Origin of the sequence: Streptomyces sp. NPDC048411 (genome assembly GCF_040704695.1) — a bacterium.
Taxonomy (GTDB): Bacteria; Actinomycetota; Actinomycetes; order Streptomycetales; family Streptomycetaceae; genus Streptomyces.
Genome location: NZ_JBEZKL010000043.1, coordinates 1 through 56,690, shown reverse-complemented (window position 1 = coordinate 56,690; position 56,690 = coordinate 1). Strand labels below are relative to the sequence as shown.

50 protein-coding genes, 4 tRNA genes and 6 pseudogenes (1 of these 60 running past the window's edge) are annotated in these 56,690 nt (G+C 69.6%); 34 read left to right on the top strand and 26 right to left on the bottom strand.

Going from position 1 to position 56,690, the window contains the following annotated elements; genetic code table 11:
• Positions 1–342, bottom strand: partial view of a MarR family winged helix-turn-helix transcriptional regulator gene (locus AB0915_RS17675; RefSeq protein ID WP_366691941.1) — the 5' portion only. 162 nt of this gene lie to the left of the window's left edge; only the first 342 of its 504 coding nucleotides appear in the window; its start codon is at positions 340–342; its stop codon lies beyond the left edge, outside the window.
• Positions 343–551: 209 nt separating this feature from the next.
• Between AB0915_RS17675 and AB0915_RS17670 the strand changes: the two are divergent.
• The 5 genes and pseudogenes from AB0915_RS17670 to AB0915_RS17650 form a co-directional block, all read left to right on the top strand.
• Positions 552–782: pseudogene (locus AB0915_RS17670) on the top strand (hypothetical protein); the annotation flags it as partial.
• A gap of 255 nt (positions 783–1,037) precedes the next feature.
• Positions 1,038–1,625 carry a hypothetical protein gene (locus tag AB0915_RS17665; protein WP_359109523.1) on the top strand — a complete coding sequence of 196 codons (588 nt, stop codon included), beginning with the start codon at positions 1,038–1,040 and terminating at the stop codon, positions 1,623–1,625.
• A gap of 2 nt (positions 1,626–1,627) precedes the next feature.
• A complete protein-coding gene (locus AB0915_RS17660) occupies positions 1,628–2,914 on the top strand; it encodes a peptidoglycan-binding domain-containing protein (RefSeq protein WP_366691940.1) in 1,287 nt (428 codons plus the stop codon).
• The gene (locus AB0915_RS17655; RefSeq protein WP_245766674.1) at positions 2,911–3,621 is read left to right on the top strand and encodes an ABC transporter ATP-binding protein; all 711 of its coding nucleotides are present in this window, start codon (positions 2,911–2,913) and stop codon (positions 3,619–3,621) included. The genes AB0915_RS17660 and AB0915_RS17655 overlap by 4 nt, the downstream gene beginning before the upstream one ends.
• A 164-nt stretch (positions 3,622–3,785) precedes the next feature.
• On the top strand, positions 3,786–4,967 hold the full coding sequence (locus tag AB0915_RS17650) for an ABC transporter permease (RefSeq protein ID WP_366691947.1): 1,182 nt from the start codon (positions 3,786–3,788) through the stop codon (positions 4,965–4,967).
• A 210-nt stretch (positions 4,968–5,177) separates the two neighbouring features.
• On the opposite strand, the gene AB0915_RS17645 is transcribed toward AB0915_RS17650, so the two are convergent.
• Positions 5,178–5,543 carry an SH3 domain-containing protein gene (locus AB0915_RS17645; protein ID WP_366691939.1) on the bottom strand — a complete coding sequence of 122 codons (366 nt, stop codon included), beginning with the start codon at positions 5,541–5,543 and terminating at the stop codon, positions 5,178–5,180.
• A 354-nt stretch (positions 5,544–5,897) separates the two neighbouring features.
• Between AB0915_RS17645 and AB0915_RS17640 the strand changes: the two genes are divergently transcribed.
• Positions 5,898–7,541, top strand: a complete 1,644-nt coding sequence (locus AB0915_RS17640) for an ATP-binding protein (RefSeq protein ID WP_366691938.1) — start codon at positions 5,898–5,900, stop codon at positions 7,539–7,541.
• Here the strand turns inward: AB0915_RS17640 and AB0915_RS17635 are convergent.
• A complete protein-coding gene (locus AB0915_RS17635) occupies positions 7,527–8,234 on the bottom strand; it encodes a response regulator transcription factor (RefSeq protein ID WP_366691937.1) in 708 nt (235 codons plus the stop codon). The two genes, AB0915_RS17640 and AB0915_RS17635, sit on opposite strands and share 15 nt — an antisense overlap.
• A gap of 318 nt (positions 8,235–8,552) precedes the next feature.
• Between AB0915_RS17635 and AB0915_RS17630 the strand changes: the two are divergent.
• Both AB0915_RS17630 and AB0915_RS17625 read left to right on the top strand, forming a co-directional pair.
• A pseudogene (locus tag AB0915_RS17630) lies at positions 8,553–8,696 on the top strand (Fe-S cluster assembly protein HesB); the annotation flags it as partial.
• 79 nt (positions 8,697–8,775) lie between these two features.
• A pseudogene (locus AB0915_RS17625) lies at positions 8,776–9,063 on the top strand (amidohydrolase); the annotation flags it as partial.
• Between the two features lie 26 nt (positions 9,064–9,089).
• Here AB0915_RS17625 and AB0915_RS17620 read toward each other — a convergent pair.
• A pseudogene (locus AB0915_RS17620) lies at positions 9,090–9,350 on the bottom strand (ATP-binding protein); the annotation flags it as partial.
• 178 nt (positions 9,351–9,528) lie between these two features.
• Here AB0915_RS17620 and AB0915_RS17615 point away from each other — a divergent pair.
• Both AB0915_RS17615 and AB0915_RS17610 read left to right on the top strand, forming a co-directional pair.
• Positions 9,529–9,825 (top strand): type II toxin-antitoxin system VapB family antitoxin, encoded by a 297-nt coding sequence (locus AB0915_RS17615; RefSeq protein WP_003955420.1) that lies wholly within the window; start codon positions 9,529–9,531, stop codon positions 9,823–9,825.
• Positions 9,826–9,985: 160 nt separating this feature from the next.
• A complete protein-coding gene (locus AB0915_RS17610) occupies positions 9,986–10,585 on the top strand; it encodes a LytR C-terminal domain-containing protein (protein ID WP_366691946.1) in 600 nt (199 codons plus the stop codon).
• 93 nt (positions 10,586–10,678) lie between these two features.
• Here AB0915_RS17610 and upp read toward each other — a convergent pair whose 3' ends face one another.
• A complete protein-coding gene (upp, locus tag AB0915_RS17605; protein WP_037695091.1) occupies positions 10,679–11,314 on the bottom strand; it encodes a uracil phosphoribosyltransferase in 636 nt (211 codons plus the stop codon).
• Positions 11,315–11,418: 104 nt separating this feature from the next.
• Between upp and AB0915_RS17600 the strand changes: the two genes are divergently transcribed.
• From AB0915_RS17600 to AB0915_RS17585, 4 genes are all read left to right on the top strand, one after another.
• Positions 11,419–11,634, top strand: coding sequence for a hypothetical protein (locus tag AB0915_RS17600; protein ID WP_366691936.1), 216 nt, complete (start codon positions 11,419–11,421; stop codon positions 11,632–11,634).
• Positions 11,635–11,821: 187 nt separating this feature from the next.
• Positions 11,822–12,382 (top strand): hypothetical protein, encoded by a 561-nt coding sequence (locus AB0915_RS17595; RefSeq protein WP_366691945.1) that lies wholly within the window; start codon positions 11,822–11,824, stop codon positions 12,380–12,382.
• A gap of 93 nt (positions 12,383–12,475) precedes the next feature.
• Positions 12,476–12,904 (top strand): tRNA adenosine(34) deaminase TadA, encoded by a 429-nt coding sequence (gene tadA, locus AB0915_RS17590; protein ID WP_366691944.1) that lies wholly within the window; start codon positions 12,476–12,478, stop codon positions 12,902–12,904.
• A 91-nt stretch (positions 12,905–12,995) separates the two neighbouring features.
• Positions 12,996–13,083: transfer RNA gene (locus tag AB0915_RS17585), tRNA-Ser, on the top strand.
• A gap of 161 nt (positions 13,084–13,244) precedes the next feature.
• Here AB0915_RS17585 and AB0915_RS17580 read toward each other — a convergent pair.
• Entirely contained in the window at positions 13,245–14,501 is a 1,257-nt protein-coding gene (locus tag AB0915_RS17580) for a bifunctional GNAT family N-acetyltransferase/ATP-binding protein (RefSeq protein ID WP_366691935.1), read from the bottom strand.
• Positions 14,502–14,969: 468 nt separating this feature from the next.
• Between AB0915_RS17580 and AB0915_RS17575 the strand changes: the two genes are divergently transcribed.
• From AB0915_RS17575 to AB0915_RS17555, 5 genes are all read left to right on the top strand, one after another.
• Positions 14,970–15,134: a hypothetical protein gene (locus AB0915_RS17575; RefSeq protein WP_366691934.1), complete on the top strand. Its 165-nt coding sequence runs from the start codon at positions 14,970–14,972 to the stop codon at positions 15,132–15,134.
• A gap of 9 nt (positions 15,135–15,143) precedes the next feature.
• Positions 15,144–15,437, top strand: a complete 294-nt coding sequence (locus AB0915_RS17570) for a Dabb family protein (RefSeq protein WP_366691933.1) — start codon at positions 15,144–15,146, stop codon at positions 15,435–15,437.
• A gap of 186 nt (positions 15,438–15,623) precedes the next feature.
• The gene (locus AB0915_RS17565; protein WP_366691932.1) at positions 15,624–16,553 is read left to right on the top strand and encodes an RNA polymerase sigma factor SigF; all 930 of its coding nucleotides are present in this window, start codon (positions 15,624–15,626) and stop codon (positions 16,551–16,553) included.
• A gap of 234 nt (positions 16,554–16,787) precedes the next feature.
• Positions 16,788–17,654 carry an RNA polymerase sigma factor SigF gene (locus tag AB0915_RS17560; RefSeq protein ID WP_366691931.1) on the top strand — a complete coding sequence of 289 codons (867 nt, stop codon included), beginning with the start codon at positions 16,788–16,790 and terminating at the stop codon, positions 17,652–17,654.
• 57 nt (positions 17,655–17,711) lie between these two features.
• Positions 17,712–18,563, top strand: coding sequence for a hypothetical protein (locus AB0915_RS17555; RefSeq protein ID WP_366691930.1), 852 nt, complete (start codon positions 17,712–17,714; stop codon positions 18,561–18,563).
• A 23-nt stretch (positions 18,564–18,586) separates the two neighbouring features.
• Here AB0915_RS17555 and AB0915_RS17550 read toward each other — a convergent pair whose 3' ends face one another.
• Entirely contained in the window at positions 18,587–18,805 is a 219-nt protein-coding gene (locus AB0915_RS17550) for a hypothetical protein (protein ID WP_366691929.1), read from the bottom strand.
• 562 nt (positions 18,806–19,367) lie between these two features.
• Here AB0915_RS17550 and AB0915_RS17545 point away from each other — a divergent pair.
• The 4 genes from AB0915_RS17545 (at position 19,368) to AB0915_RS17530 (ending at position 23,844) form a co-directional block, all read left to right on the top strand.
• Positions 19,368–19,886 (top strand): MarR family winged helix-turn-helix transcriptional regulator, encoded by a 519-nt coding sequence (locus tag AB0915_RS17545; protein ID WP_366691928.1) that lies wholly within the window; start codon positions 19,368–19,370, stop codon positions 19,884–19,886.
• Between the two features lie 23 nt (positions 19,887–19,909).
• On the top strand, positions 19,910–22,393 hold the full coding sequence (locus AB0915_RS17540; protein WP_366691927.1) for an MFS transporter: 2,484 nt from the start codon (positions 19,910–19,912) through the stop codon (positions 22,391–22,393).
• Positions 22,394–22,548: 155 nt separating this feature from the next.
• Positions 22,549–23,364, top strand: a complete 816-nt coding sequence (locus tag AB0915_RS17535; RefSeq protein WP_366691926.1) for a YceI family protein — start codon at positions 22,549–22,551, stop codon at positions 23,362–23,364.
• A 9-nt stretch (positions 23,365–23,373) separates the two neighbouring features.
• Positions 23,374–23,844 carry a PPOX class F420-dependent oxidoreductase gene (locus AB0915_RS17530; protein WP_366691925.1) on the top strand — a complete coding sequence of 157 codons (471 nt, stop codon included), beginning with the start codon at positions 23,374–23,376 and terminating at the stop codon, positions 23,842–23,844.
• A gap of 183 nt (positions 23,845–24,027) precedes the next feature.
• On the opposite strand, the gene AB0915_RS17525 is transcribed toward AB0915_RS17530, so the two are convergent.
• Entirely contained in the window at positions 24,028–24,786 is a 759-nt protein-coding gene (locus AB0915_RS17525; RefSeq protein WP_366691924.1) for a TetR/AcrR family transcriptional regulator, read from the bottom strand.
• A gap of 107 nt (positions 24,787–24,893) precedes the next feature.
• Positions 24,894–26,417 carry an MFS transporter gene (locus tag AB0915_RS17520; protein WP_366691923.1) on the bottom strand — a complete coding sequence of 508 codons (1,524 nt, stop codon included), beginning with the start codon at positions 26,415–26,417 and terminating at the stop codon, positions 24,894–24,896.
• 149 nt (positions 26,418–26,566) lie between these two features.
• Here AB0915_RS17520 and AB0915_RS17515 point away from each other — a divergent pair, with 149 nt between their 5' ends.
• Positions 26,567–27,409: an endonuclease/exonuclease/phosphatase family protein gene (locus AB0915_RS17515; RefSeq protein WP_366691922.1), complete on the top strand. Its 843-nt coding sequence runs from the start codon at positions 26,567–26,569 to the stop codon at positions 27,407–27,409.
• Between the two features lie 13 nt (positions 27,410–27,422).
• Here AB0915_RS17515 and AB0915_RS17510 read toward each other — a convergent pair.
• From AB0915_RS17510 to AB0915_RS17490, 5 genes and pseudogenes are all read right to left on the bottom strand, one after another.
• Positions 27,423–27,578, bottom strand: a pseudogene (locus tag AB0915_RS17510) (glycosyltransferase family 2 protein); the annotation flags it as partial.
• Positions 27,579–27,653: 75 nt separating this feature from the next.
• Positions 27,654–28,391: a response regulator transcription factor gene (locus AB0915_RS17505; RefSeq protein WP_366691921.1), complete on the bottom strand. Its 738-nt coding sequence runs from the start codon at positions 28,389–28,391 to the stop codon at positions 27,654–27,656.
• An 83-nt stretch (positions 28,392–28,474) separates the two neighbouring features.
• Positions 28,475–29,353 carry an amidohydrolase family protein gene (locus AB0915_RS17500; protein ID WP_366691920.1) on the bottom strand — a complete coding sequence of 293 codons (879 nt, stop codon included), beginning with the start codon at positions 29,351–29,353 and terminating at the stop codon, positions 28,475–28,477.
• A gap of 40 nt (positions 29,354–29,393) precedes the next feature.
• The gene (locus AB0915_RS17495) at positions 29,394–30,284 is read right to left on the bottom strand and encodes a DUF2797 domain-containing protein (protein WP_366691919.1); all 891 of its coding nucleotides are present in this window, start codon (positions 30,282–30,284) and stop codon (positions 29,394–29,396) included.
• Between the two features lie 533 nt (positions 30,285–30,817).
• Positions 30,818–31,681 (bottom strand): SDR family oxidoreductase, encoded by an 864-nt coding sequence (locus AB0915_RS17490; RefSeq protein WP_366691918.1) that lies wholly within the window; start codon positions 31,679–31,681, stop codon positions 30,818–30,820.
• A 565-nt stretch (positions 31,682–32,246) separates the two neighbouring features.
• Here AB0915_RS17490 and AB0915_RS17485 point away from each other — a divergent pair.
• The 4 genes and pseudogenes from AB0915_RS17485 to AB0915_RS17470 form a co-directional block, all read left to right on the top strand.
• Positions 32,247–32,606: pseudogene (locus tag AB0915_RS17485) on the top strand (transposase); the annotation flags it as partial.
• A 436-nt stretch (positions 32,607–33,042) separates the two neighbouring features.
• Complete coding sequence (locus tag AB0915_RS17480; RefSeq protein WP_366691917.1) at positions 33,043–33,828, top strand: alpha/beta hydrolase; 786 nt, start codon at positions 33,043–33,045, stop codon at positions 33,826–33,828.
• Positions 33,829–34,587: 759 nt separating this feature from the next.
• Entirely contained in the window at positions 34,588–35,058 is a 471-nt protein-coding gene (locus tag AB0915_RS17475; RefSeq protein ID WP_366691943.1) for a tyrosine-type recombinase/integrase, read from the top strand.
• Between the two features lie 74 nt (positions 35,059–35,132).
• On the top strand, positions 35,133–35,576 hold the full coding sequence (locus AB0915_RS17470; protein ID WP_366691916.1) for a DUF6174 domain-containing protein: 444 nt from the start codon (positions 35,133–35,135) through the stop codon (positions 35,574–35,576).
• Between the two features lie 227 nt (positions 35,577–35,803).
• On the opposite strand, the gene AB0915_RS17465 is transcribed toward AB0915_RS17470, so the two are convergent.
• Positions 35,804–35,876: transfer RNA gene (locus AB0915_RS17465), tRNA-Arg, on the bottom strand.
• Between the two features lie 205 nt (positions 35,877–36,081).
• Positions 36,082–36,172: transfer RNA gene (locus tag AB0915_RS17460), tRNA-Ser, on the bottom strand.
• 196 nt (positions 36,173–36,368) lie between these two features.
• On the opposite strand from AB0915_RS17460, the gene AB0915_RS17455 reads away from it, so the two are divergent.
• Together AB0915_RS17455 and AB0915_RS17450 are read left to right on the top strand one after the other, a co-directional pair.
• The gene (locus AB0915_RS17455) at positions 36,369–36,848 is read left to right on the top strand and encodes an SSI family serine proteinase inhibitor (RefSeq protein ID WP_366691915.1); all 480 of its coding nucleotides are present in this window, start codon (positions 36,369–36,371) and stop codon (positions 36,846–36,848) included.
• 206 nt (positions 36,849–37,054) lie between these two features.
• A complete protein-coding gene (locus AB0915_RS17450) occupies positions 37,055–41,119 on the top strand; it encodes a PAS domain-containing protein (RefSeq protein WP_366691914.1) in 4,065 nt (1,354 codons plus the stop codon).
• A gap of 74 nt (positions 41,120–41,193) precedes the next feature.
• Here AB0915_RS17450 and AB0915_RS17445 read toward each other — a convergent pair whose 3' ends face one another.
• The 8 genes from AB0915_RS17445 to AB0915_RS17410 form a co-directional block, all read right to left on the bottom strand.
• Complete coding sequence (locus tag AB0915_RS17445; RefSeq protein WP_366691913.1) at positions 41,194–42,843, bottom strand: long-chain fatty acid--CoA ligase; 1,650 nt, start codon at positions 42,841–42,843, stop codon at positions 41,194–41,196.
• Positions 42,844–43,234: 391 nt separating this feature from the next.
• The gene (locus tag AB0915_RS17440; protein WP_366691912.1) at positions 43,235–43,879 is read right to left on the bottom strand and encodes a SigE family RNA polymerase sigma factor; all 645 of its coding nucleotides are present in this window, start codon (positions 43,877–43,879) and stop codon (positions 43,235–43,237) included.
• 167 nt (positions 43,880–44,046) lie between these two features.
• Complete coding sequence (locus AB0915_RS17435; protein WP_366691911.1) at positions 44,047–45,213, bottom strand: lipid-transfer protein; 1,167 nt, start codon at positions 45,211–45,213, stop codon at positions 44,047–44,049.
• Entirely contained in the window at positions 45,210–45,605 is a 396-nt protein-coding gene (locus tag AB0915_RS17430) for a MaoC family dehydratase (RefSeq protein ID WP_366691910.1), read from the bottom strand. Before AB0915_RS17430 ends, AB0915_RS17435 begins: the two co-directional genes overlap by 4 nt.
• Positions 45,602–46,732 (bottom strand): acyl-CoA dehydrogenase family protein, encoded by a 1,131-nt coding sequence (locus AB0915_RS17425; protein WP_366691909.1) that lies wholly within the window; start codon positions 46,730–46,732, stop codon positions 45,602–45,604. The genes AB0915_RS17430 and AB0915_RS17425 overlap by 4 nt, the downstream gene beginning before the upstream one ends.
• A gap of 1 nt (position 46,733) precedes the next feature.
• A complete protein-coding gene (locus AB0915_RS17420) occupies positions 46,734–47,687 on the bottom strand; it encodes an OB-fold domain-containing protein (RefSeq protein ID WP_366691908.1) in 954 nt (317 codons plus the stop codon).
• Positions 47,684–48,955, bottom strand: coding sequence for an acyl-CoA dehydrogenase family protein (locus AB0915_RS17415; protein WP_366691907.1), 1,272 nt, complete (start codon positions 48,953–48,955; stop codon positions 47,684–47,686). Before AB0915_RS17415 ends, AB0915_RS17420 begins: the two co-directional genes overlap by 4 nt.
• A gap of 212 nt (positions 48,956–49,167) precedes the next feature.
• Entirely contained in the window at positions 49,168–49,479 is a 312-nt protein-coding gene (locus tag AB0915_RS17410) for a hypothetical protein (protein WP_366691906.1), read from the bottom strand.
• A 371-nt stretch (positions 49,480–49,850) separates the two neighbouring features.
• Here AB0915_RS17410 and AB0915_RS17405 point away from each other — a divergent pair, with 371 nt between their 5' ends.
• Positions 49,851–50,750 (top strand): bifunctional DNA primase/polymerase, encoded by a 900-nt coding sequence (locus AB0915_RS17405; protein ID WP_366691905.1) that lies wholly within the window; start codon positions 49,851–49,853, stop codon positions 50,748–50,750.
• A gap of 62 nt (positions 50,751–50,812) precedes the next feature.
• Here the strand turns inward: AB0915_RS17405 and AB0915_RS17400 are convergent.
• Both AB0915_RS17400 and AB0915_RS17395 read right to left on the bottom strand, forming a co-directional pair.
• A tRNA-Ser gene (locus AB0915_RS17400) sits at positions 50,813–50,899 on the bottom strand.
• A 566-nt stretch (positions 50,900–51,465) separates the two neighbouring features.
• On the bottom strand, positions 51,466–52,935 hold the full coding sequence (locus AB0915_RS17395; RefSeq protein WP_366691904.1) for a trypsin-like peptidase domain-containing protein: 1,470 nt from the start codon (positions 52,933–52,935) through the stop codon (positions 51,466–51,468).
• Positions 52,936–53,132: 197 nt separating this feature from the next.
• Here AB0915_RS17395 and AB0915_RS17390 point away from each other — a divergent pair, with 197 nt between their 5' ends.
• From AB0915_RS17390 to AB0915_RS17380, 3 genes are all read left to right on the top strand, one after another.
• Positions 53,133–53,960: a glycerophosphodiester phosphodiesterase gene (locus tag AB0915_RS17390; RefSeq protein WP_366691903.1), complete on the top strand. Its 828-nt coding sequence runs from the start codon at positions 53,133–53,135 to the stop codon at positions 53,958–53,960.
• A 32-nt stretch (positions 53,961–53,992) separates the two neighbouring features.
• On the top strand, positions 53,993–54,613 hold the full coding sequence (locus tag AB0915_RS17385) for an ATP-binding protein (RefSeq protein WP_366691942.1): 621 nt from the start codon (positions 53,993–53,995) through the stop codon (positions 54,611–54,613).
• A gap of 222 nt (positions 54,614–54,835) precedes the next feature.
• Positions 54,836–55,801, top strand: coding sequence for a DUF5926 family protein (locus AB0915_RS17380; RefSeq protein ID WP_366691902.1), 966 nt, complete (start codon positions 54,836–54,838; stop codon positions 55,799–55,801).
• The last annotated feature ends 889 nt before the right edge of the window (positions 55,802–56,690 follow it).

The window sequence follows — 56,690 nt, the reverse complement described above, 5'->3', positions numbered from 1 at the left end:
ATCCGTGAGGTGCAGGCGCTGCCCATCATCGATCCGGAGCCATTCGCGGTGGAGCAACTGGTCGACGACCCTGGCGATCTCGTGCGGCCCGTCGGCAAGGTGCGTCAGCTGCGCGACGACCTCCTCACGGCTCGGCGCCGTGGGGCCGCCGTTCACGCGGTTGAGTACCCAGTACTGCGGCTGCGTGACGTCGATCTTGGCCATGGCGTCACGCAGATGCTGGGTGACGGCCGTATGGGTCAGGCCGCACCAGTAGCCGACCGGCTGAGTGGCCAGCATGTCATCGGTGGCGGCCGGGTTTGCCGGCGCCTGGTCGGTGGTGGTTCCGATCAGTGATTCCATGATCGTGACGCTACATTCCCCCCGGCGCACTGAACCATCGGAATGTGGCATCCACTGCAACTCGTCCTGGGTACGCATCGGAACCGCCGACCACCGTCATTTTCGGGGCCGCCGCAGCCTCGCGCGCCGCCATGCCACGGCCCGACGCAGCGACTACCGACGACCGCTCGCCCGCGCAGCCAGCGGGTAGATCACGAAACTGCACTGGAGTACTAGTCAACCCACATGTCTGGGGCCAGCCAGCCAGCGCCAACGCTCTGCTCCATCTCAAAAGGGTTGATGCTGCAGGGTGGTTCGACAACTACGCTCAGCGACCTCTACCCGGGCTAGGCCAAGACCGACGCGAAGGACGCCGCGGTCATCGCGGACGCGAGCAGGCTTCAACGACAAGGCATACGCCGCCGATGAGACCTCACCGAGCATTCAACTCGTCGACCTGACAAGCCTCTACGGCCAGGCGTGAGCAAGCCGGCATGGCAGTCGGTACCGGAGCGAGCGGTACCGACGGTCGCGGGTATGACCGGCGCCCTGGTCTCAGTTCTGTTCCCGAACGCGGCGGCGCCCGGGGATCCGGAAGAGCTGCAGTGCGCATGATCGGCTGACAGGTTCTTCAAAGGTTCTTCATCATCTCCGGCTTACGGTCGGCCTGCCCGCCGTGTCCGCGGCCGGGCCCGACAGGAGGAGCGGGGAAAGCGATGAGGACGAACTGGGTACTGCTGGCCTCGGCGGCGTCGGTCATGGTCTTCGCGCTGACCGGCTGCGGGAGCGACGACGGCGGTTCGAAGCTCCCGACGGCCGGTGGTGGCGGCTCGGCCGCATCGGCTGGTAAAACGGGCGGTCAGGGTGGCGGGAACGATGTGGCGGCGTACGTCGAGAGCCAGCGCAAGTGGGTCGCGTGCATGCGGACGAACGGGGTCGACCTCCCCGACCCGGACTCCAAGGGACAGGTCGACATGTCCGGCCAGGGCCTTGCCCTGAAGAAGGACCCGAAGTTCATGAACGCGAGCAAGAAGTGTGCCAAGTTCAACGCTACGGTCCCCCAGGACCTGGAGCCCAGCGAGCCCAAACTCACTCCCGCGCAGATGAAGAAGCAGCGGGACTATGCCGCCTGCATGCAGAAGAACGGCGCCCCCGATTTCCCGGACCCGGATCCGAACGGGAGCCGCGACGACAACTCCGGTGAACCCGGATGGGATCAGAGCTCGGCCGGCGCCCGGCGAGCCACCCGCGTCTGCGCCCCGATCATCGGTGAACCGACCAACCCGCCGGCCGGCAAGGGCTGATCATGGCCGAGACGGTGACGCACATCGATGACGCGCACGGGACGGCCCCCCTGCCGCCTCCGCCGCGCCGCCGGCACCGCCGGCGTACGGCGCTGATCGCCTCGGCCGTGGTCGGCGTGGCGGCGGTCGCCGTGGTCGGCGCACTGGGGCTCGGCGGCGGCCAGGGCAAGGGCCCGAGCGCGCCGCCCCGCTCCGGTTCCGTCGTCCCGGTGACCCGGACCACACTGGCCGAACGGACCGCGGTGGACGGCAAGTTGAGCTACGGAACGGAGGTCCCGCTGCCGGTCAAGGCGACGGGTACCGTGACCTGGCTGCCCGAGCAGGGCGCGACGGTCGAGCGCGGCGGCACGCTGCTGCGCGTCGACGACCGGCCGGTCGTGCTCATGTACGGGACGCTGCCGATGTACCGGGACCTCGGCCTGACCGCCCAGGAGGGTGACCAGGGCTCGGACGCCCAGCAGCAGAAGGGCTCCGTCGACCAGCAGCAGAAGAACGCGGACGGCACGTCCCCGAGCCCCTCCGGGTCACCGGCGCCGGGGGGCGCCGGAACCGGCGGGGACACCGGCTCGACTCAGGCCCCGCGTGAGCTCAGAGGCATGGACGTCATGCAGTTCGAGTCCAACCTGGCGGCTCTGGGCTACACCGGCTTCACCGTGGACGAGAGGTTCACCGCCGCCACCGCCCGGGCGGTCAAGCGCTGGCAGAAGTCGCTCGGGCTGCCCCAGACCGGGACCGTCGGCCTCGGGGACGTCATCTCTTCCTCCGGCAAGGTGCGGATCGGCCATGCGGGGGCACGCCTGGGCTCCGCGGCCGGCGAGAACACCCTGGCCTACACCGGTACGTCGCGGAAGGTCGTCGTGAACGCCTCGGCCGCGGACGCCGCCTGGGCGGTGCGCGGCACGAACGTCCGGGTCAAGCTGCCCAATGGCAAGTCCGTGCAGGCCAAGGTGGCGTCGGTGGGGAAGCAAGCGAGCACGCCCGAGGGGGGTGGCAGCGAGGGCGGATCGGGAGAGGCCGACGCGACGATCCCCGTGACCATCACCGTCCAGGACCAGAAGGCCCTGGGGCGGCTGGAGAGCGGCCCTGTGACGGTCGAGTACGTGGGACGCGAGGCCAAGGACGTACTGAGCGTTCCGGTCTCCGCGCTGGTCGCCCTCGCCGAGGGCGGGTACGGTCTGGAAACCGAGGACGGCCGGTTCCTCGCCGTGAAGACGGGGCTGTTCGCGGACGGCAACGTGGAAGTGAGCGGCACAGCGATCCGCGAGGGCATGAAGGTGAGGATCGCGTGAGCGGTGTGTCCCCGGCGGTTCTGGAGTTCGACGCGGTCTGCAAGACGTATCCGGGCGGCGTTGCCGCGGTCCGCGACGTGAGTCTGCGGATCGGGCGCGGGGAACTCGTCGCCGTCGTCGGCCCGTCGGGCTCAGGAAAGTCCAGCATGCTGAACCTGATGGGCAGCCTCGACCGCCCCTCCTCGGGGCGGGTGCTGGTCGACGGCCACGACGTGGCGAAGCTGTCCGACCGGGAGGTGTCCGCGCTGCGGGCCACGCGGATCGGTTTCGTCTTCCAGCAGTTCCACCTGGCGGTCGGCGTGCCCGTGCTGGACGCGGTGGCAGACGGGCTGCTCTACGCGGGCGTCCCGATGCGCCGCCGCCGGGCCAGGGCGGCCGCCGCGCTGGCCCGGGTCGGGCTCAGCCACCGTGTCCACCACCTGCCGCAGCAGCTTTCCGGCGGCGAGCGGCAGCGGGTCGCGGTCGCTCGCGCGGTGGTCGGCGAACCGTCCGTCCTGCTGGCGGACGAGCCGACCGGCAACCTCGACTCCGCGTCGGGTGCCGCCGTACTGACCCTGCTACGCGAGTTGCACGCGGCCGGCACCACGGTCGTGATCATCACCCACGACCGCGAGATCGCGGCCGAACTCCCCCGCCGTATCGAGATGCGCGACGGACGCCTGGTCGCCGACACGGCCCGCAGCACGACGATCGGGGCACCCCGGTGAAGGACCGTACGACGAACTCCTCCTGGCAGACCCCGGACTCCCGTCCCACAGCGGCTGGCTCCCTGGACGCCCGGGGTCCGGCCCCGGAGACCCCGCCGTTCCGTTCCCCGGGCCCCGAGTCCTCGGACGCCGGGGCTCCGGTCCCGGAGCGGTCACGGTCACGGCTGCGCGCCGCACGCCTCGGGCCCGCCGACGTCGTACGCCTCGGCGGCACCGGACTGCGGACCCGGCCCCTGCGGGTCTTTCTCTCCGCGCTCGGCATCGCCATCGGCGTCGCCGCCATGATCGCGGTGGTCGGCATCTCCGGCTCCGGGCAGGCCGAGGTAAACCGCCGCCTCGACGCGCTCGGCACCAACCTCCTGCGGGTCGCACCGGGCCAGAGCCTGGCCGGCGAGAAAGCCAGACTCCCCTACGAGGCCGTGCCGATGATCCGCCGGATCCCGCCCGCGCAGCAGGTCGCCGCCACCGGCGCGACCGGCGCGCACATCTACCGCAACGACCACATCGCCATTGGCCGCACCGGCTCCCTCGACGTCCTCGCGGCCGACCAAGGCCTGCTCCCGGCCGTCGGCGGCAAGGTCCGCGAGGGCCGCTGGCTGGACGCGGCGACTCAGAAGTACCCGGCTGTCGTGCTCGGTGCCACGGCCGCCCAGCGGCTCGACGTGTACACCTCCGGAACCCGGGTCCTGATCGGCGGCCGCTGGTTCTCGCTGATCGGCGTCCTCGATCCCGTACCGCTCGCGCCGGAACTCGACAGCGCGGCACTGGTCGGCTGGTCGGCGGCCCGGACATACCTCCGCTTCGACGGCCACCCCTCCATGGTCTACGTCCGCACCGAGGACAGTGAGGTCGCGGCGGTACGGGCGGTGTTGCCGGCCACGGCATACCCCGAGAAGCCGAGCGAGGTCCGGGTCTCGCGGCCCTCCGACGCCCTCGCGGCCCGCGAGGCCACCGAGTCGGCGCTCACCGGCCTGCTGCTGGGCCTCGGCGCAGTGGCTCTGCTGGTCGGCGGGGTCGGTGTGGGCAACACGATGGTCATCTCGGTCCTGGAGCGCCGGCCGGAGATCGGTCTGCGCCGGGCCCTGGGGGCGACCCGGGGTCAGATCCGCACGCAGTTCGTGACGGAGTCACTGCTGCTGTCCCTCATCGGTGGGCTCGGCGGTACGGTGCTCGGGACCCTGATCACGGCGGGGTACGCCGTCGGCCGCGGCTGGCCGACGGTCGTCCCGGCCTGGGCGAGCGCGGCCGGCATCGGATCGACCCTGCTCATCGGCATGGCCGCCGGACTGTATCCGGCGGTGCGGGCCAGCAGGCTGTCGCCGACGGAGGCGCTGTCCAGCTCCTGAGCCGTACGGCCACGGGAACGCCGGCCACAGGCCCGGCCGCGGCGGGTGGGGAGAGAGGTGAGCGGGATGGGCGGGGCCACCACCGCGGGTGTGGGCGGAACGGCGGCGGGCCCGTGTCCGTTCCGGTGCCGGACGAGGCAGGGGCGGCCTCGCACGAGACCGCCCCTGGTGTGCTGTTGCTCCGGCTCGGCCGGCAGTTCCCCGGTGCTGCTAGAAGCCGCAGTAGACGTAGCTGCCGCCGTTGCTCAGCAGGTCGTCACGGACCCAGCCGTATACATCGGCGTTAGTGCCGTTCTCGTCGCGCAGGTACGTCCAGGTGTGGCCGTCATTGCCCACGGTGTAGCAGTGGTAGTCGAGCCTGTCGGTCCTGTAGGCGATGCCGTTGATCCCGCAGCCGGTGCTGGAGCCGCTGCGCTCGTTGGCACCGTCGGCGTAGTAGCCCCAGGCCGAACCGTCCTTGTCGCTGACCGTGGTACCGCAGGACGCGTTCGCGGAGGCCGAGGTGGCGGTGACCATCGGGACGGCCAGGGCAGCCACGGCGACGGCGGGAATGATCGCTGCGAGTCGGCGCTTCAAGTTGTACCCCCATGTGTCGTTTCGTCAGCAGTGCGACCCCGGTACCGGGAGGCACCAGAGCGAATGGTGCTGCCACCGCATCCATCGGGATGCGAGAGGTGTAAGTACCCTCACAGGCCGACAGTGCTGAAGTAAGCATTCCGCAGCCAACTGGCGACTTTCCTTCCATTGGGGACCAAAATTGATTTCAGGGCGGAATCGGCCATTCCTGCGGCGTACCGGCCAAATCGGCGCTCTTGCCGAGCAGGCCCCAGCCGCACGCCGAGATATCCCGTCATCCCGCACTTGGGGAAACCCGACCGAAGGAGCCCCGTTGAGCGCACGCGTCCCGACAGCCAGGACAAGGGGAACGCGATGAGCTTCCGGCTGCGGGTCCTGGGCCTGCTCATGCTGGTCGCCCTGACCGCCACCGCCGCCACCGCCTGGCTCACCCTGCGTCAGGCGAACCGTCAGGTCCAGGAGACCGTCAGCGCCGGACAGCGGGAGGTCTCCCTGATCACCGGTGAACTCCGCACGTACGGATTCGCGCACGGCACCTGGGACGGGCTCGCACCGACGGTGGGCGAACTCGCCAAGGCCACCGGGCAGCGCATCCGGGTCGTGACCGAGACCGGCGCCCCGCTCGCCGACTCCGACGCCCTCGCGGGCCGCGGGCCCCGCCCACTGAGCAGCCGGCCCCCGGTACTGGTCGACGCGCGGCCCGTCCTGCGGTTCCCCGACGGGCAGACACCCCGGCTCTCGGTCAAGCTGGCGGCCACCGCGATCGCCAACTACCGCTCCTCGGCCGCGTACGCTGCCTGCCTGACCCGGGTGGGCGCCGAGGTGACGGCCCGGCAGGACGACCTGGGCATTCCCCGGATCAGCACGGATGGCCGGCCCGCGCACTGCACAGAGCCGCCCCGCGGGGCCGACCCGCACACCCCGCAGGATCTCGACGCGCTCCGCGCCTGCGACTCCGCACAGCCCCTCACCCCCTGCCTCCAGCGGGTCTTCAACGAGCGGACCGCCTCCGTCGCCCCGCCCCGCCTGGAAATCCACCTCGGCTACCGGAACGAGTCCCCGCCCAGCCTCGCCGCCGCACCCACCGTCGCCGTCGCGATCGGAGTCGCCCTTGCAGCCGTCCTCGGCGCGTTGCTCCTGAGCCGGGCGGTCCTTCGCCCGGTCCGGGCCATGACGCACGCCGCCAAGGGGCTCGGTGAGGGCGATCTGGGGCGACGCGTCCCCGTCTCCGGGCGGGACGAGATCGCACAGCTCGGCCGCGCCTTCAACCGCATGGCCGACTCCATCCAGGCCGGCGAGGAGCGCCAGCGCCGCCTCACCGGGGACATCGCGCACGAGCTGCGCACCCCGCTGGCCAACCTGCGCGGCTATCTGGAAGCCCTGCGGGACGGGATCGTCGAACCGACGCCCGACCTGCTCGACTCCCTCCACGAGGAGGCGCTGCTCCAACAACGGATCGTGGACGACCTGCAGGACCTGGCCCTGGCCGAGGCCGGGGCGCTCACGTACCACCGCCGCGAGGTCGACCTGCGCGAGCTGCTCGACGCCGGCCGCACCGCCCATCGTGCCCAGGCCGAGACGGCGGGCGTCGCGGTGGAGCTGGAGGCGCCGTGCCAGGTGTACGTGACCGCCGACCCGGACCGGCTGCGCCAGGTCGTCGGCAACCTCATCGGAAACGCGCTGCACGCCACGGGGCCCGGTGGCACGGTGACCCTGGCTCTGATCCGGCGCGGCGAGCAGGCCGTCGTAGAAGTCCGGGACACCGGCAAAGGGATATCGGCACAGGACCTGCCGCATCTCTTCGACCGCTTCTGGCGGGCGGATCCGTCACGGGGGCGGGCGACCGGCGGCAGCGGGCTGGGGCTGTCCATCGCGCGTCAGATCGTCACCGACCACGACGGGGGGATCGACGTGCACAGCACGGTCGGGCTGGGTACGACGTTCACGATCACCCTGCCCGCGGCTTCGGTCCATGGCGGCAGGTCAGGAGGAGGCTGAGCCGCCACCGTCCGCGAGGCGGTAGCCCCGCCCGTACACCGTCTCCAGATGGCGGGGCCGCCTCGGGTCCGTCTCCAGCTTCCGTCGAAGGTTCATCACGTGCGCGTCGACGGTCCGCTCCAGGACATCCCGGTCGAAACCGAAGACGCGCTCGATGATCTGCGCCCGGGTGAAGACCCGGCCCGGTTCACGGGCCAGCGTCTCCAGGACGGCGAACTCCTTCGCGGTCAGTGCCACCGGCCGCCCCGCCACCCGGACTTCGAAGCGTGCCGTGTCCAGCTCCACCTCGCCCACCCGCAGCACAGCGGGCTCCACCGCGCCGCCGCCCCTCTGGGACCTGCGCAGCAACGCCCGTACCCGTGCGGTCAGTTCACGCGGACTGTACGGCTTGGTGAGATAGTCATCGGCGCCGAGGTCGAGGCCGAGAAGCATGTCCTCCTCGGTCGAGCGCGCGGTGAGCAGCAGAATCGGAACCTCCGATTCGGTACGTAGGATGCGGCACACATCCAGTCCGTCGACCAGGGGCAGCATCACATCGAGAACGATGAGATCCGGCTGCATCGAACGGGCCCGTTCCAGCGCCGCACGGCCGTCGGCCACGACCTGCACCGCGTGGCTTTCGCGCTCCAGATAGATCCGGATCAGTCGAGACTGCTTTTCGTCATCTTCCGCGACCAGAATTCGAGCGTTCAACAACTCTCCCCCAGCAAGGCCCACGCACTCCAGTACCGTAATACAGGAATGGACGAGGATCCGGGTCCGCGTCCAGGCGATGCGGGCCCGGACACCGCCTCTGGCCGGCGACTACACCTGGACGTACCTCAGGAACGCCAGCACGGCTACCTACGGGTGGGTCCGTGACGACCTCCTGAGCGACTACGGGAGCAGTGTGTACTGCGGCTTCTGAGCCTCCACCAGGGCCCGGGTACTCACCACCGGGAGCCAGGCCCCGAGTCAGCCGAAACAGTGGCACGTCAGGGGTGGTCCCGCCGAGGCCGCCCCTGACCGCTGCCGACCGGCTGGCGCGCCGCGGCGGGTCCGTACGGGAAGGCGGGCTCGCACCAGTCGGTCGCCGACATCACCGGCCCCGACTCGCTCGCCCTCGTCCGCGCGCACAAGCAGGAAGCGAAGGCGGCCGCGAAGAAGACGAGATGAAGGAGGATCCGCAACTGTTCACAGACGTCACTGCGATCGCTCGCTTTCCTGCACAACCGTTCGCACCGGAAGGACTCTTGTGCACGCAACCCGTCGCAGGGTCAAGGCTGTTGTGGCCGCCACCGTTCTGGCTGCACCCCTCCTCCTCGCCGCTTCCCCGAACCACGGGCACCCGTCCGGGCACGACCCCGCGAAGGACGCGGCCACGCTGTCGCGTCAGCTCGTGAGGGCGTCGTCCGCCAAGGACGCGTACCGCCACCTGCAGCAGTTCCAGGCAATAGCCGACTCCGCCGGCGGACATCGCGCGGCCGGTTCGCCGGGCCACGACGCCTCCGCCGCGTACGTCTACGAGCAGCTCCGGCGCGCCTTCCCGCCCTTCACCGCCGTATCCACCGCCGCAGCCTCCGCGGCGGCCCCCTGCTCGGCCCCCTGTTCGGCGGTGAGTTTCTCGTACACCGACTCCCGGTCCACCGCGTGTGCGTAACGCCCGTACAACGAGGACCCCTTCCCCGCCGCGTCCAGCTCCGTCGCGGGCAGCGGGATCCGGAGCTGCGCGCCGGGCAGGCACGCACCGTCCCAGAGCAGCGCACGCAGATCGAGCGCGGCCGCGCCGACGGCGTACCCGTCGGCGATCTCCTGGGCCTGCTGCGGCAGTACGCCGACGCCCTCGCCGACGCCTGCTCCCGCGCCCGCTTCGGTACCTCCGCCCGTGCTGTCGTTGCCACTCATCGCGGTCCGTGTTCCGAAATGCCTGCATTCATGACGTTTTGGCCAGCATCGCAGTACCGCTCCATGGCTGCGCCCGGAGGCTCTTGACCGGTAGGCTTTCCGTGTGATCTTCAAGCGCATCGGAAATGGGCGGCCATATCCCGACCACGGCCGGGAAAGCACCCGGCAGTGGGCGGATGTCGCGCCGCGCCCGGTCCGCCTCGACCAGCTGGTGACGACCAAGGGTCAGCTGGACCTCGAAACCCTCCTCGCCGAGGACTCGACGTTCTACGGCGACCTGTTCGCCCACGTCGTGAAGTGGCAGGGCGACCTCTACCTGGAGGACGGGCTGCACCGCGCGGTCCGCGCGGCGCTCCAGCAGCGCCAGGTGCTGCACGCCCGGGTACTCGAACTCGGCTGACAGTCCGGCAGCTCGGTGAGCAGACGGCCCGCGCACTTCGCCGCGCCGGGTGCTTTTGGGTGCATTCGCACTCGGACGGGTGCCATCCGTTGATCATTTAGTACGCATCTTCACCAGGTCGCACTACGCTGCGCCCATGAGCATGCTCACTCCCCCCGGTATGGGCGGAAAGTACCGCATCACGGGCGACAAGTACCCGCGTATGCGCCGCCCCCGGCACCGTCGCACACTGGTCCTCGCGTCCATTGCCTCCGTGGCGACCCTAGGGCTGGCCGGTTGGGGCACGTTGCAGCTCATCGACGTCTTCACGGGCGGCGACAAGGAGGCCAGCGCCGCGGACCGCAGGGCCGACTGCCCCACGCCCAAACCGTCCACGCCCGCCAGGGCACTGCCGGCACCAGCGAAGATCACCGTCAATGTCTACAACGCGACGCCACGCGGCGGGCTGGCGAAGGCCGCCGCCGACGAGCTGAAGAAGCGCGGCTTCCGTATCGGCAAGGTGGGCAATGCCTCGGCCGCGTATGACAAGAAGGTCCCCGGGCCCGGGGTACTGCTGGGGGCGCCGACGGCCACGAACGGCACGTTCCCGGTCCTCGGTACGCAGCTGACGGGCGCCACGCCGAAGACCGACGCGCGCAGGACGGCGGATGTCGATCTGATCCTCGGTACGGCGTTCAAGAAGCTGAACACCCCGAAGGAAGCCGCCGCGGCCCTCGCCGCCCTCAACAGGCCGGCCCCGGCGCCCTCCTCCTGCCGCTGAGGGCTGTCCCGTCGTCACGCAGCGCAGCAGGCGCCGGTTCGACGACAGGCACCTCGGGGCGCACGGGCCGAAAGCCCTGGCCGGAACCGGGACTCAGTCGACGGTTCCGTACATCCGGTCGCCCGCGTCGCCGAGCCCCGGCACGATGTAGCCGTTCTCGTTCAGCCGCTCGTCGACCGAGGCGGTGACCACGGTCACCGGCGTACCCGCCAGCTCGCGCTCCATCACCTCGACGCCCTCGGGCGCCGCGAGCAGCACGACGGCGGTGACATCGTCCGCACCGCGCTTGATCAGCTCCTGAATCGCCGCGACCAGCGTGCCGCCGGTGGCCAGCATCGGGTCCAGGACGTAGACCTGTCGGCCCGAGAGGTCCTCCGGCATGCGCGTCGCATACGTGGACGCCTGGAGCGTCTCCTCGTCGCGGATCATGCCCAGGAAGCCCACCTCGGCGGTCGGCAGCAGCCGCACCATGCCGTCGAGCATGCCGAGACCGGCTCGCAGGATCGGCACGACCAGGGGCCGCGGGTGCGACAGCTTGACCCCGGTCGTCGGTGTGACCGGCGTCTCGATGTCGACCTGCTCGGTGCGCACGTCCCGGGTGGCCTCGTACGCGAGCAGGGTGACCAGCTCGTCGGCGAGCCGCCGGAAGGTCGGGGAGTCGGTGCGCTTGTCGCGCAGGGTGGTGAGTTTGTGCGCGACCAGCGGGTGGTCGACGACGTGGATCCGCATGGGTTCAACAGTAACCGGGCTCCCTCGCACCTGTGCGCTGGCATCAATCACACGTTCGGAGGGAAGGTGGGGGCATACGGACCCGGGCTTGAGGTGAGGTGCGGATGGCGGACGGGAAGCAGCAGAAGCGGGACCAGCCGGTCCCGCGCGACGCGCAGGGCGCGCCGGAGGCCGAGACCGAAGCGGAGCGCCGCAGACGGCGCGCCCACTTCCTCCGCGAGCTTCATGAGGCGAAGGCGCTGCGCGACCGGGTCCAGCCGCGCCGCGCCCGGGCCGCCCGAATGCGCCAAGCCATGCGGATGCGAACCTTCCGCTGGTAGCGCTCCGATCAGCAGGACGGCCCCTTCGGAGCAGTGTCCGCGACAACTGATCCACGACGCAACGGTCGAACTACTCTCGCGAACGCTAGGTTTCTGCCACGATTCCGATGGGCGGGACGCAGGACAGCCGGATCACCGGATGCCCTCCCGCCGGACCGACACCCCTATGACCAGTGGGAGAGTCACGGTGTACTTCGCCGCACTGCTCGCGCGCACCGAAGACGGGTGGGAAGCGAGCGACACGGAGCTCGACGATGTGGAGACCCTGTCCGATCTGACGGATCTGGCCCGTGAGGCCTCGGTGGACGAGGACACAGTGCTCGTCTTCATCGAACAGGAGGACGCCTGGTTCGGCGTCATCCGGGTGGACGGTGAGGAGGACCCCCGTATCTACATCTCGGACGCGTCCGCCGCCGCCCGCTCCTCCTACGGGGAGATCCTGCTCACCGATGAACTGCTCGGCCGCGAACCCGAGGCCGAGGACTCGATTGCCGCCCTCGAAGAGCTCGTCGGCCTCGACGGTACGGAGGACGGCGAGCCGGATCACACCACCGACAATCAGACCGACCACGACGACAACGACGACGGACTCGACGCCGACGCCGTACCGACGGGTCCGCTCGGAGACACCGGGATCCTGTCCGATCTCGGACTTCCCGAGAAGGAACTGCTGATGCTGCGCACGGACGCCCTGGTGGAGATCGCGGACGCGCTGGGTGCGGCCGAGGTCCTGGAGACCGTCCGTTAAGGTCCGCGGGTGACCGCACCACCGGGCCCGCACGGACCGCAAGAACCCCACGACCCGACGAACGATCCCGTACGGGACCCATGGCGGGCGGCCATGCGCCGCGCCCTGGACGAGGCCGCACACGCGGCGCAGGCCGGTGATGTGCCGGTCGGCGCCGTCGTCCTCGGCCCGGACGGCACCTTGCTCGCCACGGGACACAACGAACGCGAGGCGACCGGCGACCCGACCGCGCACGCCGAGATCCTTGCCGTCCGCCGGGCCGCCGAGGCGCTCGGCGCATGGCGGCTGACCGGCTGCACGCTGGTGGTCACCCTGGAGCCGTGCACCATGTGCGCGGGCGCACTCGTGCAGTCCCGGGTGGCCCGGGTCGTCTACGGGGCACGGGACGAGAAGGCGGGCGCGGCCGGTTCGCTCTGGGACCTCGTACGGGACCGGCGGCTCAACCACCGCCCCGAAGTGATCCACGGAGTTCTGGAGGGCGCCTGTTCCGCCCAGCTGACGGCCTTCTTCCGCGACCGCTGACCCGGCGGCGCGCCCAGCCTCCGATCCGGCTTCCGCACACGCGGGAGAATCGGATTTCAACCCACGGCCTGAATGGTCTAAGCTCTCTCTCGGTAGCGTGTCCGAGCGGCCGAAGGAGCTCGCCTCGAAAGCGAGTGTGGGGAAACTCACCGAGGGTTCAAATCCCTCCGCTACCGCCATAAGAAACCGTCTCTGACCTGTGCGAACAGGTCAGAGACGGTTTTTTGTTCCTCTCACGTCCACATGGATGTCCGCTCAGAGCCTGCAAGCGGGTGGATGGACGCGTGACCTTCACCGCCATTCGGAGCGAGGGGGAACGCACGGGGAGGACGCTGCGGGTTCAGACCCGGGCGTGCGTGGTGATGTCGGCGGTGAACTCCGCGATGACGACAGGGGTCACCGTCGGACGACACTGGTGGAGCGCGGCGAGGTAGTCGTCGGTGTCTGCGCCTGCCTCGGCGAAGTCGCGTTCGAAGGCAGCCTGGGCGGCGATCCGGGCCGCGTGCTCGATGTCGGCCGGGGTGAACAGCTCGCTGGCCATGACGAGCGCGTCCAGGTCGACATCGTCGCGCCGGCCGGAGTAGCGCGACCAGATCGCCGCGCGGGCGGCCGGGTCCGGGGTCCCGATGGGGATCAGGTAGTCGAACCGGCCGGGACGCAGGAAGGCCGGGTCGAGGGAGCGGATGGAGTTGGTGGCACAGACCAGCAGCCGCTCGTCGCGCTCGCGGAAGCCTGGGATGAGTTTGAGGAGTTCATTGGTGACACCGTGCATGCCGGGCTCCGGGCGTGCGCCGCGTACGGGAGCGATCTCCTCGACCTCGTCGATGAAGACCAGCACCCGCTCCAGTTCCGCGATCCGGGCGAAGGCCGTGCGCAGAGCGGCGGCGAGATTTCCTTCGTCCGCCAGTCGGGACGGCAGCAGTTCCACGAAGGGCCAGCCGAGGCGGGAGGCGATGGCTCGGGCGAAGGTGGTCTTGCCCGTCCCGGGCGGACCGAACAGCGTGATGGCGCGCGGCGGTATGACCCCGTGCCGGGCAGCGCGCTCGGGTTCGGCCAGCGGCAGCACGATGCGACGCTCGATCAGCTTCTTCTCCGCCTCCATGCCGGCGACCTTGGCCCACAGATCACCGGACAGCACCCGGCCACCCAGCTCCTCCAGAAGGTTCGCCGCGGTGCCGGTGGCCGATTCGGTCTTCTCGAAGTAGGCGACGGCCGGCCTTCGCGTGTAACCAGCCTTCTGCAGCCCCTCGCCGAGCAGTTCCTCCTCCGGCAGCACGTAGGCGATGCGGCGCACCCTGGCCGCGATCAGCCGGCGTTCCAGTTCCATCAGCAGCGCGCTGGCCAGGCCCCGGCCGCGCCACGCCGGTGAAATGGCGATCCGCATCACCCAGGCCCGGCCCTCGGAAACCTGGGCGAGCGCCGCGCCGATGGGCTCGCCTCGGTGGACAGCGACCACCGCGGGCTGGCGGGACGTCAGGGCGCTGATGCACTCGGCCAGCGAGAAGACGGATTCCTGGCCGAGATCCGCAGTCGTGTCGATGAGATGCACGACCGCCGCCAGGTCGTCCTCACGGTAGTCATGGATGAGCCAGTTCACATGCCGCTCCTCGCCTCGGGTGGTTCGGGAGACGCTAGAGCGCCGACGGCGGACGGTCGCGCTCCATTACGGACAACGGAGCAGCCGTAACCGTACGAACAGGAAGCGGTGCGAAAAGCGGACTCCGGCTACGCCCGGCAGGCCGTCCGAGAGGCGTGGCAGCCCACTTGGTTCAGCGCTCGCCGGCAGGAGCTCCGCGCAGGAGGTGATGGTCCGACAGCCCGGTGGGGTCGGTGCCGCGGCATCGATCACCTGGTTGCGGACCGTCGGCGCCCTGACGCCCGAGGTGGTCCGTGCGCGCGTGGGCGCGGCCCGCCGGCAGCGCCATTCTTCGGTCGGGCCACACACATACCGAGGCATAGGGTCGGAGTGTGATCGAAGACCCCGCCGAAACCCCCCTCGGATACGGCCATTCGTGCGGATAGAATCGCGCGACTGCACTGGTGATCGAGGGGGAGGCAGGGGCTGATGGTGCAAGCGAAGAAGATCGCGCTCTACATGATTGTCGTCTTCGTGCTGTACACGATCATTCACTCCCCCAAACGGGCCGCGGATCTTGTCCAGGTAGGGTTCGAGGGCATTTCGAGTGCCGCACAGGGCGTCGGCGATTTCATGACCGAGCTCGTGAAGTAGGAGTACCCCATGATCCGTCATCTGGTCCTGTTCAAGCTGAACGACGGCGTGAAGCGTGACGATCCGCGTGTTGTCGCCGGGGCGAAGGCGTTCCAGGAGCTCGGAGGACAGATCCCGGAGCTGGAGTTCTGGGAGTGTGCCTGGAACATCACCGACCGGCCGATCGCGTACGACTTCGCCATCAACTCCGCGGTCGCCGACGAGGACGCCCTGGGGCGCTACGTCGCACACCCGGCCCATCAGGCCGCCGCCGAACAGTGGAAGGCTTTCGCCACCTGGGTGATTGCCGACTATCCCTTCTGACCTCCGCGGTCCCGGAACCCACAAGCCCCCCACCATTTCGGTGAGGGGCTTTTCCGTGGGTTTAAACCAATACGCCCTCAACACGACACCATGCGGTGCTTGCACACAGTGGACATGTCTTGTGATGCTATGACCGCTTTTGACGGATGAGTTGACCGAAGTTGACCGCAAAGGGGTGGCCTCACCGTGCCGGCCAGTACAGCGCCTCAAGTGCCTCCCCAGATCGTCCAGAACGACGATGCCCAAGCCACCCACACAGCCCAGTCCGATCAGTCCGCCCCGGCAACCCGGGCCGCCCCGGTGGCCGAGACCGTCCAGACCGAGACGCCCGACGGCACGACGCCCGCCAGGACCCGGGGCGCGGACACCAGGGCGCTCACCCGGGTCCTCTTCGACCAGCTCAAGGACCTGGAACCGGGAAGTGCGGAGCACAGCAGAGTGCGGGCCGCACTGATCGAGGCCAACCTCCCCCTCGTGCGGTACGCCGCGGCGCGCTTCCGGAGCCGCAACGAACCCATGGAGGACGTCGTCCAGGTCGGCACCATCGGGCTGATCAACGCCATCGACCGGTTCGACCCCGAACGCGGCGTCCAGTTCCCGACCTTCGCGATGCCCACCGTCGTCGGCGAGATCAAGCGGTACTTCCGGGACAACGTGCGGACCGTCCACGTGCCGCGGCGACTGCACGAGCTCTGGGTACAGGTCACCGGCGCCACCGAGGACCTGACGACCGCGCACGGCCGCTCACCCACCACCGCGGAGATCGCCGAGCGCCTGAAGATCTCCGAGGAGGAGGTGCTGGCCTGCATCGAGGCGGGACGCTCCTACCACGCGACCTCACTGGAAGCCGCCCAGGAGGGCGACGGGCTGCCCGGACTGCTCGACCGGCTCGGCTACGAGGACCCCGCTCTCGCGGGGGTCGAGCACCGTGATCTGGTCCGCCATCTCCTCGTCCAGCTGCCCGAGCGCGAGCAGCGGATCCTGCTGCTGCGCTACTACAGCAATCTGACGCAATCACAGATCAGCGCCGAATTGGGCGTTTCCCAGATGCATGTGTCAAGACTGCTGGCCAGAAGCTTCGCGCGACTTCGATCCGCAAACAGGATCGAGGCGTAACCGGATCGGGTAAATCGATCAAAGTTCCTCTCGGGCAGCCCGAATGCCGCACAACCCCCGTTAACTGCACATATGTCACCTTGACTTGTCGACATGTCACTACAGCGCGTTGCCGACATGTGACATTCTGCGTGAACCGCGTTTGCCGCAGCCCCGCCTCCGGTATTCAGGTGGAGGCTGCGTTCCTCCGATGGTCGTGGCTACCGCGACCGTCCGCGACCTCAAGGGGGTGGCATGTCCGCAGAACAGGGCAGCTCGAAGGTGCTCACGCTCACGAAGAGCGCACCCGCACCCGCTGTGCTCACCAGCTCGTCGGAAGCCATCGACACCCGCACTCTGTCCCGCTCCCTGTTCCTGCGGCTCGCCGCCCTGGGTCCCGCACCGGGGCCCGACGGACCGGACAGCCCGGAGCGTGCCTACGTGCGAGACACACTCATCGAGCTCAACCTCCCGCTGGTGCGGTACGCCGCGGCGCGGTTCCGGAGCCGTAACGAACCCATGGAGGACATCGTCCAGGTCGGCACGATCGGCCTGATCAAGGCCATCGACCGGTTCGACTGCGAACGGGGCGTGGAATTCCCGACGTTCGCCATGCCCACCGTCGTCGGCGAGATCAAGCGCTTCTTCCGCGACACCTCCTGGTCGGTGCGGGTGCCGCGCCGGCTCCAGGAGCTGCGGCTCGCGCTGACGAAAACGAGCGACGAGCTGGCCCAGAAGCTCGACCGTTCGCCGACCGTTCCGGAGCTCGCGGCGGCGCTCGGGGTCTCCGAGGAGGACGTGGTCGACGGCCTGGCCGTCGGCAACGCGTACACCGCCTCCTCACTGGACTCGCCCTCCCCGGAGGACGACGGCGGGGAGGGCTCGCTCGCGGACCGGCTCGGCTACGAGGACTCCGCACTGGAAGGCGTCGAGTACCGCGAATCGCTGAAGCCGCTGCTGGCCAAACTCCCGCCCCGGGAGCGGCAGATCATCATGCTGCGGTTCTTCGCCAACATGACCCAGTCGCAGATCGGCGAGGAGGTCGGCATCTCGCAGATGCACGTCTCACGTCTGCTGACCCGGACGCTCGCCCAGCTCAGGGAGGGGCTCATCGCCGACTGACTCACACACAGTCGTGCGAGGGTTCCGAATTGACGGTCCGTCAGCCACACTTGCGCGATGCGACGTCAGACATTCGGCTCGACCGGCCGCCGGGGCACCGTGATCGCCGCCTCGGTGGCCGTGCTGTGCCTGGGCGGCGCACTCGTCGCCTGCGGCGCCGGAGCGGGCGACGGAGACGGCTATGCGGCAGTCGGCGCGGCGGGCACCGGCCCGGAGAAGGCACCCAAGGGCGCGGTCGCACCTTCGGGCAGGGTGACGCTGATTCCGCTGGACGGGGAGGGCGGCGGCAGCGCGGGTACGGAGCCGAGGCCGGGCTCCTCCGCAGCGAGCGGCGGCACCGGTGGTACGGGCGGCACCGGCAGCGGTGCGGCCGGCGGCGCGGGCGGCGGCGCGGGCGACCGCACGAGCAGCGGTGCGCGGTCCTCCAGCGGATCCGGCGGCACCTCCGTCGACACCACCGGGGGCGCTGCGGGTTCCGCGGGCGGCACGGGCTCCGTCGGCAGCACAGATGGCAGCGGCACCGGTGGCACGGCCTCGGGCGGCGCGGGGGGCGGCTCCGCGACTCCCTCCCCGTCCGCACCGGGGCCCACCGCGCCCGCGGGACCTGCCGTGCTGGCCCTGGGCGCACCCGAGCGGGCGGCGGCCGATCACCGCTGGTGCGAGAAGGTGACTGTCGAGTTCCGCAATACCGGCGGTTCACCGGCCCGGTCGGGAACGGTCACCTTCGCCACGCACATCATCGGCGGGCTCGGGATCGACTGGGCGACCGTGGAAACGACCGCGCCGCTGCCCGCGCCGATCGACGCGGGAGCGGCGCGGGAGAAGACGTACACCGTCTGTGTGGACGCCTGGCGGGTGCCCCTGGGCATGCATGTCGAGACCCAGGGCATCACCGCCGTCTGGAAGTGACGGATGGGAAGGGCGGGGTCGGGTCAGCGGAGCGCGAGCCAGGCGACCGCGCCGAGGATGACGATCACCGCGACGACAGCGACGATCACTCCGGTCTTCGGTCCGGACGACGCGGCCGGCTGCTGCCGACGCTGCGGCTCGCCCTCGTCGACGAAGGCGCGGAACATCTGGGTGCTGCCCGCGGGGTCGTGGTTGCCCTGGGGGCCCTGGGGGTTGCCATTTACCGGCGGCTGATTACGCATGAATGCATTCCCACTCGATCGGGTGAAGTGCTCGTCGGATACTGCGATATGAAGCCTGTGGAACTGTAGCGTCGTCACGTGGGAGAGGGTCCTGCGGCCAACGCTCGACCCCTCTCGCACCAGGGACTCGGCCCGCCACGGACTGGATCACGCGCGTGGCGCGTGCCGCCACCGGGGTGCGAAAGCGGAGAACCAGGTCATCCAAGACCGTTCGGGATGGCCCGCCAGACGCACAGCACCTCGCGCCGGGCGCCAAGGAACGGTTGTGTGCCATGGGTCAGGACCCTAGCGGTCCGGCGGCACCTTAAGCCCCTACGGGGCGACGGCCGGGCCACGAGTAACGCTCGGGGCCTACTGCCGTTTCGGGGCCATCGTCCACACCTCCGGTGTGGAACGGGACACACCCGACCCGTCTCGGACACGCTGGGCGTTTGACCCAAGCGCTACGCAGCCTTTTGCTTTCCTTTACTTATGCAAGCTTCATTTCGTTTGCCTGCAGCAACCAACAGACATATGGTTGCCCTAAGCAACAAGATGAACCGGTGAGATGTCTGGGGGGCCCGTGGCCGTACGAGGTCAGTACGAAGAACTGGCCCGACAGCTCAGCGCCATCGGGGCCGTCAAGCGGGGTCTCGCCCGCATACTGCCCCCCGAATGCCCCAGCGGCTCCGCGGCCGTACTGGCACTTCTCTGTGAACACGGCGAAATGCGGATCAGCAGACTGGCCGAGCTGATGGCCGTCGACATGTCGGTGACCAGCCGTCATGTCGCCCATGTGGCAGAGCATGGCTGGATCGAACGGTCCTCGGACCCGGCGGACAAGCGGTCCCGCATCCTGCGGCTGACCCCCGCCGGACACGACGTGCTCAGTGATCTGAACCGCCGGACCACCGAAATGTTCATCCACAACCTCTCCGACTGGTCCGACGACGACGTCGGACAGCTCAACACGCTGTTGGCCAGGCTGCGCGACAGTTTTGCCTGTCGCGGCCCCGGAGGGTGCGCCCCCGGAAGGCACATCGGCGACTGCTCCCGGCATGCCGACAGCGACAACGACTCGCACACCCGTACACCTGTGTAACAGAAGCAAAGCAAAGGAACTCAATGGCTACGACCACACCAACCGGTGTACGGGGCGGCCACGCCAAGCACGGAGGACATCCTTCCTCCGACGGCACGCCGATGACACACCGGCAGATCATGGAAGCACTGACCGGGCTGCTGCTCGGCATGTTTGTCGCGATCCTGTCGTCGACCGTCGTCTCCAACGCTCTCCCCCAGATCATCTCGGACCTCGGCGGCGGCCAGTCCGCGTACACCTGGGTCGTCACGGCCTCGCTGCTCGCGATGACGGCCACCACTCCTCTGTGGGGCAAGCTCTCCGACCTGTTCAGCAAGAAGCTGCTGGTCCAGATAGCGCTCGTCATCTACGTCCTGGGCTCGGTCGTCGCGGGTATGTCGACCAGCAGCGGCATGCTCATCGCCTGCCGTGTCGTCCAGGGCATCGGCGTCGGCGGTCTCTCCGCCCTCGCCCAGATCGTGATGGCCGCGATGATCGCCCCGCGTGAGCGCGGTCGCTACAGCGGCTACCTCGGCGCGGTCTTCGCCGTCGCCACCGTCGGTGGTCCGCTGCTCGGCGGTGTCATCACCGACACCAGCTGGATGGGCTGGCGCTGGTGCTTCTATGTCGGTGTGCCGTTCGCGGTCATCGCGCTGATCGTGCTCCAGAAGACCCTGAAGCTCCCGGTCGTCAAGCGTGACGTCAAGGTCGACTGGACGGGCGCGTTCTTCATCAGCGCCGCCGTATCGCTGCTGCTGATCTGGGTGACCTTCGCGGGCGACAAGTACGACTGGCTGTCCTGGCAGACCGGCGTGATGCTGGCCGGCTCCCTGGTGCTCGCCCTGCTCTTCCTCTACACGGAGTCCCGGGCCAGCGAGCCGATCATCCCGCTGCGCCTCTTCCGCAACCGCACCATCACGCTGGCCTCGGCCGCCTCGCTGTTCGTCGGGATCGCGATGTTCGCGGGCACCGTCTTCTTCAGCCAGTACTTCCAGCTGGCGCGCGGCAAGTCGCCGACGATGTCCGGCGTCATGACGATCCCGATGATCACCGGCCTGTTCCTCTCGTCGACCATCTCCGGTCAGATCATCACCAAGACCGGCCGCTGGAAGGCCTGGCTGGTCAGCGGTGGCTTCCTGGTCACCGCCGGGCTCGGGATGCTCGGCACGATCCGGTACGACACGGAGTACTGGCACATCGCGATCTTCATGTTCGTGATGGGTCTCGGCACCGGCATGATGATGCAGAACCTGGTGCTCGCCGCGCAGAACCAGGTCGCACCGTCCGACCTCGGGGCGGCCAGCTCCGTCGTCACCTTCTTCCGTTCCCTCGGTGGTGCGATCGGCGTCTCGGCGCTGGGCGCCGTCATGGCGAACCGCGTCACCCACTACGTCAAGGACGGCCTCGCGGACCTCGGTCCGAAGGGCGCGGCCCTGGGCCACGGCGGCACCGGCGGCGGGGGCATCCCCGACCTGGACAAGCTGCCCGCACCGTTCCGCACGGTCATAGAGAGTGCCTACGGGCACGGTGTCGGCGACGTCTTCCTGTACGCCGCTCCGGCCGCGCTGATGGCCTTCCTCATCACGATCTTCATCAAGGAGGTCGCGCTGAAGACGAACGCGGCGAACGACGCCCCGGCGGAGGCCGAGGCTCCCGCCGCGGTGCTCGCCGAGGTCCCGTCCGGTGCAGCCGCGCCGGTCTCCGAGGGCGCGGCCGGGGTCACCTCGGTCGACACGCTCGAAGCTCCGGTGGCAACCGTGCAGGGCACCCCGGTGAGCGGTGTGGTGCGGGGCGCCGAGGGAGCACCCGTCGCCCGGGCCGCGGTGACACTGATCTCGCTGGGCGGCCGGCAGCTGGGGCGCTCCGTCGCCCAGGCCGACGGCAGCTACCGTCTGGACGCCCCGGGCGCCGGCAGCTACGTCCTGATCGCGTCCGCCGACGGCTTCCAGCCGCAGGCGTCCACCATGGTCATCGGCGACCAGCAGCTGTCGTACGACATCCTGCTCGCCGGTACGAGCGGCCTGGCCGGGACCGTGCGGGCCGCCGAGAGCGGTGATCCGGTCGACGGTGCCATGGTCATCGTGACCGATGTGCGCGGTGATGTGCTGGCCACCGGCACGTCCGCCGAGACCGGCGAGTTCACCTTCGCCGAACTGGTGCCCGGCGCGGTGACCGTCGCGGTGAACGCCATCGGCTTCCGTCCGCTGGCGCTGCCGGTGGAGATCGGCGGCCAGGGTGTCACCCGGGTCGACGCCGTACTGCAGTCCGGTGCGCTGGTCCAGGGTGTCGTGCGGGCCGGTTCGGCCCGACGGCCGCTGCCGGATGCCCGCGTCACGCTGGTCGACGCGGCGGGGAATGTGGTCGCCACCTCGACGACCGGGGAGGACGGGGCGTACGCCTTCGCCGACCTGGACGCGGGCGAGTACTCGGTCATCGCGACCGGCTACCCGCCGGTGGCCGGCGCGCTGACCGTGGCCGGTCGCGGGGTCGACGGCCACGACATCGAGCTCGCCCACCCCGGCGAGTGATCGAGTAACACAGACCCCTGGCGGGCAGCGCTTCGAGCGGAGAGGCTGCCGCCAGTGGAAATGGGCCCCGGTGGTGGAGACGGCAGGCAGGGGACGGCCTGCCGTACCCGCCCCGGGGCCGACTCATTGAGTCATGGAGCAAGGAGAGAAACGGGATGGGACTTCGTGCACAGGTACGGACGCGGGACGGCTGGGCCGTCCAGCACGCGGTCGTGACGGTGACCGACATGACCGGCACCCAGGTGCTGCGAGCCGCCGCCGACGAGGACGGGGCGGTACGGACCGACGCCCTGCTCCCGGCCGGCGCGTACACGGTGATCGTGACCGCGGTCGGGTACGCCCCCGCCGCGTCGACCGCCCTCGTCACGGCGAGCGGACGGGTCGAGGCCGGCACAGTGGTGCTGGCACGCCAGGGCGGCGTGGAACTGCCGCCGCCGGGCGCCTGGTCGCTGGACCCGGCGCACTGCTCGGTGGGCGCGGTCGCGCAGCACCTGGGGATCTCCAGCGTGCGCGGCCGGTTCACCGAGTTCGGCGGCCGGATCGAGATCGCGGAGGAGGTCCACCGCTCCCGCGTCGACGCCGTGATCAGCGCGGCCAGTATCGACACGGGCAACGGCATGCGCGACAAGCACCTGCGCTCGCCGGACTTCCTCGACGTGGACCGGTTCCCGGAGATCACGTACCGCTCGGACGGGCTCACCCCGGCCGGCCCCGACCGCTGGACCGTACACGGCCTGCTGGCGATGCGCGGCGTCGAGCGCCCGGTCGACCTGGACCTGACCTACCTCGGCACCGGCCCCGACCCGTGGGGCGGGGTGCGCGCTGCATTCAGCGCAACGGCGGAGCTGCGCCGCGACGATTTCGCCATGAACTACAACCAGGTGGTGCAGGCGGGTATCTCGGCGATCGGCACGACGCTGCGGGTGGAGCTGGACATCCAGGCCGTGCAGGGCGAGTCCCTGCCGTCGTAGTCTGCGGACATGGCACCCGACATCGCGACCAACACCGCCGTGGAACTCGATGATTTGCTGGCGTTCGTACGGCCCCGCCACCGGGCGATCCTGCTGACCACCCGGGCCGACGGCCGCCCTCAGGGATCCCCGCTGACGTGCGGCGTCGACGACGCCGGCCGGGTCGTCATCTCGACCTACCCCGAACGGGCGAAGACCCGGAACGCGAAGCGGGACGAGCGCGTGAGCGTGATCGTCCTGTCGGACGACTGGAACGGGCCGTGGGTGCAGATCGACGGGTCGGCCGAGGTGATCGACGCGCCCGACTCGGTCGAACCGCTCGTCGAGTACTTCCGGAACATCTCGGGAGAGCACCCGGACTGGGACGAGTACCGGGCGGCGATGGTGAAGCAGGGCAAGTCGATCATCCGGATCACCCCGGAGCGGTGGGGGCCCATTGCCACGGGCGGTTTCCCCGCCCACCTGGCGCCCGGCAGCTGACGGCTGTTCCGGGATGATTGAGAACGTCCTTCCGGCCCCGGGCCTGCTCACGCGGGCCCGGGGCCGGCCACGGCACTGGGCCGTGTTTCGAAAGTCCCGCCTGCCAGGCGGCGTCTGGCCCGCACGCTCGCTGCGTTGCCGGGCCCGCCCTACGGGCGGACGGCGCTGCTTTCGAAACACGCCCTAGCGGTCCCGCATCGCCTCGATCCCCGCGATCAGCAGGTCAAGGGCGAAGGTGAAGTCCCGCTCGCGCATCTCCTCGACCGTGTCGCCGCCGCGGGCGTCCATCAGATCCTGCGACGACTCGACGAACCGGCTGAGCTGCGGCTGGGACCGGATCGTGCCCAACGCCTGCTGGAAGAACTCATCCTGGCTGAGCCCCGCCTCCGCGGAACGCTGCACGATATGGCCCTCGATGGTGCCGAATCCGTACACGAACTGGAAGACCGCGGAGAGAGCGCCCGTCTGCTGGTGCAGCGGCAGCCCGGTCGCCCGGATCACGTCCTGGACGGCGTACGAGAACAGCATGGAGTGCGGGCCGATGTTGAGGAAATGTCCGGCGAGCGGCGACACCCAGACGTGCCGGAACAGGAGCTCCCGGTAGGCGGTGGCCAGTTCGCGGAGCCGGTCGTGCCAGTGCGCCTCCTCCCGGGGAGGCGCGATCTCGCTGTAGACCGAGTCGAGGGCCAGCTCCAGCAGGTCGTCCTTGGTGTCGACGTACCAGTAGAGGGACATCGCGGTGACGTCCAGTTCGGCGGCGAGCCGGCGCATGGAGAACTTGGCGAGACCCTCGGCGTCCAGCAGCCGGACCGTCGCCGCCGTGATCCTGTCTCGGTCGAGGCCGGTCGGCTGGTCCGATTTACGGGTGCGCGACGGTGCCCGCTGATCCAGCCACACACTGGTCCTGACAGGGTTCTTCGCACGGTCGGCCGCGGACACCATGGCGCACTCTCCTCGTCTTGCCGGCGGGACGGACGGGATGACCGAACCGGATCCGTGCCCTGTGCGCACGAACCGGATTCGTACAGTCCGGTACGCCCCGCCTGATGCTATGCCGCTGCCGCGGCCGAGTCTGCCTGAACAGATTCTGCCCGCTCCGCCCGTCGCAGGAGCACGGCAGCCAGCAGCCCGCCCGCCAGCACCGCCACCGCCCCGACCAGCTGGCTGGTCTCCAGTCCCGAGGCGAAGGCGTCGGTGATCCGCTGCCGCTCGCCGTCGTCGGTCGCCGCAGCGAGCGCCGCGGGAAGCGAGGCGGCCCCGACGGCCGCCGGCACGAGCGCCGCGAACCGCGAATTCAGCACCGCGCCGAGGACCGCGACCCCCAGACCGTTGCCGAACTCGGCGAGCGTGCCGTTGACTCCCGCGCCCACCCCCGCCTTCGCCGGCGGGATGGCGCTCATGATCGCGTTGGCCATGGCCGGCATGGCGAGTGCGATGCCCGCGCCCATGACGACCAAGCCGAGCAGCATGCCGCCGTAACCGTTGCCGCCCAGCAGGGCGATCGCGGCGAGACCCGCGGCCAGCAGGCTCATCCCGGCGGCGATCGTGGCAGGCGTGCCCAGCTTGGGCACCAGCCTGGCGCCCAGGCCCGTGAGGTTGAGCGCGACGACGCTCAGCGCCAGCGGAGCCGTGCGCAGACCCGCCTCCAGCGGCTCGTATCCGAGGACGAACTGGAGCTGCTGGGTGAGGAGGAAGAGCGAGCCGCCCATCCCGAAGGCGACTAGGATCGCGCCCGCGACCGCCCCGACGAACTTCTGGTTCCGGAAGAAGTGCATGTCCAGCATCGGGTACGGAATGTGCAGCTCCCACAGCACGAATCCGGTGAGGACCGAGACCCCGATGAACGCGGTCAGCAGCACCTGGCCCGAGGTCCAGCCGTGCTCCGGGCCGGAGATGATCGCGTACACGACGGAGGCCATGCCGATGGTGGACAGCAGCGCGCCGAGCAGGTCGGGGCGCTCGCCGCGCGGGTTCTTGGATTCCGGGACGAGACGGATCACCGCGGCCAGGCCGATGACGGCGACCGGGATGTTGATCAGGAAGATCGCACCCCACCAGAAGTGGTCGAGCATCACTCCGCCGATCAGCGGTCCCACGGCGAAGCCGAGCGAGCTGACGGTCGACCAGACGCCGATCGCCTTGACCCGTTCGGTGTCGTCGAAGATCTGGACGACGACAGCAAGGGTCGTGGTCATCAGCAGCGCACCGCCGATACCCATGCCGGCCCGGGCGGCGATCAACTGCACGGACGTCTGGGCCAGTCCGGCCACCAGCGAGCCGATTCCGAACAGCGCGAGGCCGGCGACCAGCATCTTCTTGCGGCCGTAGCGGTCGGCGGAACTGCCGGCCGTGAGCAGCAGACCCGACTGGACCAGCGAATAGGCGTTGATCATCCACTGCACGTCGGCGGTGGACGCGTCCAGCTCCCGGGTGAGGGAGGGGATCGCGACGTTGAGGACGGTGTTGTCGAGCAGCACGGTGAGCTGGGCGAGGCAGATGACGCCGAGGATCAGCCAGCGTTGCGGGTGGCTCGGTGACGAGAGGTGGTTCTGCTCGGCGGCGGTCGCCGTCATGCGGGCTCCTTGAGCTCCTGGGGTTGCTTTACGGTGTACAAGGCAATGCGTTGTACACCGTAAAGCAACCCTATACGGCGTACAAGCGACTTTCGCGCGGTACGGTGCTCGACGCTGATCAACAGGGAGCCGACTAGGGCTGGAGTGGCATGTCACTGCGTCGTCGTACGGTGGAAGTCCTGATTGCCGCGGGTCTGTTGGGGGCGGTCGCCGCCCCGCCCGCCGGAGCTGCCGGGCAGGGTCATCCAGTGCCTCTGCGCGTCGCCACGTACAACATCCATGCCGGCTCGGGCATGGACAACGTCTTCGATCTGGACCGGCAGGCGGCGGAACTCCGCTCGCTCGACGCCGATGTGATCGGGCTTCAGGAGGTCGACGTCCACTGGGGCACGCGCAGCGAGTGGCGCGATGTCGCGGGCGAGCTGGCAAAGCGGCTGGACATGCGGGTGTCGTTCGCCCCGATCTACAGCCTCGATCCGGAGACTTCCGGTGCGTCCCGGCGCGAGTTCGGCGTCGCGGTGCTGTCGAAGTACCGGATCGTCAGCGCCGAGAACCACGAGATCACCCGGCTCTCCACCCAGGTCCCCAACCCCGTGCCGGAGCCCGCACCCGGCTTCGGTGAAGTGGTCGTACGGGTGAAGGGGATGCCCGTGCATGTGTATGTGACGCACCTCGACTACCGCGGCGACCCGTCCGTCCGGATCGCGCAGGTCGCCGACACCCGGCGGATCATGGCGGAGGACGAGGGGCCGAAGGTGCTCCTCGGCGACTTCAACGCGGAACCGGGCGCCCCGGAACTGGCCCCGCTGTGGGAGGACCTGACCGATGCCGACCCGAATGCGCCGTCTTTCCCCGCACTGGACCCGGTGAAACGGATCGACTGTGTGGCGGTGTCGAAGGACGCCGTGCGGGTACGCGACGCGGCGGTGGCCGAGACACTTGCCTCGGACCACCGCCCGGTCGTCGCGGATCTGCTGCTGCTCCGGCGCTGAGGGACGGCGAAGTCAGCCGGTACGAGCGCACCCGCGGGAGTGTCCGCGCGAGCCGGGCCGCCACCTCAAGCGTTCAGTCGGCGCTCGCCCTGTCGGCGACGGTGATCCGGAAGGCGTACGGGAAGGTGCGCACCAGATGGCCGTGCAGGTGCAGCACACAGGGTTCGAGGTGCAGCCGGGTCCGCAGCGTCCACGGCCACCGCCCCCTCTCCGCTCTCCCCGCCGCGCCCGACCGCTCGGCGGGTCATTCACCGGGCTTGATGAGATATCCGGCCCCGCGCCGGGTGTGGATCATCGGCGTCCGTCCGGCGTCGATCTTCTTGCGCAGATACGAGATGTACAGCTCGACGACGTTCGCCTGCCCGCCGAAGTCGTAGTTCCACACGCGGTCGAGGATCTGCGCCTTGCTCAGCACCCTTCGCGGATTGCGCATCAGGAAGCGCAGCAGCTCGAACTCGGTCGCGGTGAGGTGGATGGACGTCGTGCCCCGGCTCACCTCATGGCTGTCCTCGTCGAGCACCAGGTCACCGACGACGAGCGTCGACTCGCTCCGTACCGCCGCCGTCCCGGACCGCCGGATCAGCCCGCGCAGCCGCGCCACGACCTCCTCCAGACTGAACGGCTTCGTCACGTAGTCGTCGCCGCCCGCCGTGAGCCCGGCGATCCGGTCCTCCACCGTGTCGCGCGCGGTCAGGAACAGCACAGGGACCTCGGTGAGCTCCCGGCGCAGCTCACCGAGGACCGAGAGCCCGTCCGTGTCGGGCAGCATCACATCGAGGATCACGGCGTCGGGCCGGAAATCGCGTGCCGCCCGGACGGCATTCGCACCGTCCCCGGCACTGCGCACCTCCCAGCCCTCGTAACGCAGGGCCATGGAGAGCAGCTCGGCAAGCGGAGCCTCGTCGTCAACGACCAGCACACGGACGGGGCTGCGGTCCGGCCTCAGCAGTTCGGTACGCCCCTGGGGCGAGGTCGTCGTCATGCCTCGACGATGCGGCACGCCTCTGAGAGGGTCCTTTCCCGATTCTGTGAATTCCCTGAGAAAGCGGAAGTGCCCGGGAGTGCTCAGCCCCGGCCGAACAGCGCGTGCGCGTTCCCGTAACAGACCGCGCGCAACCAGTCGTCCCCCAACTCCAGCCGCTCCAGCGCGTGCAGCTGATGCACGTACGGGTACGGAATGTTCGGGAAGTCCGTCCCCAGCAGGATCCGGTTCCCGAGACCCGCGAGCCGCCCCCGCTCCGCCACCGGGAACGGCGTGAACCCCTCCGAGAAGTCCGTGAACGCCATCGTCGTATCGAGCCGCACCTCGGGGTAGGTCTCCGCCAGCGCCAGGAACTCCGTGTACTCGGGCATCCCCAGGTGCGCCACCACGAGCCGCAGCCGCGGATGCCGGGCGAGCAGCCGGCCGACCGGCTCGGGCCCGGTGTACGCGCCGGGCGCGGGCCCGGACCCGCAGTGCATCACCACCGGGACCCCGGCGTCGGCGAGCAGCCCCCACACGGGCTCCAGCAGCGGATCGTTGGCGTCGTACGCCCCGACCTGGAGGTGCGACTTGAAGACGCGCGCCCCCGCCTCGACCGCCTCGCGGACATAACGCTCCACGCCCTCCTCGGGAAAGAGGGTCGCCGTGTGCAGGCAGTCGGGCACCCGGCGCGCGAAGTCGGCCGCCCAGCCGTTCAGCCAGGCCGCCATCCCCGCCTTGTGCGGGTAGAGCATCGAGGTGAACCGCCGCACCCCGAAGGACCGGAGCAGCGCGAGCCGTTCGTCCTCGTCGTGCCGGTAGGCGATCGGCCATTCCATGCCGGTCAGCGGTCCGGCGGAGTCGAAGTACGCCCACACCTTGCGGAGCACCTGCTCCGGCATGAAGTGCGTATGGACGTCGATCAGCCCCGGCAGCCCGAGGCGCTCCCAGAACCGCACCACGTCATTGTTCTCGCCACTCATCGCGCACTCCTCACCCGGCCCGCCCAGAGCACCGACGATCTCAGAACAGCCCGTCCTGCACGCCGCCGCCCCCGATGTCGACCACCGGCACGGTCACCCTCGACCGCGCATCGGCCCCCACCAGCTCCCAGCCGGTCATCAGCCGGGTGTCCAGCACGACCACCCCGTCCGCGGTCGCCAGATGCAGATCGGGCCCGGCGGCCGCGACCAGCCGCCCGCCGACCACCCCGCCGTCCACCAACTCGGTCACCGCCCGCCCCACCTCGACCGGCCCGTCCAGTCCGAACACCCCTGTGTGGTCGACGGGCTCGAACGGCAGCCGCTCCAGCGACTGCGGCCATCCCGCCCCCGTCTCCAGCGCCGCCGCCCGCCCGTACAGCTCCTCGACCTCCGCGACCCGCTCGGCGACACCCGGCAGCACGGCCCGCACGGCGCGCTTGCGTGCGTACGGGATCCGGTCCGGTACTCCCAGCGCCGCTCGGAGCAGCTCCTCGGTCCGCCGCGCCGCCATCAACGGGCCGCGCCCCAGCCAGCTGAAGACCACGGCCCCCTGCTCCCGCAGCCGCGCCGCGCCCCGCTCCTCCGCGGTGATACCGACCTTCACCATCCCGGGCCCGAACCAGGCGAGATAGACGCGGTACGTGCGAGGGTCGTCGGCGATCGTGTCGGCGGCCACCGAATGCGCCCGGTCCAGCCGCGCACACTCCGGGCACCGCGCCCCCGTACTCCGCCCGGACACCAGGGCGCCCAGTGGACACACGTTCCCCCGCGCCCCCACGCAGTGCCGCTCACCCGCTGCCCGGAACCCGAGCTCCTTCCCGTACCCGAGGACACTCACCCGCGCCGCGCCCCCCAGCCACCCGAGCACCGGCGCATCGGCCCCCTCGGGCCACCGCAGCCCACTGCACCGCCAGCCCCCCGTGGAACCCACAGACCCGGACACACCCGCCACGCCCCCTGGCCGCGTCTGCCCCGTATCCGGGTGCCGCCGGCCCTGCTGGTCCTGCGATCCCATGCGCAAACAACTCCCACCGAAGACTGACGCAGTTCGCTGCCGTACGGACTGCCGAACGGGCTCCTGTACGGACAACGCGAGAGGCCCCCGGGATTCCTCCCGGGGGCCTCTGGTTTGCTATGCACTCGGCAGGATTCGAACCTGCAACCTTCTGATCCGTAAGATCGGGCAGCTCGTAGTCAGCGGGCGACAACTCGTGACTTACCTCCGGTGGAGGGTAGTTGCCATCTCCCCTGGCCTAGCCCCCGTCAGGACAGCTCCTTGACGAGCTCTTTGGCGAGAGGCCCGAGGAAGCAGGGTTCTGCCCTGTGAAGAGTTTGCGGCGCGGCCGCCCGGGATGACCAGGCTGGTACCTCGGTAGCCGCCGTCTGCGATCACCGTCGTCCGGCTGTGATCGGCTCCAGCGCATCTCAGGCCCGACCGACTACTTACGGTCCGTTGGGAAGCGGTCAGCCAGCGACGGGAGTCTCAGGCTGCATCTCGTAGGAGTGCTGGATGGCCTGATGCCGGGTCCCGAGGCCATCCGTGACCTTGCGCTCCCAGGGAACCTGCTGGAGGTGCTTGGTCTCTTCGATCATCGATGTGGGCTCCAGATTACGGAAACTGTCGACCTCTCCGGCAGCGACCGACGTCAACGCCGCATAGACCGCTTCAGGGTCGAACTGTGCTCGGGGGAAGGCAAGCTTGGAGTAGTCAAAAAGCCGCTGAGACGGATCGTCCTCCCAGCTCTCCCAGGTCTGGAACATCCGGTCGTTGAAGCCGGTCAGAAATGGCCCGGGGTTGACCGTGGCGACTTCGATGTTGTGCTCCTGCAGCTCGTAGGCCATGGTTTCGGCGATCGCCTCGACCGCGTGCTTGGAAGCGGAGTAGATGCCGGTGAAGGGATTGACGTTCAGGCCCTCTCGGGATGAGACCCAAACGATTCTTCCGGCGCCGCGCTTGACCATCTGCTTGGCGATCCCCTGAGTGAGGAGCAGCGGTCCGGTGACGTTGACCTCGAACTGGTGCCGGATGTTCGGTGCGGGAATGTCAACTGTTGAGCCACCTTCGCCGACTCCTGCGTTGTTCACGAGGATCTCCACACCCCAGTTGAGAGCCTTGCGACGATCACCGTCGTCGGTGACATCGAGCTTCTCGACCTGCAGGCTTACCCCTCGCTCGGCCGCCTGCCGCTTCAGCGTCTGGACCTGGGCGTAGATCTCCACCGCGGCGATCACGACGAAGCCCTTTTCCGCCAAGCGCATGGCGGTTTCGTACCCGAAGCCGGTACCCGCCCCTGTGATGAGGACCTTCTTGAGTGCTGCACTCGCCATGTTGATGCGCTTCCTTTCGTATTGCTGGTTCAGCGGCCATCGAGGCTCTGGCCGCCGAGTGGGCTCCACGTGGAGCGGACTGGGGCATGCTGGCACGCCGTCCGTCATATGCGAGCGCGCCCTCTCCCAAAGGCGGCACGCTGGACCACTGAACTCGAAGATGTTGAGACTGCGACCGATCCTCGGCGCCGCATGCCACGGCGGTAGTCCAATTCTCCATTTCCATCGAGGTGGTCGCCGTAAGAACGGTGTAATGCTCAGCGCGGCAAACTCGCTGATATCAATCCAGGCTGTCTTCCAGGTTGGTGACAGTGAAGGAGAGGTGGCGAATGCCTGTGATCTTTGACCCAGTGCAATCAGCCATTGGATACTCACGGCGTCCCCTGCTCAGACTCAATCTGGGAGCTTCAATCTGCACCTCTGTTGCGTCCAGTCGAGTGGTCCGCGACGGCGTCGCTGCGGGCTGCGCGCGCCAGAAGGCGCCCCAAAGTCGGGCCTGAGGGGCGGCCGTCGGCGTGGCGGGTTCGGCTTCCTGCACCCACAGGTGGGCACGCGGCTAACAAGCGCCCGGGTGCCGGCCGAGAGTCGGTGACAACCGCCAACGCTTCGCAGACGCCCGCGGCCTGAAGGCCTACGCTGGTGCCTGACCCATCACCAGGGCCTCCGGCAAGAAGTCGAGCGTCGCCCGGCGATGGGTGGGGAACGACCGCCTCAACCATGCCGGCTACCTACGCGCCTTCTCCGCCATCATCACCTCACTCGGCGCCAAGGCCCACTACCGCAGGCATCATGACCATGGCGACCGGCATGCAGCGGCCCAGAGTTTCTTCCATCGCATGCTCGGACAGCTCCACCACTGGCTTCAGCGCCACAAGTTGTTCGACGAACACACGCGTTCCCCGCCGAACTCACAGCCGCGGCTTGACACGCTAAGCGCCTAAAGTGTCTTTCTCGGCCCGGCAGCTGCCATCTGCTGCTACATGCGACTCGTCCACCTCACCACGTAGGACACGGTCTTGAGATCATGTGAGACAGATCAACAAGTAATTCGATATGCGAGTGGGTTTCATTCACCAATCTCTGGGTGACCGCTCGGCTTGCCCGCCATCGATTCAAGACTAAGCTGATCTAGCACGTAACGCCGACTCTCCGCCTTTCCGCGCCGGAGGCTCCCGTCCGGGTTCGCGTCGCCGACCGGATACGGCAATCGCGGCGGTTATGGCCGACGCCTTCCACACGATCCTTACTGTGCTCAGTCGCCGAAAAGGCCGAGTTCACCTTGTACGCCGAGGAAATGGAAGCACATGACTGTCTCTGGGATCTTGACATCAGGCGGGGGAAGACTGGCCCTCGGAGTGGCGATGTTCTCCGCCCTGACCGTGGTGCCGGCTCACGCCGCAGACGACCTCGGCAGGGCCACGGGGGGCCAGAAGCCGACCGTGGTGCTCGTACACGGAGCATTCGCCGACGGGTCCAGCTGGAACGGAGTGGTGCAGCGCCTGCAGCGGGACGGCTACCCAGTCATCGCCCCGCCCAACACGCTGCGCGGCATACCCCAGGACTCGACGTACCTGAACAGCCTCCTGAAGACCATCAAGGGGCCGATCGTCCTCGTCGGACACTCCTACGGCGGCGGGGTGATCTCGCAGGCGGCCGCCGGGCTCGACCACGTCAAGGCGCTGGTGTACGTCAACGCGATCATGCCGGACAAGGGTGAGTCGTTCGCCAGCCTCTCCGGCAAGTTCCCGGCCGCCCCGCTCACCAAGGCGCTCAAGCAAGTGCCGTTCCGCAACGGCGACGGCACCACGGGCACGGACGTGTACATCCAGGCCGCCAAGCTCCACGCGACCTTCGCCCAGGACCTCCCGCAGCAGCAGGCGTCCGTCATGGCATCGACGCAGCGCCCGATCGCGCAGTCGGCGTTCGCCGACAAGCTCACCGCAGCGGCCTGGCGGGACAAGCCGGTCTACGTGCTCGTCGGCACGCAGGACCGGGCCATAGACCCGAGCCTCGAGCGGTACGAGGCCAAGCGCGCACACGCGCGCAAGACGGTGGAGATCAACTCCTCGCACGTGTCCCTGATCTCCCACCCCCAGGCGGTCACGGATCTCATCGTGAGCGCGGCCCGCGACTCCGGTCACCAGTAGGCGAACGGGCGCACCCCGAGCACAGGCGGCGAGGGGCCTCCCACACACACCGGAGGCCCACCTGCAGAGCACGTCCGCGGTCACGGCCCGGGATCACCCGGAGCCGGGGGGCATCAGGCGGCAGCTCGGTCATGGCCGGCACCGCCCCCGCGCCGCTTCCGACCTGCCGCGAGGGCCTCTGCTTCCGGGCGAAGGCCCTCGCTCTCGCCGGACCACATCCGCCGTCAGCGGCGGCGCACTGGGCCTACCCGGAGGAACGGACCTGTCGGGAGGTCGACGCCGACGTGCTGCGGGATCGTCGGCTGTCGGCGGTCAGGTCCGTCTGGGAAGCACTGCGTCCGCTGGGGGTGGGCCTGCACGAGGCCGAGCGGGTGGTCCACGCGCGATACGAGGCCCTCGACGATCGCGTGCAGCGCACGCTGCCCGACTTGCTCGACCTCCCTTCACTCGCAGCCCGCGCCGCCGCCCTCCCGGGCCGTGTGGCGGCGGTAGAGGCGATTTGGGAGGCGACACCGTGCATGACTGGTTCGTGGACCTGGTCGCGGTCCTGGACTCCCCAGACGGGGAGAGCCACCTGGCGACCGTCTACCACCACCCTGGCGGTTCTCCACCCGGCGTTGCTGCCGCCAAGGCAGGCCGGGCGCTGGCCGGCTATCTTGGCGTGCCGTTTCACTTCGCTTCCCCGGACGTCCCGGATGACCAGGCACCGCGCTGGCGGACAGTCCGGCGGCTGCTTGAAGACGTCGCAACCTCCAGCGAATCAAACGGGAGCTGCTGTTCGGAACACCTAAGACCGCACGGTCCACCCGAACCGTCTCTCTGCCGAAGCGCTGCGTAGACGCACTCCGCACCCACCAGGCGGTGCAAGCGCAGGAACAGAAGGTCGCCGGGGAGAAGTGGCAGCCGCCGGCGGGCCAACCCAAGGGGCTGGTCTTCACCACTGCCACCGACCGCGCCACCGACCCGCGCAGCCTGAACCGCATGCTGACGATCCTGTGCCGGAACGCCAAGGTGCGGCGCGTTCGGGTACACGACCTGCGGCACACATGCGCCTCATTGCTGCTCGCCCAGGGTGGAGACGCCCGCACGATCACGGAAACCCTCGGTCACAGCACGATCACTATGAGGCGGGACACTTACGCCCACGTGATGCAGACAACCCTGCACGCGGCTGCCGAGCGCATGGACGACGCACTGGGACTCGAGGACGCTAACGAGGAGACTGGCTAGGGGAACCGAATCAATCGCGATGCCGTCGAAGGGGCAATTTAGCTCTGAAAGGCCTCACCGTGACGAAATCCAGCATGTACCTGCTCGTCGCATCCGCTGCGCTTGCCCTCGCCGTGGTCGGCTGCGACGCAGGGTCCACACCGGCCACCACCGGAGGCGTCCAAGCAAAGGCAGCCCGATGGTCCGAACCCAATCGGTATTCCTTCCGGCTGCTCTCCGAGTCCGGAGAGCGGGGCGGCCTTGGGGAGTACCGGATCACCGTGGGAAACGGGAAGGTCGTCAAAGCGATCGGCCTCGACGAGCCGGCCCGGCGCACGGTCGAGGAGAATCCGCAGGATGTCCCGACGCTTGGCGGTCTCCTCACTGATGTCCAGAAGGCCCGTGCAGGCCAGGCTGAAGTCGCGGAGACGGTATTTGCCGCAGATGGACACCCCGCTGAGATTCACATCGACTGGCTGAAGAATGCCATCGATGACGAGGCCGACTACCTCATCACCGAATACCGCGAACTCCCCTGACTGGCGCGGCAAACTGCCGTCTACCGCGTGCCCGCCCTTCGGCCGGACGACAGCATCGCGATTGATTCGGTGCCTGTCCGATCTTCCCGCAGACACCCCGCTGACCACGCTGGTCCGGCTCGCCAAGCTGCGGTGGCGCATCGAGCACGACTTCCGCAAACGATGTTGATGTCACCCGTTGATGTCAGAAGCCCCTCGGGATGATCCCGAGGGGCTTCTGAGCTGTGTGCACTCGGCAGGATTCGAACCTGCAACCTTCTGATCCGTAGTCAGATGCTCTATCCGTTAAGCTACGAGTGCTTGGCGTTCCGGGCTTTTCTGCCTGGTCGGCGTTGCGGGAACAACATTACATGACCTGCGCCGTCACGCGAAATCCATTACCCAAACCGCCCCTGACCTGCGGAAACGTCATGTTGGGCCACCTCTGCACGCGCCGTCGCGGACGCGCGCCCCATCCGGATACGACTGAAGCCCCGGCCAGTGGCACGGGGCTTCAGTGATCAAGCGGAGGCGGAGGGATTTGAACCCTCGATGGGCTTTAAGACCCAAACCGCATTAGCAGTGCGGCGCCATAGACCGGACTAGGCGACGCCTCCAGCACACCCCGCGCGAACGCGAGTGGTGTGTGCAGATGATGACACAGCTGAGCACTGCCTCACCAATCGCCGCCTACGGTACTAGGCCTTCGGCCGCCAGGGCAAAGTCTTCGGGTTGCGCAACGCCGGGGCATGCGGAGCGTTAGTGATGACGGGGTGCCGCCTCTCCGTCATCCACACGTCCACAGGAGCCCACATGCTGCGCCGTCTCGCCCTCACCGCTGTCACATCCTTCGCCGCGCTGTCCGCCGCCGCACCGGCCGCGACCGCTGCCACCGGCCACCTTCCGCTGCCCCTCCCGCTGCCGGTACCGGCGCTCCAGGGCGACGACAGCGCCGGGGCGACCCAGCTGACGGTCACGGTCTCGGATTCCGGATACCGCGCCGCCGACGGCGTGTACGAACTGAAGTGCCTACCCGCCGGCGGCAGCCACCCGGTGGCGCAGCAGGCGTGCGACCGGCTCGCGGAGCTGGGGGAGCCCACGGGTGACGGCAGAAACCCCTTCCGCCCGGTGCCCGCCGACACCCTGTGCACCCAGCAGTTCGGCGGATCGGCCACGGCCCGGGTCACCGGAACCTGGCACGGGCAGCGTGTCGACGCCGCCTTCGACCGCAGCAACGGATGCGAGATCGCACGCTGGAACAACCTGCGGCCGGTGCTGCCGAATGTCCGGTGACCCGGGGTGGCCGGGGCCGTCACGGGACACGTCAGGGGCAGGGGTCGTACGCGGTATGCACAGAACCTTGGTGAGGGCTCCCCGCGCATCCGCCGCCGGATGCCCCTCCCCTGCCTTTAGACTCCTCCAGTGACAGCCTGCGGCCCGAGGGGCAAGATGGGGCCCGCTGTCCGGCAAGGTGCGGTAACCAGGGAGGAAGCGTCGTCGTGAGCAGCAGGCCATCCCGAGGCGCTGCTCGCCTCGCAGCCATACTCGACGCTCTCCCTGACGGGCTGCTGCTCGTCAATTGCAACGGCACGGTCGTCAACGCCAACACCATCGCCCTCGAAATGTTCGAGACGCCGGGCACCGCGCTCGTCGGTCGCGGACTTCTCGACCTGCTTCCGGAGTTCGACTCCAAGCTGATCCCGGGATCGATGCGCAGGCCCGAGGCGGCGGACGAGCGGGGCCGGACGAAGCCGACGCGGATGATCGCGCGGCGGACCGACGGCAACGAGTACCCGGTCGAGGTGACCAGCGCCAGCCTGGAGGACGGGCAGGCCGCGTACAACGACTTCCAGGCCGGCTACAACGGCAGCTACACGGGCGACGAGCTGCTGATGCTCGTCGTACGGGATCTGTCGGGCACCGTCGACACCGAGGCCGAGCTGGCCCGTTCGCAGCGGCAGACCGAGATGATCCTGCGGGCCGCGGCCGAGGGGGTCGTCGGCACGGACACCGACGGCCGGGTCGTCCTGGTCAACCCCGCCGCCGCGCAGATCCTCGGCTTCCGCGCCAGCGACCTGGGCGGCCAGAAGCTGCACCCGCTGATCCTGCACTCGCGTGCGGAGGGCGAGCCGTTCCCGTACGAGGAGTCACCGCTCGCCGACACGCTCAAGTCCGGTCGCAAGCACCGGGTACGCGGGCAGGTGCTGTGGTCCAAGAGCGGCGCGCAGGTGCCGGTCGATCTGACGACCGCGCCCGTCCGGGACGGGGACCAGCTGGTCGGTGCGGTGATGACGTTCACCGACCGCCGGCCGTACGAGGAACTCACCAACGAGCACACGGCACGGCTGACCGAGCTGACCGAGCAGCACACCGCCGAGGTCACCCGGCTGACCGAACGGCACACCGCCGAGGTCACCGGGCTGACCGAGCAGCACACCGCCGAGGTCACCGGGCTGACCGAACGGCATGCCGCCGAGCTGGCCGACCGGACCGAGCGGTCCGCGGCCGAGTCGGAGGAGCTGACCGAGCGGCTCGCACAACTGACCGCCCGGCACGCACAGCTGACCGCCGTCCTCGGCGAGTCGCTGCGCGGGCCGCTGGAGGAGCTGCGCGGCGAGCTCTCGACGCTCGCCGCCGACCCGGCGGGCCAACTGTGGCCCGAGGCCAACCAGATCCTGCACCACCTGGCCGCCGGCTACGCCCGGATGACGACGCTCGTCGACAACGTGCTCGGTTACCAGCGTCTCGACGGCGGGGCGGAGGCGCTGGTCAAGGAGAAGGTGCTGCTCGACTCGGTCGTGACGGCCGGTATCGACGGCGCTGTGGAACTGATCGGTCCGGGGCGCGCGCAGTTCGCGGTGCACGCGCCGCCGATCGAGGCCGAGGTGGACGCGGGGCGGCTGGTGACGGCGCTCGCCCACCTCGTCGCGGACGTCGCCGGGGTCGACTCGACCGGCAGGGCGCGGGTGGCGCCGGGCGGCGGCTACGTCGACTCGACAGTGGTCGTGGCGGCGGCTCAGCGCGGTGAGGTCGTACGGATCGAGGTGCGCGGACCGTTCGCCGGGGGCGACCCAGTGCACGAGCCGATCGTGCGCGGGATCGTACGGGCGCACGGCGGCGTACTGCAGACGCACGAGATGCCGGGGATGAGCGGCAGCGCGTACGTCCTCGAAGTGCCGCTGGGCGCGGGGGCGGGGACCGTACTGCCGCCGCAGACGCCTCCCGTTCCGGCTGCACCCGAGGAGACCGGGCAGCAGCAGGGGACGCCGGGCAGCGGACGGCGCAGGGCGCGACGCGCCTCGACGGACGCCTTCCTGGAGAGCCCGGTGGGCGGTGGGACGGCCGCTTCGGGGGCCGAGTCCGGTGACACCGCTGCGGCGGAGCCGACGGGGCGGCGCAGGGCGCGTCGTGAAGCGACGGCGCAGGACGAGCACGGCGGGCAGCAGCCCCAGCAGTCGCCCCACGAGCTCATCCCGGCCCAGCAGGGCGGGGGATCCGGTCGCAGGCGGGGACGGCCCAGCCCGGCCGAGACGGGCACCGGTCAGCCCGCGGAGCAGCCGGGGCAGGCGTTGGCGCTGCCCGCGGCCGTGGCGACGTCCGAGGGGTCGGTGGTGACGGCGGCCGAGGGCGTTCAGGGCGTGGGCAACCGTCCGCAGCGTGGGCAGACCGTTCCGCCGCAGGGCGTGCCCGCCGAGGCGCCCGTGCCGGTGCCCGTGGGCGGTGGACGGGCGCGCCAGGGCAACGAGAACCAGCTGGCCCTCCCGGCCCTCGCATCTGCCCCGGCGCAGGACCGGACGGCGTCCCGGACCGGCCGACCGCAGACACCACAGGGTCAGCAGACCGAGCAGAACCAGCCTCAGGTGCAGCAGCAGCCGACCGGGCGACGGGCCCGCCGGGCGCTGGCGGCCGCGCAGGACCGAGCCGCCGCGGCCGAACCGGTGGGGCCGCGTACCGCATTCGCCCTCCCGCCCGCCGATGCCGACCGGATCCCGCCCACGGCCCGTGAGGCGGACGCCTCACTGCCCGGACGCCATGACGCCGCGGGCGCGCCCCAGGACAACCCCCACACGCCGCCGCAGGAACACCCCGCACCGACCGGGCGCCGTCGAGCTCGTCACGCCCCGGACGCGGCCCAGCAACAGCCTGAACAGCCCGAACCCGCGCAGCAGCCCATGCAGCCCCAGCAGCCCTCCGGTCAACCGGAGAACGGCACCTCGGGAAAGGGCCTGGCCGCCCTGAACGCCCCCGGCGACGACCTGACCCGGCCTGGAACGGGGCACACCACCGGCGCCACGGCCACCACTGCTCCTGCCGGCCCGGCGGAGAGCCGTCCGGGTGCCATCGCGCCCGAGCCTGCTCCCGTGGCCGAGCCCGCGCCGGATCCCCGGCGACAGCCGCTGCCCGCCGAGGCACCGATGCCCGCGTCGGCGCCGGTGTCTGCTGCTGCACCCGCCTCCGCCGACTCGACGCAGGGGCGCGCGTTCAGCGTGCGGACCCTCGGACAGGGCGTGCCGTTCGCCGAGCACCTCGCGCACCAGCAAAACCAGACGCTCGGCGGCGCCGGGCGTCGGCGTAAGCTCGCCGCCCCGCCCGAGGACGAGCCCGCCGCGGACCCCGCCCTGCCGCAGCCGGGCACCGCATCGAACGCCGCCCCCCAGCCCGGCACCGCGCCCACCACCAATGCCTCCGGGCAGCTCCTCTCCGCCCCGGCCGCCGAGGGGCGTGCGTACGCCATAGGGGCACCCGACGAGGGCGCCGAGGGGCCTGAGCCGCTGGACGGCCCGGGCGGCGCGGTCGAGGTCGCCAACCGTCCGTCGCCGCAGCCGGTCGACGACGAGCTCCCCCCGGAACCGCTGGACAACCCGCGCCGACTGCTCGTCTGGCCCGCGCCCGACGTCTCCACCCAGCAGGCGCTGAGCGACCGCGGCTACCGGCCGGTGATCGTGCACTCCCGCGAGGAGGTGGACGCCCAGATCGCGGCGTTCCCCGCCGCGCTCTTCGTGGACCCGCTGACCGGGCCGATCACGCGTACGGCGCTGCAGTCGCTGCGCCAGGCGGCCGTGGCGGCCGAAGTTCCGGTGCTGGTGACGGCCGGTCTGGGACAGGCGTCGCGGGAAGCGGCGTACGGTGCCGACCCCGCGGTGCTCCTCAAGGCGCTCGCCCCTCGCGACAGCGAGCAGCACCCGCCGCGGGTGCTGCTGATCGAGGAGCACGAGGAAATCGCGGTGGCTCTGACGGCGACGCTGGAACGCCGCGGCATGCAGGTCGCGTGCGCCTCGACCGACAGCGAGGCGGTCTCCCTCGCCACCCGGATGCGGCCGAATCTGGTGGTGATGGACCTGCTGCAGGTACGCCGCCGCCGAGCCGGGATCGTCGACTGGCTGCGCGCGAACGGCCAGCTCAACCGGACCCCACTGGTCGTCTACACCTCGGCCGACATCAACCGGGCGGAGCTGCCGAGGCTCAGCTCCGGCGAGACCGTGCTCTTCCTGGCGGAACGCTCGACGAGCGAAGAGGTCCAGTCCCGCATCGTCGACCTGCTGGCGAAGATCGGCACGAACTGAGGCAGGTGTCGTCGCCGACGACGGGCGAGGGCGATACGGGACTTCCCGCACCGCCCTCGCCGTCAGCGCACCGCTCAGAGCTGCGTGATGTCCAGCTCGCCCGCCGCGTACTGCTTGCGGATCACCTTTTTATCGAACTTCCCGACACTGGTCTTCGGCACCGCCGGAATCATCGACCAGCGCTCCGGCAACTGCCACTTGGCTATGCCGGACTCGGCGAGGAACGCCTTCAGCGCCTCGTATTCCGCGACTGCGCCGTCCTTGAGAACGACGGTCGCCAGCGGACGCTCGCCCCACTTCTCGTCCGGGACCGCAACGACGGCGGCCTCGGCCACATCCGGGTGCGCCATCAGGGCATTTTCCAGCTCGACGCTGGAAATCCACTCGCCACCGGACTTGATGACGTCCTTGGCGCGGTCGGTGAGGGTGAGGAAGCCGTCCTCGCTGATGACGCCGACATCACCGGTCCTCAGCCAGCCGTCCTCGCTGAACTTGTCCTCGGGGCGCAGCGCCTCGCCGTCCGCGCCACCGTAGTACGCACCGGCGATCCAGGGACCGCGGACCTCCAGCTCACCGGCCGACTCCCCGTCCCAGGGCAGATGATCGCCGCCGGGGCCGACCAGTCGCGCCTCGACTCCGGCCGGGAAGCGTCCCTGGGTGATGCGGTACGGCCACTCCTGCTCCGCCGTCAGCCCGGCGGGCGGGTTGGCCATCGTGCCGAGCGGCGACGTCTCGGTCATGCCCCAGGCGTGGCAGAGACGGACACCCAGCTTGTCGTACGCCTCCATGAGGGAGGGCGGACAGGCGGCGCCGCCGATGGTGACGCGGGCCATCGAGGTCAGATCGCGCGGGTTGGCGGTGACCTCGGCGAGCAGACCCTGCCAGATGGTGGGAACGGCGGCGGCGTGGCTCGGCTTCTCGCGCTCGATCATGTCCGCGAGCGGGGCGGGCTGCAGGAACCGGTCCGGCATCAGCATGTTGACGCCGGACATGAACGTCGCGTGCGGCAGGCCCCACGCGTTGACGTGGAACTGGGGGACAACCACCAGCGTGGTGTCCTTGTCGGTCAGCCCCATCGACTCCGACATGTTGACCTGCATGGAGTGCAGGTAGACGGAGCGGTGCGAGTAGACGACGCCCTTGGGGTCGCCGGTGGTGCCGGAGGTGTAGCACATGGCGGCGGCCTGACGTTCGTCCAGCTCCGGCCAGTCGTAGCTGGACGGGCGGCCGGCGATCAGCTCCTCGTAGTCGTGCACCCGCGGCGCGGCGCCGTCGAGCACGGAACGGTCACCGGGCCCGGCGACGACGACGTGCTCGATCGACGTCAGCTGCGGGAGGAGCGGCGCGAGGAGCGGCAACAGCGAGCCGTTGACGAGGACGACCTTGTCGTCGGCGTGCTTGACGATCCAGATCAGCTGCTCGGCGGGGAGCCGCAGGTTGAGCGTGTGGAGCACGGCGCCCATGGAGGGGATCGCCAGGTACGCCTCGACATGCTCGGCGTTGTTCCACATGAGGGTCGCGACTCTCTGGTCGCCGACGACACCGAGCTCGTCGCGCAGGGCGTGGGCGAGCTGCGTGGCACGGCGCCCCACCTCGGCGAAGCTTCGCCGCTGCGGCTCGGGCTCGCCGGTCCAGGTCGTGACCTGCGACTTCCCGTGGATCGTCATCCCATGCGCCAGGATGCGGGTGACAGTCAGCGGTACGTCCTGCATGGTGCTCAGCACGGCGTCCTCCCGGTGGGCGCTACGCGGCAGTAAGGTTCCGCTGATTCTGCGCGCATACCAAGTGGTATGTCACTAGTCCCGGGCATACGAATCGGCGTCTGTCGACTTCTCCTGCACGCATCGGCGCAGCGCCCGGGGCACGGAATCCCGGGATTGAGGACGGGAATCCGCCGATGACCTGGACGTCTTCCATGCACTCATCAACTTCGGCGGGCCTGGTCGCCGACGAACTGGGTCACGAACTCACGTGCTCACGGACTGGCGGGCTCACCGGCGTGTGCGGGTCACGCGGGCTCACCGGCGTGTGCGGGGCTCAGAGGTACTCACAGGGGCTCACAGGCCGGCGGCCTCGCGGGCTTGAGCCGGATCGCAGACGGACGGGCTCGCGGGGTCAGCGGACGGGGGTCAGCTCCGGGTCTTCACGCAGCTTGCCGAGCGCCCGGGACACCGCGCTCTTGACCGTACCGATGGACACCCCGAGCACCTCGGCCGTCTGCGCCTCGCTGAGATCCTCGTAATAGCGCAGGACGACCATCGCCCGCTGCCGGTCCGGGAGCCTCAGCACGGCTCGCCACATCGCATCGCGCAACGACTGCTGCTCGGCCGGATCGGGCGCAGGAGCCGTCTCCTGCTCGGGCAGCTCGTCGCAGGCGAATTCGTCCACCTTCCGCTTGCGCCACTGCGAGGTGCGGGTGTTCACCAGGGCCCGGCGGACATAGCCGTCGAGCGCCCGGTGATCCTCGATCCGTTCCCACGCGACGTACGTCTTGGTGAGCGCGGTCTGCAGCAGATCCTCGGCATCGCTCGGGTTCGCGGTCAGCGAGCGCGCGGTACGCAGCAGCACGGGCCCCCGCGCCCGCACGAACGACGAGAACGACGGGTAGGGAACGTAGGGCGCCCGCCCTGCATACGAACCGTACGATCCCGGTGAACCATGCGACGCATGCTGCGTGTGCGACGCCGGCGAGGTGAGCGGCGCGTGTCCGGTGGCGGCAGTGGCTCCCCTGGAGGCGCCCGTGCAGACTGGCGTGGTCATAGGTCCACGCTAGGAGCGGGTGCTACCCGGGGGATCGGCCCCAGGTCCCGAAGCCGCGTCCGCCTCAGGTTGTAGGGGTAGGGCCGGCCCCACCTCCTGGAGGAGTAGAGCTCGTCATCAGGACTCAGGGTCGCCCCTGAGACAACGGGCCTGCTCCTGCGCCACGGTCAGTCGTCGGTGCCCAGAATCAGTCCGGAGGTAGGCACCCCTGTGCCCGCTGTGACCAGGGTTCTGGCCGCCCCGGATATCTGGTTCACCGACGTGCCCCGGATCTGCCGGACCGCCTCCGCGATGCCGTTCATCCCGTGCAGATATGCCTCCCCCAGCTGACCTCCATGCGTGTTCAGGGGCAGCGCGCCGTCCGCCACGAAGTCGGCGGCCTCGCCCGGCCCGCAGAAGCCGAACTCCTCCAGTTGCATCAGCACGAACGGGGTGAAGTGGTCGTAGAGAATGCCCACATCAATGTCGGACGGGGTGAGTCCGGAGGTACGCCAGAGCTGCCTGGCGACGACGTCCATCTCCGGCAGCCCGGTCAGCCCGTCACGGTAGAAGCTGGTCATCTGCTCCTGCGCCCGCCCTGCGCCCTGTGCGGCGGCGACGATCACCGCAGGCGGACGCGGAAGGTCCCTGGCCCGCTCGGCGCTGGTCACGACGATCGCCTGTCCGCCGTCGGTCTCCTGGCAGCAGTCGAGCAGCCGCAGAGGTTCGACGATCCAGCGCGACGCGGCGTGGTCGGCGAGGGTGATCGGCTTCTCGTAGAAGTACGCCGCCGGGTTGCGCGCCGCATGGCGCCGGTCGGTGACCGCGACATGGCCGAAGGCCTCCGGGGTCAGGTTGAAGGTGTGCAGATAACGTTGGGCTGCCATGGCCACCCAGGAGGCGGGGGTGAGGAGCCCGAAGGGGAGGTTCCAGCCGAGCGCCGTCCCCTCGGCGGAGGGTTCCCGGTGCTGCACCCCGGATCCGAAACGCCGCCCCGAGCGTTCGTTGAAGGCGCGGTAGCAGACCACAACATCGGCCACCCCGCTCGCCACAGCGAGCACCGCCTGCTGCACGGTCGCGCAGGCCGCCCCGCCGCCGTAGTGGATGCGGGAGAAGAACGACAGCTCTCCGATGCCGGCCGCCTGGGCCACCGTGATCTCGGGGCTGGTGTCCATGGTGAAAGTGACCAGACCGTCGACATCGGCGGGGGTCAGCCCCGCGTCGTCGAGGGCGGTTCGCACCGCCTCGACGGCCAGCTTGAGTTCACTGCGCCCGGAATCCTTGGAGAACTCGGTCGCCCCGATCCCGACGATCGCTGCCCGGCCGCCGAGCGAATCGGCCCTGCGCACGCTCATGCCGATCCCTCCGGAACGCTGACGGTCACCGTGCCGGTGACATGCCTGCCGAGCCCGTTGGCGCCGACGACCGTCACCTCGGCCGTTCCGGCGTCATCCAGGGCCGTGATGGCGCCGCTCAACACCATGGTGTCCCCGGGGTAGTTGGGTGCCCCCAGCCTGATGGCGACCTTACGGAGCACCGCAGACGGCCCGAAGTGGTCGGTGACGTACCGCCCCACCAGGCCATTGGTCGTCAGGATGTTCATGAAGATGTCCGGGGAACCCTTCTGCTGCGCGAGCTCCGCGTCGTGGTGCACGTCCTGATAGTCGCGGGAGGCGACGGCGCCCGCGACTATGAGGGTGCGGGTCACCAAGATCTCCAGCGGCGCCAGCTCCTCGCCGACCTTCATTGCGATCCCTCCTTCACCAGCACCTCACCCAGTTCCTCGAGCACTTCACTGCCGCATCCCAGGTAGGAGTCGAGCTGACGGCCCCAGAGGAAGTGACGGTGGACGGGGTGGTCGAGGTCGGCGCCCGTACCGCCGTGCAGATGCTGTCCGGCATGTACGACTCTCTTGCCGGCCTCCGAGGCCCACCAGGCCGCAGTGAGCGCCTGGGCGCCGTAGGCCAGACCCTGGTCGTGACGCCATGCCGCCTCGTACGCCGTGACCCGTATCGCCTCGGTGTCCATGTGCGCGTCGGCTGCGCGCAGCAGCACCCCCTGGTTGGTGGAGAGCGGGCGCCCGAACTGCTCCCGGGTGGTGGTGTGGGCGACCGCTCGGGCCAGCGACCCGGCGCACACCCCGGCCTGCAATCCCGCGAACGCCGTCCGGCTCGCGGCCAGCACTGCCCCGTACATCCCGGCTGCCGCTGCCTCTCCTGTCTCCGCGTCCGGCTCCCGCCCCGTTCCCCCTTCTGCTTCTGGTTCCGGGCTCGGCTCGGGGCTCAGCTCCGGCCCCGGACCGCCGAGCCGTTCGCCGGGAGCCCGGTCCAGGAGGAGCCGCGCCGCCGACCACGGCGCCGTCGTCTCCACCGGCACGACCACCACGCCCGGATCGGCAGTCCGCACGACCCACAGCACCCGGTCCGCATCCGCCACGAGCACCAGGGTGGCGTCCCGCAGCCAGGGCACATAGGGCACGACGCCGCTCAGCCGCCCTTCCCCGTCGGTCCGCAGACCGGAGCGTGCCGGAAACGCTCCGGTGGCCACGGCCGTGCCGTCCCGCAGGGGTGGCAGCAGTCGCTCCCGCTGTTCGTCCGTACCGTGGTCGGCGACGGCGAGCAGCCCGTACACACAGCTCGCGGCGAACGGCACCTGCGCTGTCGTCCTGCCCTGTTCCTCCAACAGCAGCACCAGGCCCAGCAGCCCGATCTCCTCGACGGCGGCTGTGAGCCCGGCTGCGCACAGCTCCTTCCACAGCTCGGCATCCGTCCCCGACCCTGCGGCCGCCAGTCGCTCGTGCGTAGCCAGGTCACCGAAGATCTGCGCGGCGAGCCCCTGTGCCGCGCCCTGCTCCTCCGTGGGCGTGAAGTCCATGTCAGCCCTCGCTCCCCCGGAAGACCGGCAGCTCCAACTCGGGGTCCGTACGCAGGAATTCCAGCCTCACTGACATTCCCGTCCGCACCTTGTCGTAGGGCACGCCGACCACATTGCTGACCATCCGCACGCCCTCCGCCAGCTCGATCAGCGCCACCGCGTACGGCCCGGCGTCGCCGGAGGAGCTGAAGGCAGGGAAGGGCGGGTGATGCATCACGACGTGACTGAAGACCGTGCCCTCGCCGCTCGCCTCGACCGTCTCCCACTCCTGGCAGCCGCACTCATTGCACCCGGGGAGCCAGGGAAAACGCAGGGTCTCGCACTCCCGGCACCGCTGGATGAGCAGCCTGTGCTCGGCGACGCCCTGCCAGAAACCGGCGTTGTCCCGGTTGATCACCGGTCTCGGCCGCAGGCTCCGGCTGCTCTGCCTCAACCCGCTTCCTCCACCCCGCTGTCCCCCTTTCCCCCCTGCCGGCGTGTACTTCAGGATCCGGAAGCGATGTGTCCCGGCCGGTTCACCGGCCGCTCGGACGTCCATCCGCGTCGTGATGAAATAGCCCGTCCCCAGCTTCGTCGTCTTCCGTTCCGACACCGACTCGATCACCGCATCGAAAGTGATCCGGTCTCCGGGCCGCAGCGGCCGCAGGTACTCCTGCTCGCAGTCGGTCGCGACCACCGAGGTGTACCCGGCACCGTCGAGCAGGCCGAACAGCTCGTCGTACGCCCCGGACCGGTCGGTGTGCCCCGACAGGCCACCCATCGTCCACGTCTGCAGCATCGTCGGCGGCGCGATCGCCCCCGGCCCCACGTATGCGGGATTCCCGTCCCCCATCGCCTCGCACCAGTGCCTGATCATCGCCTCGTTGACCAGGTCCTTGCCGACGCCGGCCGTGGCGGCCGCGTGCCCTTCGTACGCCTTCAGCCTCCCGTACAACTGGTCCCCTGCGTCCGTCACCGCTTCCCCCTCTTCATGCCGAGCCGCATCGTCGCGACGATCTCCCGCTGCACCTCGCTCACCCCGCCCCCGAAGGTGTTGATCTGCGCCGCCCTGTTCATCCGCTCCAGCTCCCCGTCCCCGAAGGAGCCGGGCGATCCGCCCCTGACCATCCCGGCCTCGCCGGTGATTTCCTGGCACATTCGATACACCTCGACGGCCGATTCGGTTCCCACGAATTTCACGCCGCTCGCGTCCCCGGGGGCCACCGAGCCCGCCCCGACGTCCCCCACCAGACGCCAGTTGAGCAGGCGGGTTGCCGCCAGCCGGGCATACGCCTCGGCCAGCCGGGACCGCACCCACGGCTCGTCAACCGGACGCCGCCGCGTCGCCGGATCGGGGGTACGGGCAAAGGCGAGCGCCGCCTCGTAGAAGTCCTCGGCCTGCATCCCGATCGCTGCGAGCGCCACCCGCTCGTGGTTCAGCTGGTTGGTGATCAGTCCCCAGCCGCCGTTCTCCTCGCCGACCAGGTTCGTGGCGGGCACCCGGATCCCGTCGTAATAGGTGGCCGTCGTGGTCAGTCCGCCCACGGTCTCGATCGGGGTCCAGGAAAAGCCCGGCGCGTCCGTCGGAACCAGGATGATCGAGATGCCTTTGTGTTTGGGCGCCTCCGGATCTGTACGGCAGGCGAGCCAGATCCAGTCCGCGTTCTGCGCATTGCTGGTAAAGATCTTCTGCCCGTCGATCACCCAGTCGCCCCCACTCCCGGCTTCGCTCGAGCGGGAGGCGCCCCCTCCGTCCCGCACCGCCCTGGTCCGCAGCGCGGCCAGGTCCGTGCCGGCCCCGGGTTCGCTGTAGCCGATCGCGAAAACGAGGTCCCCGCTCAGGATCCGCGGGAGGAAATACTCTTTCTGCGCCTCGGTCCCGTACCTCATCAGCGTCGGGCCGACGGTGTTGAGCGTGACCATGGACACGGGTGCGCCCGCCCGGTACGCCTCGTCGAAGAAGACGAACTGCTCGTCGGGTCCGCGGCCCTGCCCTCCGTACTCGACGGGCCAGCCGAGCCCGAGCATCCCGTCGGCACCAATACGCCGCAACAGCCGACGCTGCTCGACCGGGTCCTCTGGCGCCGTCCGGGGCCTGGGCTTCCCTGCCGCCCCAGGAGTTCCGTCCGTCCCGGGGGCCGCGTCGGCTCGAGCGGTCGGATCCGTCCTGGAGATCACATCGCGGAAATACGTGCGGAGTTCGGCGCGCAGCTGCTGCTGACGTTCCGTCGGGGCGAGGTGCACGGCGGCGGCCTCCTGAACGCGGCGTACGGATCAGTATTTCTGACTGTCCGTCAGATCGCTGATCGCTGTCAAGGCCGACGGCGCCCGAACACTCCCGCCCGCACCCTCCGGAACGCGAACAGCCTGCGCAAGGAGACCGAAGTGTCCTTGCGCAGGCCGCTGTTCACCCCGTCGCGCCCCGGCCCACCGACCGGCCCGCGGCGGCCCCCGGCTCACCAGAGATTGGTGAAGTTCACCGTGATACTCCTATTGGACTGGTCGATCATGGTGAAGGCCGAGCCGTTCACCTGCGCCGAGTTGCTCCGGTTCGACGCCCCGGAGCCGGTGGCCTGCTGCTGCGATGTGGACGAATTACCGACGTTGTCCCCACCGACTCCGCTGCCGCTGATCGTCGCAACACCCGCGTTCGATCCACCGTTCGCGAACGAGCCGTTGTCGGCCTGGGCCACGCCGCTGAAGAGTGCGGCGGCGAGGGGCAGTGCGGAAACAGCGGCGAGGGCGCGAGCGGTACGGATGCTTGCCATGTCAATTCCTCCAGGATCCGGAAGTGCAGCTTTTCCCAAGGCGGTTGGCCGACCGCCCCGGTGTGGGTCACGACGTCGCGAGACCAAAATTGCCCACCGAATCCTCCATGAACCACCCATGATCCACGATTCCCCCGCAAGCATGAGGAACACCTGATAAACCTCCCGCGCGCCCTCAAAAGCTCCGGTTCATTAGCCGCACGCATGGATCCGCCCCACGCGATCCCGCGCACCCCCGAAGGAGAAGCATTTCAAAACATTTCCTGACAATCGTCCCCATCGACCCCCAGATGTACCCAGGCCCACCCATCGACACGTCGATCCCACCCCCACCCTCTTCCTTTTCTCGAACAACTGTACGAAAATCGAGTATGGCCATCACCGACCGGCAGACTGCCACCCTGGCCCTCGCCCACGCGCTCTCCGCCGCCGAGCACGGGCTCCCCGTCATCCCGCTGTCCGCCACCAAGCTCCCCGCCCTGCGTTCCCCCCACCGCGGCGACGACCGCCCGGTCAGCTGCCGGGGCGCCTGCGGCCTTCCCGGACACGGGGTCCATGACGCCACCACGAACCCCGCCGCCGTACGAGCCCTGTTCGCCGCCGCTCCGTGGGCCACCGGCTACGGCATCGCCTGCGGACGCGCCCCGCACCACCTCATCGGCATCGACCTCGACATCGATGCCTCTGGCCGCAACGACTCCGCGGCGGCCCTCCAGCAGCTGGCTCTGCACCATCGGTTCAGCATCCCGCCGACCGTCACGGTCATCACACCGAGCGGCGGGCGCCACATCTGGCTCACCGGTCCGCCCGGGGTGCCCATACCGAACTCCGCCAGCCGCCTCGCCCCCGGCATCGACATCCGCGGCGCCGGCGGCTACCTGGTCGGCCCCGGCTCGGTCACCACCGGCGGCACCTACCGACTCGCCCCTGGCGCCGCCGATCTCTCCCCGGCCCCTTGCCCTCGCGCGCTCCTGCGGCTGCTCACACCCCCCGCACGCCCTCACCACCCCTCACCCCGCCCTCACCACGGCCGGGGCCTGGTCCAGTTCGTCCTCGCGGCACACGAAGGACAGCGCAACACCCGCCTGTTCTGGGCAGCTTGCCGTGCGTACGAACACGGCTTCGGCGACGCCCTCGCGAATGCCCTCACCAGGGCCGCCATCCGCACCGGCCTCACCGAACACGAAGCCCGCGCCACCATCGCCTCGGCCGCCCGCCTCACCTCCGGCCGCCCCGCCGGCCCGGAGGGCAGCCCCGACCGGCCGCCTTGACCCGACGTGCCGGGCAGGCACACAGAAGGGGCGCCCTCTCGGACGCCCCTTCACAGGTGATGCGGTGGGTGTGGGATTTGAACCCACGGTGACATCGCTGCCACGACGGTTTTCAAGACCGTTCCCTTAGGCCGCTCGGGCAACCCACCATCGCCCCGACCCACCAGGGTCGGAGCGGGTACAGCGTACCGGCCTCACGCGGTGCCCGGGCGTCGTGGTCCACACGGGGTCCATTGAGAATGACGCAACCTCACCGCGCCGGGCGCAGTCCTGCCCATACGTCAAGGTCTTCGGCTGGGTCCGGCCAGAGGTGAGGAGCGGGTGAGGCTCATTGCCGGGCGCCGGAGGGCCGAGGCGCTGCACCGCAGGCGCATGAAGCTGCCCGACTGAACGGTGCCGTAAGACCATATGGATGAAGCGATCCGCTGACCGGTGGAAGGAGTTCCCGTAGCCTCGCCTCGAAGGCCAGGGCTACGGTTCGCCTGTGCGGGGTCAACTGATCGCAGAACTCCCCGAGATGGCCCGGCACTCACTCCGAGGCCAACACCGACGCGGGCCCCAGAGCTTGCGTGGCGGTGTGGCACGCCCGGTCGAGCTTGCCTTGGTCCAGATGGGTACGCGCCGGCCGGAATGAAACGCGCGGCCGGCAGGGGGCGCCGAATCGCTCGGCACCCCCCTCGCCTGCATCTTTCCTGACCACGGACAGCCGGTCCGGTCAGTTGTCGCCCTTGCGCTGTCCCAGGGTGACTTCGGCGGTCGACACCTTGCCGTCGCGCTTGTACGTCAGCGTCACCTTGTCACCCGGCTTGTGGGTCCAGATCTCGCCGATCAGGGTCGGGCCGCTGTCGATCACCGAGTCGTTGAACTTCGTGATGACATCGCCCGCCTTGAGACCGGCCCTGGCCGCCGGACCGTCCGGCGAGACGGCCGGGGTGCCGCCCGAGCCCTGGTTCGAGATGACGGCTCCGCCGGTCTGCTCGTCCATCGTGACCGTGGCACCGATCACCGGGTAGACCGGCTGACCGGTCTTGATCAGCTGCTGGGCAACATTCCTCGCCTGGTTGATCGGGATCGCGAAGCCGAGGCCGATGGACCCCGCCTGCGACTGGGCGCTGCTGCCGGTGGACTGGATCGCCGAATTGATGCCGATGACCGCACCGCGCGCGTCGAGCAGCGGACCGCCGGAGTTGCCCGGGTTGATCGAGGCGTCGGTCTGCAGTGCGCTCATGTACGAGTTGCTGCCGCCGGAACCGTCGCCGGAGGCCACCGGGCGGTTCTTGGCGCTGATGATGCCCGTCGTGACCGTGTTGGACAGACCGAATGGCGCACCGATCGCGATCGTCGAATCACCGACCGCAACCTGGTCCGAGTTTCCGAGGGCGAGCGGCGTGAGACCCGACGGTGCGTTCTTCAGCTTCAGCACCGCGACGTCGTAACCCTGCGCGCGGCCGACCACCTCGGCGTCGTACTTCTTGCCGTTGGAGAACGTCGCCGTGAGTAGGCCGCTGTTCGCCGCGGAGGCCACCACGTGGTTGTTCGTGAGGATGTGGCCTTCCTTGTCGTACACGAAGCCGGTGCCCGTGCCGCCCTCGCCGTCGCCGCTCTGCGCGTTGATGGTGACCACACTCGGCAGCGCCTTGGCCGCGACACCCGCGACCGTACCGGGATCGCGCTTGAGGACCTGAGGGTTGGACGCCGTGACCGTGGTCGAATCGGAGGAGTTGTTGCCGTTCCGGTCGGCCGCCCAGTAGCCGAGGGCGCCGCCGATACCGCCCGCCACGAGCGCCGCCACCGCCACCGCCGCCACCAGGCCGCCACCTCGCCGCTTGCGCGGGGCTCCGGGCGTCTGCAACTGGCCGGGGGCGCCCCACACGGGACCACCGTCACCACCCGCACCGTGGGCGTACGCGGGAACAGCGGCCGGGGGCGGCGGCCAGGTACCCGCAGGCTGGGACTGCGGCGGCTGCGGCGGCGGCCAGTCATTCGAACGCTGGGGCTGCTGAGACGGCTGCTCCGGCTGCTGGAACTGCTCCGTTGCCGTTGCCTCCGACGATTCCGGGCTCGCGGGCGCCGGCGGGGACGCAGGCGTGCCCTCAGGAGCAGCGGCCGGCACGGGAGGTGCGGACGGAACGGACGGAGCGGCTTGAGCCGCGGTGCCCTCGTTGCCCTCGTTCTCTGTGCTCACAGCTCTTTACTCCTCGGTTCCTCATCGGTTTCGGCAAGAGATCCGCTGTACACGTGCCTGGATCCAGCTTTTCCCATGGCCTGTCAGGCCACTGTAAGCAGGACCTGTGCATCCGCACACCAATCTTTATATCCGGCAAAACGGTCCCTCGTCGCGAGGTGCACGCGCCCGTCGCCCCACGGTGACACGATGACGTGGTGACCCACGCACGGCAGCACACCCCGCACCACCCCATTCAGGTCATCGCACACCGCGGAGCGTCCGACGACGCGCCCGAGCACACCCTGGCCGCATACCGGAAGGCGATCGAGGACGGCGCCGACGCCCTGGAGTGCGATGTACGTCTCACCGCCGACGGCCACCTCGTCTGCGTCCACGACCGCCGGGTGAACCGCACGTCCAACGGGCGGGGTGCCGTCTCCGCCCTGGAGCTCTCCGCACTCGCCACACTCGACTTCGGCTCCTGGAAGGACCGCGAGGAGTCTCCGGACTGGGACCCGGTGCCGGGCGAGCTCACCTCCGTACTCACTCTGGAGCGGCTGCTCGAACTGGTCGTCGAGACGCGCGCCGCCGGGCGCCCCCTGCAACTGGCGATCGAGACCAAGCACCCCACGCGCTGGGCCGGACAGGTGGAAGAACGGCTGCTGCACCTCCTGAAGCGGTACGGGCTCGACACGCCACCGGCGGACGGCCCCTCACCGGTACGGATCATGAGTTTCTCGGCGCGCTCCCTGCACCGCATCCAGGCCGCCTCACCCACCCTGCCCACCGTCTATCTGATGCAGTTCGTCTCGCCGCGGCTGCGCGACGGCCGGCTGCCCGCCGGCGCCCGGATCGCCGGTCCGGGCCTGCGGATCGTACGCAGTAACCCCGGCTACATCGAGCGCCTGCACCGCGCGGGCCACCGCGTGCACGTCTGGACGGTCAATGAACCGGAGGACGTCGAGCTCTGCACCCGCCTGGGCGTCGAGGCAATCATCACGAATCGCCCAAAGCAGGTCCTGTCGCAACTGGGTCATCTTTAACATCAGTTACAGGGAGTACACCGGCGCATTCGATCCGTATTCGATCGTTACGAGTGCGTCACTGGCAGGCCAATGGCCGGTTTCCGGCCCAGTCCAGGAGGGCATTCACTCCGTGGCGTGGGGCAAAGGAGGTCTCGGGGGTGGCGTTGGTGGTGGCACAGGAAGTGCCCACGTCGTCGAGCATGGCCGTACCCCATGGCCCTGCGGGCGTGGGCCAGGCGCGGCACCGGATGCGCGAGCAATTGCGCAGCTACGGGGTGTCGGATTCGGTCGTCGACGATGCTGTATTGATCCTTTCCGAACTTCTCAGCAATGCCTGTCGACACGGCAGGCCGCTGGGGCGACACACGGATGTGGGTGACGGTGACGTCCGCGCCGCATGGCGCGTCGACAGAACAGGCGGACTGACCGTCGAAGTGACCGACGGAGGCGGTCCCACCAGACCGATTCCGGCCACTCCTTCGGTGACGGCGCGCGGCGGACGCGGACTCAACATCATCAGCGCCCTCGCCGAGGAGTGGGGCGTACGCGACGGCTCGTCCGGTGAGGTCACCGTCTGGGTGGTGGTCAGCGAGGGTCATGGGGCCAGGAACGGACACGTGCCGGGGCTCGACGGGCTGGACTTCGCCGACGCCTTCGACGACGCGGGCTGACGCCGACGCACCCGTTGCATGCCGTCCGGACGCACGGCAGAGGCGCCACCCGGCGGACAGAGGCCCGTACGGACCGGCAGGCGGACCACGTGCCGACCGGTGTCCCGGCCGACCTTCCGGCGTATGTACACGCAGGCGCCCGGGCGTCTGTGCCCCGTACCCGACACGGGCCGCTAGGCTCGCGGCCCAGACCGCACTGTCGCAATCGGGAGAAAGCCCACCATGGCCAAGAAGCGCCCTCAGACCAAGGCCGGGAAGCAGCAACTCAAGGACGGAGAGATCCCGGTGGTCGGGGCTCGTGAGCCCTGCCCGTGCGGTTCGGGCCGCCGCTACAAGGCGTGTCACGGCCGCGCCGCCGCCCAGGCCGTGACCGAGCTGGTCCACCGCCCCTTCGAGGGCCTGGCGGGCGAGTGCGACTGGGTCGCCCTGCGCGAGCTGGTGCCCGCCGCCACCGTCGAACTGACACTCAAGGGCGGGCTGCCCGAGGGTGTGCCGTCCGTGACGCTCGCGACCGTGCTGCCGATGGCCTGGCCGGCACTGCGCCGCGACGACGGTTCCGTCCTCGTCGCCCTGCAGAACGACACCCCCTCCGGCGACCTCAGCCGAGACCTCGCGGACACCCTGCAGCGTGCACTGACCGCCGAGCCCGGCTCGCCCGTCGCCGCCCGCCGCGTGCCGGCCGACGGTCCGCGCCTGCAGGACCTGCTCGACCCGGAAGCGGTATTCGAGCCGGTCGTCCACTCCGGTTTCGAGTTCTGGGTCCCGGACGCGGAGAACGCCACGCCCGAGGTGTCCGCGTCCCTGGAACGCGCGAACGAAGCGGCGATCCCGACCGTCCTGCTCTCCGGGGTGGACGCCGCGTACTGGTGCGAAACCCCGGAAAAGAACCACCTGCGCTGGGTCATGCCGCACCCGGAGGAGCAGCTGCTCGACGCGCTCGCCCGGCTGCACGCCGCCGGCACCTCCTCGCTCGGCGAAGGGACCCGGCTGGTCGGCTCCTTCCGCGCGCACGGGCTGATGGTTCCGGTCTGGGACCTGCCGAGCGCGATGGGGGCAAAGGAGTGCGAGAAGCCCGCAGCCGAGTTCGTGGAGCGGCTGACGACGGCACTCGCCTCGGACGCCCCGCTCACCGCCGAGGAGCGCCGGGCCCGTGGCGGGCTCACCAACCGCCAGGTGACGCTCAGCTGACCGTGCGGACGTGACGACTCCTGCGGGCCGCCAGGTGACTCGCGTCACATCTGTCATACCCGCAGGTAAATCGCTGTGCGAATACGTGAGATCGAATTTGCGAACGGCAGATCTCTTGTTACCGTTCTAGAAGCCCGGTCGCTGGTGCATCCCCCGTCGCCAGCGACCGGGCATTCTCATGCCCGGACTCGGCGCGCGACGCGGTCCACGGGGCGGGCGACGCACAGCACCTGCGGACCGGCGTCAACCCGCCACAGGGGACGCCGGATTGGAACCGGCCCTCAGCAGAAGCGGCGTCTCCTCGGCCGCCCCCTCACCCGCGTACTCAGCCACTGCCGTGTACGCGTCGGGGCCTCCGTGCGACGAGTGGCGAGGCGTTTCACAGACCCCCGGCTCATCCTGAGCGTCCACTGTGCAGCGCACTTCGACGGTCCAGCCGCCGGGCCCCATCAGGGTGAGTACGGACCGGAGTTCGCCACCCGTCGTATTGCGGCAGGAGCTGCGCGCCCAGATGCCCCTCCTTCGGTTATGTCGCAGGTCCGCGCCTCGACCCCCTCGGGGGACATCAGCTCGGGGCCGCAGCGGGCAACGGTCCGCGGAGCGGAACCGGCAGTGCCGGGGCCGGTGGCGACGCCGATTCCGGGGACCACCCTGGCCTAACCGACCTCACGAGAGCGGTCGGTATCCGACAGAAGCCCCATACCGAAACTCCCGTCCGAAGATCCTTTTGCGACAGTGCCTCTCATGCCCTCCAAACCTTTTCCGGAAGGTGCATCAGAAAGCCCGTCGACATCAGCCTCGATCCTTCAGAGGTGATCGTTGCCGCATAGGGTGATCACTTCGCCCCGTTTGTCCCCGCTGTTCGCGGTCAGGGTCATCGCGTGTCGCT

What these genes read in the sequence shown, in the direction of transcription:
- AB0915_RS17665 (WP_359109523.1), top strand. Translation starts at nt 1,038, where the DNA reads ATGAGGACGAACTGGGTACTGCTGGCCTCGGCGGCGTCGGTCATGGTC.
- AB0915_RS17660 (WP_366691940.1), top strand. Translation starts at nt 1,628, where the DNA reads ATGGCCGAGACGGTGACGCACATCGATGACGCGCACGGGACGGCCCCC.
- AB0915_RS17640 (WP_366691938.1), top strand. Translation starts at nt 5,898, where the DNA reads ATGAGCTTCCGGCTGCGGGTCCTGGGCCTGCTCATGCTGGTCGCCCTG.
- AB0915_RS17610 (WP_366691946.1), top strand. Translation starts at nt 9,986, where the DNA reads ATGGGCGGAAAGTACCGCATCACGGGCGACAAGTACCCGCGTATGCGC.
- upp (WP_037695091.1), bottom strand. Translation starts at nt 11,314, where the DNA reads ATGCGGATCCACGTCGTCGACCACCCGCTGGTCGCGCACAAACTCACC.
- AB0915_RS17600 (WP_366691936.1), top strand. Translation starts at nt 11,419, where the DNA reads ATGGCGGACGGGAAGCAGCAGAAGCGGGACCAGCCGGTCCCGCGCGAC.
- tadA (WP_366691944.1), top strand. Translation starts at nt 12,476, where the DNA reads ATGCGCCGCGCCCTGGACGAGGCCGCACACGCGGCGCAGGCCGGTGAT.
- AB0915_RS17575 (WP_366691934.1), top strand. Translation starts at nt 14,970, where the DNA reads ATGGTGCAAGCGAAGAAGATCGCGCTCTACATGATTGTCGTCTTCGTG.
- AB0915_RS17570 (WP_366691933.1), top strand. Translation starts at nt 15,144, where the DNA reads ATGATCCGTCATCTGGTCCTGTTCAAGCTGAACGACGGCGTGAAGCGT.
- AB0915_RS17560 (WP_366691931.1), top strand. Translation starts at nt 16,788, where the DNA reads ATGTCCGCAGAACAGGGCAGCTCGAAGGTGCTCACGCTCACGAAGAGC.
- AB0915_RS17555 (WP_366691930.1), top strand. Translation starts at nt 17,712, where the DNA reads ATGCGACGTCAGACATTCGGCTCGACCGGCCGCCGGGGCACCGTGATC.
- AB0915_RS17550 (WP_366691929.1), bottom strand. Translation starts at nt 18,805, where the DNA reads ATGCGTAATCAGCCGCCGGTAAATGGCAACCCCCAGGGCCCCCAGGGC.
- AB0915_RS17540 (WP_366691927.1), top strand. Translation starts at nt 19,910, where the DNA reads ATGGCTACGACCACACCAACCGGTGTACGGGGCGGCCACGCCAAGCAC.
- AB0915_RS17535 (WP_366691926.1), top strand. Translation starts at nt 22,549, where the DNA reads ATGGGACTTCGTGCACAGGTACGGACGCGGGACGGCTGGGCCGTCCAG.
- AB0915_RS17530 (WP_366691925.1), top strand. Translation starts at nt 23,374, where the DNA reads ATGGCACCCGACATCGCGACCAACACCGCCGTGGAACTCGATGATTTG.
- AB0915_RS17525 (WP_366691924.1), bottom strand. Translation starts at nt 24,786, where the DNA reads ATGGTGTCCGCGGCCGACCGTGCGAAGAACCCTGTCAGGACCAGTGTG.
- AB0915_RS17520 (WP_366691923.1), bottom strand. Translation starts at nt 26,417, where the DNA reads ATGACGGCGACCGCCGCCGAGCAGAACCACCTCTCGTCACCGAGCCAC.
- AB0915_RS17515 (WP_366691922.1), top strand. Translation starts at nt 26,567, where the DNA reads ATGTCACTGCGTCGTCGTACGGTGGAAGTCCTGATTGCCGCGGGTCTG.
- AB0915_RS17505 (WP_366691921.1), bottom strand. Translation starts at nt 28,391, where the DNA reads ATGACGACGACCTCGCCCCAGGGGCGTACCGAACTGCTGAGGCCGGAC.
- AB0915_RS17500 (WP_366691920.1), bottom strand. Translation starts at nt 29,353, where the DNA reads ATGAGTGGCGAGAACAATGACGTGGTGCGGTTCTGGGAGCGCCTCGGG.
- AB0915_RS17490 (WP_366691918.1), bottom strand. Translation starts at nt 31,681, where the DNA reads ATGGCGAGTGCAGCACTCAAGAAGGTCCTCATCACAGGGGCGGGTACC.
- AB0915_RS17480 (WP_366691917.1), top strand. Translation starts at nt 33,043, where the DNA reads ATGTTCTCCGCCCTGACCGTGGTGCCGGCTCACGCCGCAGACGACCTC.
- AB0915_RS17470 (WP_366691916.1), top strand. Translation starts at nt 35,133, where the DNA reads ATGTACCTGCTCGTCGCATCCGCTGCGCTTGCCCTCGCCGTGGTCGGC.
- AB0915_RS17455 (WP_366691915.1), top strand. Translation starts at nt 36,369, where the DNA reads ATGCTGCGCCGTCTCGCCCTCACCGCTGTCACATCCTTCGCCGCGCTG.
- AB0915_RS17440 (WP_366691912.1), bottom strand. Translation starts at nt 43,879, where the DNA reads ATGACCACGCCAGTCTGCACGGGCGCCTCCAGGGGAGCCACTGCCGCC.
- AB0915_RS17435 (WP_366691911.1), bottom strand. Translation starts at nt 45,213, where the DNA reads ATGAGCGTGCGCAGGGCCGATTCGCTCGGCGGCCGGGCAGCGATCGTC.
- AB0915_RS17430 (WP_366691910.1), bottom strand. Translation starts at nt 45,605, where the DNA reads ATGAAGGTCGGCGAGGAGCTGGCGCCGCTGGAGATCTTGGTGACCCGC.
- AB0915_RS17425 (WP_366691909.1), bottom strand. Translation starts at nt 46,732, where the DNA reads ATGGACTTCACGCCCACGGAGGAGCAGGGCGCGGCACAGGGGCTCGCC.
- AB0915_RS17410 (WP_366691906.1), bottom strand. Translation starts at nt 49,479, where the DNA reads ATGGCAAGCATCCGTACCGCTCGCGCCCTCGCCGCTGTTTCCGCACTG.
- AB0915_RS17405 (WP_366691905.1), top strand. Translation starts at nt 49,851, where the DNA reads ATGGCCATCACCGACCGGCAGACTGCCACCCTGGCCCTCGCCCACGCG.
- AB0915_RS17380 (WP_366691902.1), top strand. Translation starts at nt 54,836, where the DNA reads ATGGCCAAGAAGCGCCCTCAGACCAAGGCCGGGAAGCAGCAACTCAAG.